This is a genomic window from bacterium (assembly GCA_026708055.1).
GTDB lineage: Bacteria > Actinomycetota > Acidimicrobiia > Acidimicrobiales > CATQHL01 > VXNF01.
In genome coordinates this window covers 1-49,361 of record JAPOVS010000042.1, presented here as the reverse complement: position 1 = coordinate 49,361, position 49,361 = coordinate 1, and the positions used below count along the sequence as shown (strand labels likewise).

The window sequence follows — 49,361 nt, the reverse complement described above, 5'->3', positions numbered from 1 at the left end:
GACAGGGACAGGAAGCGTGTGAGCGGAGAAGTTCCCCGATCCGAAGCGTTCCTTCCCCGCCTGAACAGCGGACGCGTGGTTGTCGAAGGCCTGAATGACCACGCGGTCAACCATGAGCACGGCGCATGCGCCGTGCTCGGCAATCAGATCGTCCTCCTGCTCGCGTAGCGCTTCGGCGTTCGTGAGCAATTGCCCGAACAGCGGATGAGGCCCACGAGTGGGCTCTGCATCGGTGTGCATGGAGTGCTCCCATCGTTGGTTTGTTGCTGGCATGGCGCTACGCGCGAAGGGCCGGGTCAGCGGGCTGGGGCCGGCGACGTGCCTTCAGCATAAGAGCGCGTCCGGGTCGAGGAAGGTGATATCGCTGGACGGCCGGTGGGGAGGCGCAGAAGGGTTGCGAATCTGCTGGTCAGACCGGTTTGCGGGACGCGTGAAGGTGCTGGTCGATCTCGTGCGGCCCGACGGGACGGTCTGCGGCTTGGGCGTGACAATCGATCGGATCCGGGGCGGGGTGGCGGTGGGCACGGGCGCCGCTACGTTGACCGCCGGACTTGGGGCGCCGTCGAGGGTTCCCCGTGATGTGCGCCGGTCTGCACGCAGGCTGACGTGGGCGGCGATTCGGCCGAGCGGCTTGGGCTTGTACGGTGTCTTGCGCGTGATCGCGCTGCGTGTTGGGTGTGGGCGGCAAGTATGTCGGCCGGCTCCGGGGACAGGACTAGCCGGATCGAGCCTGCAGGAGGCGCCACCACGATGAGGATCATCACGCGAGAGGAAATCGTCGAGATCTGCACGGAGACGGCTCGGCGGGCGGGCCTGACGTTCGAGGAGTTCATGGCCGAAGGCGAGGCGGACCTGCTGACCGACGCAGAGTGTCGAGGTGAGTGGCTTCTCTACAAGAACGCGTTGCTCGGGCGGTGACGGCACGGAATCTTCGGCCACGCGTTGAGGAGTTCGTGGGCAGCCTGAACGCGGTGCTCGTCGGGGCAATCGACACGCCGGCCAGGTTCGAGGCCACGAGTTACCGTGACGACGATCTGGCGTTCGTCCGGGTCGTTGAACGCCACAGCGACCTGACCGGGGGTCTCGCCCTCCTCCGTGCCGCTGATGCGCCGAGCGCGCCTGCACTGTTCCTGAATGCGCACTACAACGTCGAGATGAGCCCGACCGGTGGTCACCTGCGAGTCGCCACCTCCCTGGTCGGGCTCTGGGCTGACGTGACCGGGGGGCGCAAACGGCCGCGCCCGCTCGTACGGGTCGAGTACGACCGGAGTTGGCTGGGCCGTGATCGGGCCGCGGCGCACGTTCATCTGCATGCGAACTCGCCGGAACTGGCGTGGATGTACGGATCCAGCGGTCGGCCCGCTCCCGATCTGCACGCGCTGCACTTCCCCGTCGGCGGGCGCCGGTTCCGGCCGACCCTCGAGGAGTTCCTGCTGTTCCTGGACAGGGAGAATCTCTTCAACGACTGGAAGGCGGGTTGGAAGCCGAAGGTGCTCGAATCGGTGGATGCGTGGGAGCGGCAACAGGCCCGGGCGACGGCCCGGCAGTTCCCCGAGGAGGCGGTCGGCGCGCTCGAGACGCTGGGCTACCGCGTCACGGCCCCGAGCGCCGGGCCCGGAGTCTAGTTATGACATAATCGTACAGACGGCTACTGTACTAGATACGAGTATGTCATATCCGATGTTCCACCCTGCCTCTGGGCGCGCGCCTGCGGTCACTCTCACCGCCGCGGAGTTTGCTGCGGAGTTCCCGTGCGAGGGTCTTCATGTCGAGTTCAAGGAGGGTGTGTCGCACTCCCGCATCGCCGAGACGGCGATGGCGTTCTCGAACGCCGATGGCGGGGTGGTGCTCCTCGGCGTGACCGACGACGGGGTGGTCCGCGGCGTGGACCTCGCAGCCGGCGGCGAGACCCGGCTCCGGAACACCCTGGGCCAGGTGCGCGACCTGGGACCGCACCACATACATCGGCTCATTGTGGATGGGCGCACGGTCGTGGCCATCGGGGTCGGGCGTCGCCGGGACGGATTCGCGCAACTCGCAAGCGGCACGGTGAAAGAGCGGCGCGGCGTCTCCAACCACACGCTGCTCGGGGCCGAACTCTCCGACTTCATCGCCCGGCGGTTCGTGCGCACGGTGGAGGCGGCTCCCACAGCGCTGCGGCCCGACGCCATCGATCCCGGCCTGGCGGGGGAACTGTCCGGGGCGTGGCAGTGGCCGGTGTCGCCGGGAGCGCCGGAGTCGGAGTTGCTGGATCGCCTGCGCGACAGCGGTTTCCTGGTGCACAACGGCGACGGGGACCGCCTGAGCGTCGCTGGGGCGCTGTACCTGCTGGCCGATCCCGCCGGGGTCTTGGGGAAGCCGTTCGTCGAGGTGTTCCGCTACCGGTCCGAGGCGCTGGACTACGACCGGCGCGCCGAGTTCCGCGGTCCGCTGCAGCGGCAGATCGAAGCGGCCGTCGACTTCGTGCTCGACGAGTTGGGTTTCGACCTGGTGGTGCTGGGCGTGCTGCGCCACGAACTGCACCGCCTTCCCCGGGCCGTGCTGCGGGAGGCGATCGCCAACGCCGTCGCCCACCGGTCCTACGCGCCGACGGCGGCTGCCGAGGCGGTGCGCATCGAGATTCGACCCGACCGGGTGGTGGTGCGCTCGCCGGGCGGGTTGCCTGACGGCGTGTCCCTCGACCTGCTGGCCCTCCGGTCGGTCCCCCGCAACGTGCTGTTGATCCGCACGCTGCGCTTCTTCGGCATCGCCGAGGACGCGGGACGCGGCGTCCGCCTCATGCGCGACCACATGGCCCTGAACCTCATGGCACCGCCGCGATTCGAGGCGGACGACTCGTCGGTCACCGTCACGCTGCTGCTGGGGTCCGAGGCGGCGCCGCCGGAGCGGGCCTGGCTGGCTCGAACGCTGAGCGGCGAGGCGTCCGGCGCCCTGCGGCCCCACTCGGTCGGCGACCCCGGGGGAATGCCGGACGGCACCGAGGGGAGGGACGCCCGCGTGTTGCTGGAGGTCGCCCGGGGCGAGACGCTCACCAACGGCCACGTCCGCCGGTTGCTCGACGTCGGCGCCGCCGAGGCCCGGGCGGCACTCCGCCGCCTGCGCGACCGCGGCTTCGTGCAACAGCGGGGCACGGGCTCGGGTGCCACCTACGTGCTGGCGCCGCATCTCGAGGGCGTCGAGGGCCCCGGCGGTGTGCGTGTCCGGCCGGTGGACCCCGGTGAGGTGGTGATGGCGCTGGCGAGGGAAGGGCACGTGACCAACGAGGCTGTCCGGGACCGAACCGGCCTCGACCGGGTGGCCGCGCTGCGGGTGCTCAACGCCCTCGTCGCCGCCGGCCGCCTGGAGCGCCGCGGCAGCAGGCGGGGCAGCCACTACGTCATCCCTGGACCGCCCGCCGCAAGGCAATGATCGCAGTTATGGCATATTCGTGAGATACAGCCGGATTGTCCTTGTGAATATGTCATTACCGCTCCACCTCGGCGAGGCGGGCCCGGTGCTCCCGGTAGCGGCACTCGAGGTTGCTCCAGAGCCGCTCGGCCACGCCTGTTGCACCGACGAACTCGTACCCCGGGCCCGGCAATGCAGCGGTAGCCGAAGTTCGTAGCTAGGCGGGCGCCTTGGCGGGCTCCAGGACGACGACGGCGGTCCCGTTCGGACGGCGCTCAGCGAATGCGTCGAGCTTCTTGTTCACCTCGGCCCATCGTTGCCAGAGGCGTTGTCGCTCCTCGTCCGTCGCCACCCGTGCGACCACGTCACGTTCGCCGTCGACCAGCGCGACGTGGGCCTCGGGGGTGGCCTGGAGGTTCAGCCACCACGCCGGCTCAGCGGGGTCCCAGCCGTTCATGGCGAGGGTGACCAGGTTCGGGCCATCCTCGACATAGGCGAGCATCACCGGTCGTTCGCGCCCCGAGCGGCGCCCAATCGCTGTCAAATGCATCAAGCCATACTGATCAGGCCTTGGTGGACGGAGGCCCTTCCTCCTTCTCGTGAGGCGGTACAGATCACTATGAATCCGCCAAGCAAGGCGAACGAACCAACGCGGTGGCATGAAGGGCTGCTTCTCGTTCGTCGGTGTCGCCACGTTCCGTTCCTCTCTCAACGGGCCGCGGGGGCGTCCGGTGGGCTTTGGGGATGAGCCTCGGTGACTGGTTGCCCCGGCTGTGACCTCGGCTGTGGCGACGCTATCGCGCTGGGGGTAGAGCTGGCTCATGGAGTCCTCGCCGAGCACGCCGAGGACGTCGAGGTCCGCCGGGCTCGACCCTCAGCCGCCTCCGGCGGAGCGGAGAGCCTCGGTTAGGTGGGTGACCGGACGGGTTGGCTCTTCGAGCGTGCTGTGGAGGGTGCCTGTCAGGCCGGGCGGGACCAGGCCGCCCGCTCCGGCGCCGGTCCCTGCGCCGTGTGGTGGATGAGGAACTCCCGCGGAGCGATGCGGTAGCTGCCGGGGTCGATCACCCCCGTCGTGAACGACTTGTGCGCGTTGGGGCAGTGGTAGCACTCGTTGTAGTTCTCCACCGCCAGCTTCCAGTTGGCGGCGATCCGCCGGGTGCGCCGGGACGTCAGCAGCCTCTCGCCGGCGTCGGGGGCCAGCGCCAGCAGGCCGGCCTCCAGGCCGGGCGCCGTCTCCGCCAGCGACGCCGCGCCGGGGTCGAGGTTCACGTACAGGAACCCGGCGAGGGCTTCCACCCGCACCGGCGGCACGCACAACTCGCCCACGTCCTCGCCCCGGGCGTGCAACAGCCGCCCGCCGAGGCTGTAGGACCAGGCGTGATACGGACAGGTGATGCTGTCGACGGTGTCCGCCTCGACGGCGACGAGTTCGTGGCCGCGGTGCTGGCAGACGTTGTAGAAGGCGCGCACCGCCCCGGCGTCGTTCGCCACGATCACGCTCTCGTCGCCGACGGTGGCGGTGATCAGCTGCCCCGGCGCCGCCACCTGTGACCGGTGCCCCACGAGATGCCAGGAGGGGGCGAAGACGCTCTGAAGCTCCCGGTCGAAGATCTCCGGGTCGGTGTAGTAGCGGGCCGCCAGGCCCGCCGGCCGGGTGTCGTCCATGTTGCTCACCCCCTCGCCCGTGCCCCCCCGACGCCCTCAGCCCAGGTCGGCCAGGGCGTCGACGAGGTGGTCCATCCGCTCGATGAGGTTCACGTCGCAGCGCAGGAAGCGGTCGCCGAGCCCCCGCCACGACACCGCCCCGTCCTTCACGATGACCCCTCGCTCCAGCAACACCTCGAACACCCGAGTGGAGTCGGTGTCGGGATCGAGTACCTCCACCAGGAAGAAGTTGGCGCAGCTCCCGGGCACCATCCGGAACCGCTCCAGGGACTCGAAGCGGCGCCGGGCGGCGCCCCTCGGCCTCCGCGAAGAGGTGGTAGATGGGGAAGCACGGGCCGGGCATCTGGATGCGACCGCCGGGCTCCCAGAACGAGCGGATGATCAGCGAGATGATCTCGGTCTCCCCGGCACCGCAGATCACCTGTTCGGGGGCGTAGCCGTGGACCTCGGCGATCCTGCTGCGCAGCGGCTCGGCGGTCCACGACGGGTAGAGGTGCAGCCGGTCGAGGCTCTCGGCCACCGCGGCGATGCAGGACGAGAACGGCAGCGGCGAGTCGTCGGGCACGATGAATGCGTGCGCCGCCGGGGCGGCAATCGGCGCCGCCCAGGTGTCGCTGATGGCGATGACCGGCACGCCGCGGCGGTCGGCCAGGCGGACCGTCTCCACGATCTCGCTGCGGAAGGGGCTGAATGTCATGGACACCAGCACGTCGTCGCGGCGCATCCGGGCGACGTCGTCGATGGCGAGCCCGATGGTGGGGATGGCGGTGACGTTGTCCACCGCCATGCCGGCCAGGTACGCGAAGTTCTCCGCCAGGGGTTTGGCCACGCCGACGCCCAGCACGTAGGCGCGCCGGGCGGCGTTGATGAGGTCGGCGGCGGCCTTCAGGTCGCCGGCCTGCACGTCGGCGAACAGCGACTCGACGTTGCCGAGGGCCGCCGCTGCCATTCCCGCCAGCAAGGCGCCGTGGCGGCCGCCCTCGTTGATGGACTGCAGGAACCGGGCCCTATCGGGGAACGACGGCGTACCGTCGGCCGCCTGCTGCCGGAACGGTTCCCGGAAATCCTCATAGCCGCCGAAGCCCACGGCCCGGGCCATGCGCACCAGCGTGTTCGGGTTCACCTCGGCCGCCTCGGCGATCCCCCGCATGGAGGTGACCGCCACCTCGCCCGGATGGTTCAGCACGTAGGTGGCGGCCCGGCGAACCTGCGGCGACATCGCCTCCAAGGCGTTGGTGAGCGCCTGCAGGATGGGCGAGGGGTCGCGCGGGGGTGCCGGCGCGGTGACGCTCACCGGGACGGCACCTCGCCGCCCTCAGCCGCCGCAACCGGGTGCTCAAGATCAACCGCCGGGCCGACGGCTGCTTCGACGTCGTCACCGAGGCCGGCACCGTGGTGGCCGAACATGTCGTCAACGCCGCCGGCTGCTACGCACCACAGGTGGCGGGGATGGTGGGTCTGACGGCGCTGCTGGCCAACGTGCTGCACAGCTACCTCATCACCGGCACCGCCGAGGAGTTCTCCTGGCTGGAGCACGAGTTGCCCGTGGTCCGCGACGACTACATCTCGGGCTACGTGCGCCAGGAGCAGCAGTCGGGCCTCATCGGCATCTACGAGCAGCACGGCGCCGAGGCGGCCTGGATCGACGGGCCCGACTGGTCGCTGGAGAGCCCCCTGTTCGCCGCCGACTTCGACCGAATCGGCTTCTGGCTGGCGCGGGCCTACGAGCGGGTGCCGCTGTTCGAGGAGCTCGGCATCCGCTAGGTCATCCGGGGCGCCATCCCCCACACGCCCGACGGCGAGGCGCTGCTGGGACCCTCGGGCATCCCGAACTTCTGGATGATGGCCGGCGTGCAGGTGGGCATCGCCGACGGCCCCGGCCTGGACCGCGAGCTGGCTCGCTGGATGGTCCACGGCGAGACCGAGCTGAGCGTGCGCGCCTACGACGCGCCCGGCGCTTCGGCTTCGTGCCAGCAGGCGACGCGGCCCGCTACGGGCGCCTCAAGGGCAGCGAGGACTACGAGTACCGCCACCGCACGCCGATCCCGGGTCTGGAGCGCCCCCGGCTGCGGCCCTACCGGGAGACCCCGCTGCAGGCGCGCCTCGAAGCCAAGGGCGCCGTCTTCACCCAGGTCTACGGGTGGGAGCGGCCCAAGTGGTTCCCGGGTACGGCCGGGCTGGCCCCCGAGGACATCGTGGCCTTCCGCCGCACCCGGTGGTTCCCGGTCGTGGCCGCCGAGTGCCGGGCGGTGCGGGAACGGGTCGGGATCCTGGACCTCACCGCCTTCGCCAAGTTCGACCTCGTCGGTCCCGACGCCGCCGCGGTGCTGGACCGGTTGACCACGAACACGCTGCCGGCCGTCGGGCGGATCGGACTCAGCTACCTGCTCACCCCGACGGGGCGTCGCGAGGGCGAGGCCACCATCACCCGCCTGGCCGAGGACCACTTCTACCTGGTGTCCGCTGCGGTGGGGGAGCAGAAGGACCGGGAGTACTTCGAGACGCACTGGCCTGCTGGCGCCCGGGCCGAGCTGCGCCCCGCCCGGGTCCTGGGCGAGGCCATCTACGGTCCCGGCAACCTCCGGCTGCGCCAGTGACCACCACCGGGGTCCCGGGCGAACCGTTCGTGCTGCCGGCTACGGGAGTTCGAGCCGGATGCCTCTGACCTCTGCGTCGGTCGAGTCGAGCAGCGCATTGGTGGCGAGGAGTTGGCCCTCCGTTGCAGCCGTGTCGTTCCATGGCATCGCAGCCGACCACCGCCATGCGTGGGTCATGACTCGGACGTATGCAGTGAGATCGCCGTCCGTAGTGGAGATGCGCCGCAGACTGGCGAGGTACTCGTTCCGGTAGACGCTCGGTATGACGATCCGGGCGGCGGCTGCGGCCGATAGCTCCGCATTCATCATGACGCGTGCCACACGGCCGTTGCCGTCCTCGAAGGGGTGGACCTCCGTGACGACGATCATCAGGTAGAGAGCTCTCGCGAACCCTTCGGGCAGATCGCCCAGATGTTCGAGGCCTTTGCGAAGCGTGCCTTCGACGAGACTCTTGTCGACGAAGTCGTAGGAGCCGACGCGGTTGTTCTCGGTCTTCCAGATCCCCGGACATTTGTCGGGTCGACCCCGCATGATCTCCTGATGGCGCGTGACCAGATTGCCGATGAGTTCGTCGGGGTCGGTCGACGTTGCCGCTCGTCCGACGGGGTCGACGACGCAGCGGTACGTACCGAGGATGTCGTGGCCGTCCGCCGGTCGCTCTGCCGGCGGGATTCCGGTCTCGACTATGCGGCGCGCCGCCTCAACGGTGAAGGTGGTTCCCTCGATGTGGTTGGAGAAGTAGCTCTCGTAGAACGGCAGCTCGCCTGGCGGATCGCATTCGGCGAGCCAATCCGGCACGGCAGGGGATGAGAGTCGGGAGAGAGTGTCGGCTACTTGTGCGAACAAGCGGATGCGCCGCCCGTCCCATCCTTGACCGGCCGTGACGGCCGTGAACAGTTCGCCGGCCCTGGATCGCACCGGTTCGATCCCGGTGAGTTGATCGAACAGAGCATCGATGGTGTCGATGTGGTGAGCGCGTTCCGTCGTGGCCGCCAGGTCGCGGGCTTGTGCACGGAGGCGGTCGGTGCGTTCGGGGCCCCATGTGATGTACTTGCGGGCCACCCAGTCCTCCAGTTCGGTCATCGTCAGCGTGCGCGAGGGTCGCCCGCCGCGGCTCCGACTGGGCTCCAGGTTGTCGACGAGAGTGCGAGCGGGGCTCGACATGACGAGGCCGTGGGTCCACGGCGAATCCGACGGGTGCGGTGTTCCTGACCGGATCCGGATCTCGAGGCCGGGCAGCTCGATGATCTTCCGGCTGGTTTCGGCGGCAACGGTCAGGCTCCCGTCGAAGACCACCCCGGAGGTCGCCGCCGAGCGATCCACGATGACCGCCCCTGGCATCAGATGGCTGCAGAGCAACGGCCAGTTGGCCCGGATGATCTCGGACTCTGCGGAGACGAGGTCTGCGCTGTAGATCCGGGGGGCGAGGCGACGGATCCGACCGTCGCCGACCGCCTTGGACAGAGTGGTCCGCGAAGCGACGTCGTCGAAGAACAGGGTACGAGGGCCTGTCGGCCATCGCGGACGAGCGGTCGCCATGAGTGAACGATATCAGCCCATAGGCACATAAGTTTACGTTTTCTTGATTTAGTGGCTCAGGATACTGGTCATTTTTCGGCTGATAGCGGACTGATTGGTCGTTTTCGGGGACTTTGTCGTCGTGAATGGTCGCTACCGATGTGGTTGGCCGCAACGGGACAATCGCCTTCGCGTACGGGCGCCGGCGACTCGGAGCGCTACGCCCTGCGGAAGCGCCAGCCGTGTAAGACGCGGCCGTAGTAGTTGAACGTGCGGCGGGCGGCGGGGTCGTCGAAGGGGTAGTCGGCGCCGATCCGGCGGGCGGCGGCCAGGCCGCTCACCAGGCAGGTCTCCTGGCTGTTGATCAGCGTGTGGGCGCCGCAGTGCCAGGTGCGCCGGGGCCCTGGATGAAGCGGAACAGGCTCACCAGCAGCGTCACGTGCTTCACGTCGTGCACCACGTGCTGGAACCACCAGCGCCTGATGACCTTCTCCCAGCCGGAAGTCGAACCTGTCGGCGCTGTGATGCAGCGCCCAGGCCGCCCCCAGTCCCGAGACGCCCCCGGCGATGATGGCGATGTTCTGCGGCATTGCCCTGCTCCCGCCGGTTGCTCACCCCGCCATCGCGGCGTCGTGCGGGCTGGAAGGATATGTCGCCGTCAGCGACTCACGGGAGGAGCCCTGCGCGTGCCATCGGAGACCATGGCAACGAGTCTCGTGGCGGGCGTCGACGGGGGGCGGGGCGGCTGGGTGATGGCGGTGACGGCGGTCGCCGACGGATCGACTGTGGAGTTCTCCGCGTGGCCCGTGCTCGGGGAGTTGTGGGCCGAGGCCAGGGCCCGCGATCTGCTGGTCGTGGGGTTCGACATGCCGGTCGGGCTGCCGGGCGCCGAGCGGCGCACGGCCGACATCGCGGCCCGCGAGCTGCTGGAGGCACGGCGCTCGTCGCTGTTCTGGACGCCGCCGCTGTGCACACGCGACGCTACCGACCACGCCGAGGCCAACCTGCGCTCACGCCGGCAGACCGGCCGGGGCCTCTCCGCCCAGACCTTCGCCCTGATGCCCAAGATCCGCGAACTGCGGACGACGTTGGCGCCGGAGGACTTCACTCCTGAGGCGCGGCCCCGGGCCGCGGAGGTGCACCCCGAGAGCAGCTTCGTGCGTCTGGCCGGGGCACCGATGGCTTCCTCCAAGCACAAGCTCGCCGGCCTCCAGGCGAGGGCAGCGGTGCTGGCGGGCGCGTTCGGAAACATCGCCGAGGCGTCCCTGGGTACACCTCTGCCCGGGCCTTCCGAGCCAGGCCTCGACGACCTCCTCGACGCCGCCGCAGCAGCCTGGACCGCCCGCCGCATCGTCGCGGGCGAGGCCGAATGTCTGGGCGCCGGCGAGCACGACGAGACCGGCTACCCGATGCACATCTGGGTCTAGCCGACTCGCCCAGCCGGCTGAACCGCCGACTTGGCGCTCGACAGCAGAAGCAAAGAAATAATATGTCATTGTTCTAAAAGCTGTATAGAGTCTCGGCGGCTTCCCCCGACGCCGTGCCGGATCCGGACAGTGGATCGCGGCCTGAGAAAGGGAGAAGCCGTGCCGGCTCAGATCAATGCCAACGTGCCGGGAAGACGCGGCCCCGCCGGTGCAGAGCGGCAGTTGCGCGTGCCGCTCGGGCACCTGGTCGCCACGCGGGCCGTCGACAGGCAACTGATGGGCCACGCGGCCGGTCGGGCATTCGTGATGTCCTGCCTGCGGCGCCATCAGAGTGGCGACTGGGGCGACCTCGGCAGCCATGATGCCGAGGCCAACGACCTGGCGCTGGTGACCGGCGCCAGAGTCCTGTCGAGCTACCTGATTCCCCAGAAGGTCCGTCAGGGTGCCGGCGCCGAGCCCGACTCCGGCCCGCAACTGACTCGGTTGCGGGAGGTCATCGCCGACGAGCGACTCTGGATCATTACCGAGGCCGAGGACTCCGAGGGCGTCCGTTCGCAGACCACGGTGCTGTTCCCCTCGGACTACTGACAACGCCGGCCGGGCCGGGCCGGACCTATCCGGCCGGCTCCACTGGGATCGGCATCGCCAGGTCCTCCACGACGGTCACGTCGGGATGGCCGGCGATCGTGGCGGGTGGCACCAGCAGCTTGCGGTCCCGGCCGCCGCCGCCGATGATGACCTCCGGGCGCTCCATGACCCGGGCGTCCACCCACAGGGGCAGGTCGGTGGTGGACCCGAACACGGTGACCCCGCCGATCTCCATCCCGGTGAGTTCCTTGGTCTGTTCCGCCGAGGCGAACGAGGCCCGCCGCACACCCATGCGCTTTCGCACCACGCGGTTCACGTCCAGCCGGGTCGAGGACAGCACCAGGCACATCACGTAGCTGGGCGGGTTCGACTTGCCGATCACCACGATGGCGTTGGCGGAGTCCTCCGGGGCGTAGCCGTACGCCGCGCAGAAGTTGGCCGTGTCGGCCAGGTCGGGATCGCAGGGCACCACCTCGTATGCGAGCCCCAGGGCGTCGAGCTGCTGCAGAACCGCATCGGCCACGCCCCAACGCTAGGAGAGTCCCGAGCAGTCCGCGGGGAGTGCCGGCGCGACCCCCGGACATGGATTCCTATCCGCCTGGAAAGCGCTTCGGTCGGGCCTGTGTGGCGCCTAGAGCGGTCCGCGACGCACCTGCTCGTTCAGTTTTCCTCAATTGGATCGATGGCAATTAAGAATTCGGGCCGAAATCTTAATTGCAGCGGCATATCCCCTGCTCTCGTGGCCCTGCTCTAGTGGCGCTTGACGCCGCCGTACTTCATGCGGGTGTCGCTCATGGCGGCCGCCCGGGGCTCGTCGTCGTTGATGCCGCCGTCGACCAGTTCACCGATGAACAGCGTGTGGGTGCCCAGGTCCAGCGAGTGGCGCACCTCGCAGTCCAGCCAGGCGATCGCCTCGGCGAACACCGGGGCCCCGGTGGCGGCCTCGGTCACCGGCCGCCCGTTGAGCGTGCCGTCGGCGTAGGCGGCGGGCTTGGAGAACTTCACGAACACCCGGGTCTGCTCGGCGTCCCAGAGGTTCACGGTGAACGACCCGCCGTCTGTGATGAGGCGGTGCGTCACGGCGGTGTTCTCGACCGCCACGCCGATCAGCACCGGCTCCATGGACAGCTGGCTGATCCAGCTCGCCGTCATGCCGTTGCGTTCCTCGCCGGCCCGGGACCCGATCAGCGCCAGCGCATTCGGGATCTTCCAGGTCAGCCTGTTCACGAGTTCGTCACTGAGAGCCATGCCCTGACGCTACGCCGACTACCGGGACAAACCATGCGGGTGTACCGAAGACGAGAGCTCTGCGCCCCCCGAGCGATCGATGACCGCAGCCGGGACTGGCTGAAGCCTCAGGAACCGTCGTGGTGGCTGACGACGTCCAGGACCGCGTCGCCGTAAGCGGCCAGCTTGGATGGGCCGACCCCGGACACGCCAGCCAGGTCGGCCGTCGTTGCGGGGGCGGCGCGGGTGATGTTCCGGAGCACGCGGTTGCTGAAGACGTGGAACGCTCGCACGTCCTGCCGGCGGGCTTCCTCCAGGCGCCACTGGCGAAGCGACTCGAACAGCGCCTCGTCGTAAGGCGCTTCGTCGGTGGGCGCTGCTGGCCTGGCGGCTGCCGGGCGTTTCGACGTCCGGGCGTTCGGGACGGATCCCTTGCGCTCGGGCCGCCGCTGCGGCGGGCGGCCCTCCAACTCGTCCAGGAAGCGGGACGGCCGGCTCTCGTCGGCCAGCACCACGACCTGGTTGCTGGCGCGGGTGACCGCCACGTGCAGCACCCGGCGCTCCTCCTCGATGTCGACGGCCAACTGGTGCGGCATCAGCGTCTCGTCGGCGGCGAACAAGAGCACCCGGTCCCATTCCAGGCCCTTGACCCGATGGATGCTGGTGAGGAGGACGCCGTCGCCCACCTCTGAGGTGCCCCGCAACAGTCCCGTGAGTTGCCCGTGGAACCCCGCGGGGCTGCTGTAGACGGCGGCGACCCGGCGCAGCGCCAGCAGATCGTCGGCGTGCGTCGCCCGGTCGGGCCGGGTGCGTCCCGAGTCCAGCGAGCCGGCGGCCCGCCCCAGCCCGACTTGCTGCATGAGGAATTCCACGAGCCGGCGCGAGTCGCAGCCGCCGGCGACGAGGCGGGCCCCGGCCTCGACGTCGGCCACGAAACCGTTCCAGGACTCCCGCTGCCGCTCGTTCAGGCGGGCGCCGAGCGTGGCGAGCCGCTCCAGGGACAGGTCCCAGGCTCCTTCCAGGAGTTCCCGCGACACCTGGTTGATCTTCCGGCCGGGCCGCCGAGCCGCCTCGGTGAGGTCGCGGGAATCCATCGAGTCGGGCCGCAGCGCCAGGCGCATCCACGCCAGCGCGGCCCGTACCAGGCTGCGGTGCAGCAAGGAGGTCTCGAGCAGGCAACGTGTGCCCACGCCGGCCTCGTCGAGCGCCGCCAGCGCCGGCAGCAGCATCGAGTTGACCCGCCCCAGCACGACGATGCCCCCATCCGGCACACCCTCGTCCCGCCAGCCGGTCACGATCCCGGCGGCCGCCGCCGCCAGCGCCTCGTCGGGGATCCGCATGACCCTGAAGGCACTGGCGGCATCGGTGGCGACCGGGTCGGCGTGCTCTGTCGGGACGGCGCGCACCGTCTTGGGCAAGCGATGCCGGTTGTTCAGCAGCAGGTGCCCGACGGCGGTCACGACCTCGGGTGGGCAGCGGTAGGAGACCTCCAGGGCCGCGCTGCCCGCGCCCGGGAACAGCCGCTCGTACTCCAGTAGGAACCGCGGGTCAGCGCCGGCGTAGCCGTAGATGGTCTGGTCGTCGTCGCCCACGCCGAACACGTTCAACCCGGGCGAGGCCAGCAGTCGCAGCAGCAGCAGGTAGGCGGGCGTCAGGTCCTGGAACTCGTCCACTAGGAGGTGCCGGCAGCGCTTCTGCCAGCGGGCCCGCAACTCGGGGTCGGCCAGCAGCAGCCGGATGGCCTCGTAGACCTGCTCGTCGAAGTCGCACTCGTCCCGCTCGGCCAGCCCGGCCCGGTAGTTCTCGAAGATGCCGGCGAAGCCCGGCACGTCGTTTCGTTCGGCCTCCACCCGCTCGGGGTGTCGCAGTGCGATGCGCACGTCGGCCAGCGCCTCGACGTACGGGCCGAGGACGTCCTTACCGGCTCGCCGGGTGTGCGGCAGGATTCGCTGCAGGCGCCCCCGCACCTCCCGCTCGCCCAGCAGCGTCACGTCGGGCCGCGAATCCCGAACTATCCGCCAGCCCAGCGAGTGGATCGTGCGGATCTGCAGGTCCGGGCGCTGCAGCCGCTCCCGCATCTCCGCCGCTGCCCGGTTGTTGTAGGCCACGGCGGTGACCAGCGACGGCTCGACCCCCCGGTCGTCCACGAGGTGCAGCAGCCGGGCGTTCAGCGTGCGGGTCTTGCCCGAGCCCGCCGGCGCCACCACGCGCACCGGTCCCCGCGGGTGCTCCACCGCGGCCCGCTGGTCGGGAGCCAGCAACGTGCCGTCGCCGGTGGTGCCGCGCGGCGGGGGCTGGCGCGCCAGACGGCCCAACTCCACCGACTCGGCGTGCACCGCCACCCGGTCTGGTCGGCCGGGCTCGCCCAGAAGGTCCAGCGGTTGGCGAGGCCCGCCGTCAACCCACGCCTCGCTGCCGTCGCCCAGCACCACGTCGGCCCGCCCGCTCGGCCGAGCACCCAGGCCGGCGGCCTTGCGGGCCCACCACCACACCGGCTCGCCGTTACGGGCGTCGTAGTTGTTGCGCCACAGCAGGAATTGCAGCCGCTCGCGCAGCAGCGTGAACTCGGCGCCGAGCAGGTACACGGCGCGCTCGACGACCTCCGGTTGCCGCAGCTGCGCGAGCTGCTCCGTCGGGAGATACAGCTCCACCAGCACCCGCTGCCGCCCGGCCCAGGCCCTGTGCAGTCGCTCGGTGGTGTCGGCCAGCCGCCCGCCGCCGCCCGGCCCGTCGGCCAGGAGCGACCCGTCGACCCGCACCCGCTCCCAGCCCCGGGCGACAGCCAGTTCGGCCCCGAGATCCGTGCCGGCGGCCACCACCAGCCCCCGCCCCAGTGCCTCGGGTCCCGGAAAGGTCATCGGGCCTGCAGGGTATTGCCGGCGGCGGCCGGGCCGTCGGGCCGCGGGCCGCTCAGATGTCCAGCGTGGCGGGGTCCACCAGGCTGCTGTGGCGGCCGATGTAGTCGCGGCGCTGCGCCACGTCGGAGCCCATCAGCACCTCCAGCAGCTTGCGGGCCTCGGCGGCGTCGGCCACGGTGATGCGCCGCAGCGTGCGGGTGGCCGGGTCCAGGGCGCAGTGCGCTAGCTCGTCGGTGTTCATCTCGCCGAGCCCCTTGAAGCGCTGCCAGCGGATCGACTCGAGCCCGCCGCGGCGTCCCTTGGCCAGCCGGGCGCCGATGGCGTCTCGCTCGGCGTCGCTGAAGGCCCGGTGGGTCTCCTTGCCGACCCGGGTGGTGTACAGCGGCGGTTGCGCGGCGTACACCCGGCCCTCGGTCAGCAGCGGCCGCATGTAGGCGTGGATCAGCGTCAGCAGCAGGCAGCGGATGTGGCTGCCGTCCACGTCGGCGTCGCACAGGATCACGATGCGGCCGTAGCGGGCCGCCGCCGAGTCGAAGTCGGTGCCCACCCCCGCGCCGACCGAGCGGAACAGGGCCTGCGCCTCGGCGTTCTCCAGCACCTGGCGCAGCGAGGCCTTGGCGGCGTTCACGAGCTTGCCCCGCAGCGGCAGGATGGCGACGTTGTGGGCGTTGCGCCCCGCCTTGGCCGGCCCGGCCGCCGACTCGCCCTCCACGATGACCAACTCGCTGCCGGGCCCGTGCACCCGGCAGTCGGCCAGCTTGTCGGGCAGACCCGTCGAGCCCAGCGCCGAGGCCTTGCGGCGGTCGGCCTGCATCTGCCGGGAGGCTGCCTTGGCCTCCACGGCGTCGCTGATCTTGGCCCGCAGGGCGGTGACGTTGCTGCGCGGCCCCTCGCTGGTGAACCACTCCGTCAGCGCCGACTTGACGGCCTCGTAGACGATGGACTGCACCGGCGGCGTGCCCAGTTCCTGCTTGGTCTGGCCCCGGAACTGCGGCTCGGGCACCACCACCTGCAGGGCGGCCACCAGCCCCTCCTGCGCCTCCTCGCGACCGGCGCGTTCCCCGGAGCGAGCCAGCTTCTTGGAGCCGTCCAGCAGCACGTCGTTCACCGCCCGGGTGAGCGCCCGCTCGAAGCCGGCCAGGTGCGTGCCGCCGGCGGGCGTGGGGATGGTGTTCACGAAGCTGGCCACGTTGCTGCGGTAGCCGTCGGTCCACTGCAGCGCGGCCGACACCGAGCACTCCCGCTCGACGGTCGTGAGGCTGCCGTCCACCGGCACCTTCTCCTCGAAGCTGCCCGAGCCGGAGACTTCGATGATGCGGGTGACCGCGTCACCGGCCTCGCCGGCCAGTTCGGCCACCAGCCCTCCCAGACCCTTCTCGGAGCGGAAATCGAAGGGCTCGCCGGCGGCGCCCCGGCGGCGGTCGTCGACCGTCACCCGCAGGCCCGGCACCAGATGGCACATGAGCCGCACCCGCTCGCAGGTGGCGGCGTAGTCGAAGGAGGCCTCGGTGTCGAAGAGTTCCCAGTCGGGCCAGAAGCGCACCTGGGTGAACGTGCGGCGCGTGGGCTTCAGCCGCTGCAGGTCGTGGCGGGGCGTGAAGCCGTCGCCGTCGCGCCGGCCGGCGAGCCGCTCGCTGAAGTCCAACCGCCAGATGTGGCCGTCCCGCCCCACCTCGACGCGCATGCGCTCCGACAGGGCGTTGACCACCGAGGCCCCCACCCCGTGCAGCCCGCCGCTGGCGCCGTAGGCGGATCCGTTGGTGCCGCTGCCGAACTTGCCGCCCGCGTGCAGCTCCGAGAACACCACCTCCACGGCCGAGACGTCCCGGCCGGGGGGATTGCCCACCGGGATGCCGCGGCCGTCGTCCCGCACGGTGACCGAGCCGTCACCGCCGAAGGTCACGTCGATGCGGCGGGCGTGGCCGGCGGCCGCCTCGTCGACGCCGTTGTCGATCAGCTCCCACACCAGGTGCATGAGCCCGTCGCTGCCGGTGCCCCCGATGTACATGCCGGGCCGCTTGCGGACCGCCTCCAGGCCCTCCAGGGTCTGGATGGAGTCGGCCTCGTAGTGCCCGGCGTCGGCCCCCGAGTCGGTCTCCCGGCCGGCGCTCGAATCAGGCCGCTCGGGGCGCGGCGAGTCGCCGGCGGTGGCCGGCGAGCTGTTGCCGCGGGTCGTCGCGCTGCCGGCCTCGGGCGGGGCGGCCTCCGGCACGTCGGGGGTCTCGGCGCCCACGGCGCTCACAGGATCGAACAGCCGCGGGGCGTCGGGTCGCGCCGGCATCCTCACCACCGCCTCTGGCCGGCGGCCAGGATCGGCTCGGGGCCCGAGCGGGCGACCAGCCCGCGCCGCGTCGGCGGCAGCGGGAACGGCACCGGCTCGCCGTCGGGGGCGCCGGGCCGCTCGCCGGTGAGCACGAAGACGTCCACGAGCGGCCCCACGTAGACGTCCCGCAGCGTCTCGCCGTCGCGCAGCGAACAGATGCGCACGCCCATACCGCCCCGTCCTGCAGCGGGGAAGTCGCCGGCCGGCGTGGCCTTGGCGGCGCCGGTGGTCGTCACCACGATCACGTAGGACTCGCCGAACAGTGCCCCCGCGCCCAGCACCGAGGCGCCCGGCCGCAGCTTCATCCCGCTGGTGCCGCCGGCAGCGGCGCGCCGGCGCGGCAGCCCTGTCGAGGCGGTGCGCAGCAGCGAGCCGTCCGAGGAGACCAGCACGATGTCGGCGCCCGCCGGGCAGCCGAACGCCGCCACGACCGCGTCGCCGTCGCCGAGAGGCAGGACGGCCCGGGCGGTGGGCGCCGATGCGCCGACGGCCAGCTCCTCGAAGGCCAGCCGCTTGGCGCCACCGCCCCGGGTCACCAGCACGATGTCCCCCGCGCGGTCGTCGCCGGCCGCCGCGGTGCCTTCGCCGCCGCGCGCCGGCACCAGGCCGCGGATCCGCTCTTCGCCGCTCAGGTCGAACACCTCGCCGCCGGGGCCGCCGCGGCTGCGCCCGGCCACCTCGGGCACGCCGCCGGCGGCGAGGGGCACCGCGCGCCCCTCGCTGGTCAGGGCCCACACGATGTCCCCGGCGTCCACCAGCGCCGAGGCGCGCACCAGGTCGTGGCGGCCCAGGGTGCGCCGGCGCGAGGCGCTCACCGGCGACCGGCCCACCAGCCCGGTGCTCGACAGCGTCACCAGCCACGTCTCGGCGGCGGTGCCGGACCCCGAGCCCGCCGGCCCCGCCGTGCCCGCGGCACCCGCGGTGCCGGCGTCCGCCTCGGCGGCCGGGGTGATCCGGCTGCGGCGCGGGCGGCCGTAGCGATCGGCCAGCTCGCCCAGCTCCGTCACGACCAGCTCCCGCCGCTTCGCCTCCGAGCCCAGCAGTTCCCGGTACCGGGCCAGGGCGGCCACCAGGCGGTCGCCCTCGGCGATGATGCGATCCCGCTCCAGGGCGGCGAGGCGCCGCAGCCGCATGGCCAGGACCGCCTCGGCCTGCGGTTCGCTGAGGGGCAGTTCCCGGCACAGCGCCTCCCGCGCCGCCTCGGCGGTGGCGCTGCCGCGGATGATGGCCACCACCCGCTCGATGTTGTCGAGGGCGATCATCAGACCCTCGAGGATCACCAGGCGCTCCTCGGCGGCCGCCGCCCGGAAGCGCGTGCGGCGCACCACCACCTCCAGGCGGTGGTCGATGTAGTGCCCCAGCAGGTCCTTCAGCGAGCAGGTCACCGGCACCCCGCCGGCCAGCACCACGTTGTTCAGCGCGAACGTCTCCTCCAGGGGGGCCAGGCGCCACAGCTTCGCCAGCACGGCGGCGGCGTCGGTGCCGGGCCGGCAGTCCACCTGGATGCACAGCCCGGTGTGGCGGTCCGACAGGTTCTTGACGTCCTCCACGCCTTCGAGCCGGCCGGCGCCCACGACCTCCTTGATCCGCCCCACCACCTTCTCCGGACCCACCAGCCACGGCAGCTCCAGGATGCGGATGGCCTCCCGGCGGGGGCCCACCTCGATGATCTCCGCCCGCGCCCGGACCCGGATCGTGCCGCGCCCCCGCTCGTAGGTCTCGGCCAGCCTGTCGTCCAGCACCACCCCGCCGGAGGGGAAGTCCGGCCCGCCCAGCACCGCCATCAGGTCCCCGGTGGAGATCTCGGGGTCGGCCATCTGCAGGCGCACCGCCTCGGACACCTCGCGCAGGTTGTGCGGGGCCATGTTCGTGGCCATGCCCACGGCGATCCCGCTGGTGCCGTTCACCAGCAGGTTCGGCAGCCGCCCCGGCAGGCAGAGCGGCTCGGAGGCCTCGCCGTCGTAGCTGGACCGGAAGTCCACCGTGTCCTCGTCCAGTTCGTCGAGCATCTCCATGGCCGCCGCCGCCAGCCGGCACTCGGTGTAGCGGGCCGCCGCGGGGGGGTCGTCGAGGGTGCCGAAGTTGCCCTGGGGGTCCACCAGCGGCACGCCCCGGCTGAAGTCCTGGCCCATGCGCACCAGGGCGTCGTAGATGGCGGCGTCGCCGTGGGGGTGGTAGTTGCCCATGGTGTCGCCGACCACCCGGGCGCACTTGCGGTGCGGCGAGTCGGGCCGCAGCCCCATGCGCAGCATCGAGTACAGGATCCGGCGCTGCACCGGCTTGAGGCCGTCGCGCACGTCGGGAATCGCCCGTGAGGTGATCACCGACAGCGAGTAGGCCAGGAACGACTCCGACACCTCCTCGACGATGGGTGTGTCGATGATCTCGCCGGCGAACGGCGCGCCGGCCGCCGGCCGCAGGGTCTGTCGCGGGCTCATGGGTGGGTTCTCACTTCAGCGGTCTCGTGCCGGCGCGGGACCGGCGGTCCTTGGAGCCGGCTCGGCCCGATCCGCGGCCCGGTTCCGCATCCATGCCCATTTCAGCACCCGTGCAAGCGCCGGCAGGTGATACTCGGGGTCGCTGTAGGTCAAAATGTCGATTCATTCGGCCCCGCAGAATCTGTTACATTGTCGAGGCCCATAGAACTGCAAGAATATAATATGCAGAATACAACAGTTCTGTCGTGTGCGGTAAGCTGAAGAGACGTCGATGAACAATGGCCAAGCGGCCAACGGTTTCCTGGGGGATCCGGCGGCGATCGAGTGGGATGCTCCGAGCGGCGAGTGCGCCGCGATTGCTGAAGCGTGGGCGGACGTCCGCGACCTGTGCCTCGACGAGAACCCCGACGGGCTGACGGCGGTCGAGGCGCGGCTGGCCCGCGAGTGGGCGCTGGACGTTGCCCTCGCCGAGCGGCTCGTGGACGTGGACCGGGGCCTCGCCCTCCGCCTGGCGATCAACGGCTTCGACGCCGCCGGGCGGGACGCGGCGGGCGCCGACATGGAGCAGTGGGAGGTGGAGATCCTGTCGCTGCTGCGGGACGTGGTGCTGTGGCTGCTGGATCGGCTGGATGACGAGGAGGACGCCCGGACGCCGCTGGATCTGGAGCTGCTCGTCGAGCTGCACGGGCGCCTGCGCGAGCTGGAGCGATACGACGCCGTCGACGAGCGGCCCGCCGCCGCTGACGACGACTCCTCCGCCGAGAAGCTGCAACAGATCATCGACGCCATCCCGCCGCCGGGTCACGAGCCGGCGCCGGAACTCGTGGCGGCCTGGTTGGTGCACGCCCTCGGGCGCCTGCGGCCATTCGGCAACCTGAGCGACCGGGTGGCGCGGGCGGCCGCCTCCTACAGCCTCATGGCGGCCGATCTCTTCCCGCTCACGGTGCGGCGGGAGGACCGCAACGCCTACTCCGACGCCTGCGCGGTGGCCCACTCCGACGGGCTGGCGGCGCTGCGCCGGATCGTGGCCACCTCCCAGCGCCGCAGTTTCCTGCAGGGGGTCAGCGCGCTCGGCCGGGTGTCCAGCGAGCCCGACGACCTCACGGGCGTGATCTCGGTCATCTCGGATCAGTTCCGGGCGGGCGCGTCGAGGCTCCGGCGCAACTTCGCGGAAGCCATGAACGTCGCCACCGAGGTCTTCTGGCACGCCAAGGCGCGGATCGCGGGCATCGAGTCCGACCTCATCGAGGCCCTCGACGACGGCAGCGGCGAGCGCCGGGCCTTCGCCGACTACTCGCCCCCCGACCATCCCGAGCGCCGCAACTGGCACCGCAAGCAGGTCATCGACGGCGTGCGCCGCGAGGGCTACTTCGCCAACCTGCGCAACTTCAGCGCCTGGAACCGCATCGGGCTGGAAACCCCCAACGGCCGCTCGGAGATCCTGCTGTCGTTCCACGCCGTGGGGCAGTCGTTCCGCGGCGTCGTGGCCGGGGTGTTGATTTTCTACCGCAAGCGGGGCGGGCAGATCTACGACCATCGGGTGGTGTCCAGCGAGCCGTTCCAGGTGAACTTCCGCGACAGCGTGGCGGGGGCGCGCCGGCGCTTCGACGCCTGGCTGGAGCCCTCCATGCGGGCCGCCCTGGACGTCTGGCGCCGCGGCGAGTAGCCGGGTCCACCAGGCGCCGCGCCGCACGGGACCCGCGGCACCGGCCGGCCGCAGGCCGAAGCCCGGGTTGCCGCACGGCACACGGCGCCGGTTCCTCAGCCGAAGCCCAGCGGGGACTCGGCGTGCAGCAGCGCCACGGCGGCCGCCCCGCCGGCGAGGAAGGGACCGAAGGGCAGGGTCGCCCCGGGGCCCCGTCGCTGCGCCAGCAGGACCAGCGCCGCGGCGGCCGCCCCGAGGGCACCCAACAGCGCGGCTGTCAGCATCGCGGCGGGGCCGAGCCATCCCAGGTAGAGCCCCAGCAGACCGCTGAGCCGCACGTCGCCGTAGCCCAGCCCGTCGGGGTTGAGGGCGTGCAGCACCGCGAACGCCGCGTAGGCGCCGGCGGCGGTCGCCGCCGCGGTTCCGAGCCGCAGTGGCGCGCCGCTGCGCCACGCCGTGCCGGCCAGGGCCGCGGCCCCCACGGCGGTGGCGGGATTGACGATGGCGGTGGGGATGCGCCGGGTGCGCAGGTCGTGCCACGACAGGACGGCCAGTGCCGCCAGCCAGGCGATGAAGAGCAGCCGCTCGATGTCGGCGAACCTGGCGGCGGTGCCGCCGGCCAGTGCGACCGCCATCGCGACGAACCGATGCCTGGGCATGCGTCGGTATACGCCCGACGACATTTGATTCCAACATCTTGAAATAATTTCTTGTGATTCTGATTTTCTCCGGTTAGTCTGCAATCCGCTCGAACGGCAGCCGATCCGGAGAGGCGGCTGGCGGGCGAGCAATCGGAGGCCTCGCCTTCCCGTTCTCTCCCGCCGGCGGTCGGGCCGATCTTCCAGCGGCACAGCGCAGTGCGGTGCCGTGCGGACTTCTTGCAGCCCTCGGGGCAGCCCGAGCGGCCGTGCGCGCAGAGGAGGTCCCGACCGTGTCGTTCAGCAACCCGCCACGAGCAGGCTCGTCACCCGGCGGTCCCGGTCTCTCTACCTCGGGAGGCCCGGTTGGCCCAGCGGCCCCCGACGCGCCGGCAGCGCCAGGGACACCGCGGACGGCGGGGACGTCGGGCGACGGGCGGATCACCGGGCCCGGCGACCCTCTGCGGAGCCCGGCGGAGGGCTCTCCGGGCACGCCGGGGGGCGCCGTGCGGCGGCGTGTCCCCGAGTTGGCGGTCGGGGTGGTTCTCATCGGCCTCGGGGCGATCGGCGCGCTGATGCTGGCCGGCCGGCAGCCGCCCCGCGCCGCGGTGCTGGTGTGGGCGAACGACATGAGCAGGGGGCAGGTCGTGGCGCCGGACGACCTCACGGTGGCGAGCATCGAGAGCGACACCCCCGTCGACGTGGTGGACGTGGCCGCCGCCGCCGACGTGGTGGGACGGACGGTGGCGTTCGGCACCAGCGCAGGCGGCTTCGTGAGCGGCTCCCTGCTGGAGGCCTCCTCGACCATCCCCCCGGAGTACGCGGTGGTGGGTCTGCGACTCGGAGCCGGGCGGTACCCGGTGAGCACGCTCTCCGTCGGCGACGTGGTGGATCTGCTCACCAGCGAGCCGCTGGTCGGCTGGGACGACCCGGTTGTGGTCTCCGGCGTGGAGGTGTTCGACATGCTGTGGCTCGGCAGCGGGGAAGGCAGCGATGCGCTCGTGTCCCTGCTGGTGCCGAGAGCCGCGGCGCCGCGGGTGGTTGCGGCCGCGGCGGCCGGCCCTCGCCTCGCCGAGGTGGACTCGTGAGCCTCGTGCTGTTCGGTTCGCTCAAGGACGCGCCCGGGGTGACGACACTGGCCAGTTGCGTCGCCTACCAGTGGCCGCGTCACCGCCGGGTCGCCCTCATCGAGGCCGACACCGACGGCGGCACGATCGCTGCGCGCTTCGGGCTGCATCCGGAGCGCCCCAGCCTGGTGAGCTTCGCCGCGGTGTCGCGTCACCGGGTGAGCGAGGCCGAGTTCTGGTCTGCCTGCCAGCGCCTGCCGGGCGGTCCGCCCGTGCTGGTGGCGCCCGGCGGCGCCGCCACCCGAGGCGCTCTCGAGCAGGTCGACTTCGGGGAACTGGACCGGAGCCTGCGCGACACCGACCTCCTGGTCGACGCCGGCCGCCTGCGGGATTCCGAGACGCCGCCCCAGCTGTACGAGCCGGCGGATCTCGTCGTCGTGGTGGTGCGGCCGCGGTTCGAGAGCCTCGCCGTGCTGCTCGACCGGGCCGAAGGTCTGTCGGCTGAGCGGCCGCTGCTGGCGGTGGTCGTCGGGGACGGCTCTTATCCGGTCGGCGAGATCGACGTGGCCTTGCGCCAGACGACCGGCGACCGCGCCTGGGTTCTGGCCGCGGTGGCCGGCGATTCCCGTGGCGCCGCGGCGCTGGCCGGCGACGGGGGGCGCGAGCGGGCACTTCGGCGGTCGCTGCTGGCGCGCACGGTCCGGCCGGTCACCGATCTGCTGGCCCATCTCTGCTCGGCGGGCACGCCGGTGGCGTCGCGCCCCGCAGGCACGTGAGCGTCCCCCTGCGACCGCCGGGCCAGCATCCCGGGCCACCCTCGGCGGACCCGGCGCGCCGGGCGCCCGAGGGGGTTCCCGCAGATCCGCCCGAGAGCCGGGAGGGCGACGGCGACGAGAAGCCGCCGGAGGACCTGCTGGCGGGGCTCCTGGAGCATCTGCGCGGTGAACTGGCGGTCTGGATCGAGCAGGAGAACCGAGCCGGACGGCGTCCGGGCGACGCCGAGCGCCGCGAGCGGGCCCGGGCGGTCATCGCCGACTGGATGTTGAGCCTGGCCCAGCACCGCCTGGTGATCGGGGCGCCCATGCTCGACGCCGCGGCCGAGGAGCGTCTGGCGGGTACGGCTCTGGCCTACGCCTTCGGCACGGGTCCCTGGGAGAGATTCCTGAACGATCCCGACCTCACCGACATCCACATCAACGGCTGCAACGACGTCTGGCTGGTCGACCGCCGCGGCAACAAGCGCCGGGGCGATCCGGTGGCGGCCAGCAACGACGAGCTCATCGAGCAGATCCGCTGGGTCGGCGCCACGCTGGATCGCAGCGGCCGCCGCTTCGACGTGTCCTCGCCGGTGCTGAACATGCGCCTGCCCAACGGCGGCCGGCTGCACGCGGTCATGGCGGTGTCGCTGGTGCCGATGGTGACCATCCGCCTGCACGACCCGGACCTGGCGCGGCTGTCGGAGTTGCGGGCGGCGGGCATGTTCGACCGCGCCATCGAGTCGTTCTTCGCTGCCGCCGTGCGCGCCGGGTTCAACGTCGTGGTGTGCGGGGGCATGGGGGCCGGCAAGACCACCCTCGTGCGGAGCCTGCTGAACGAGGTGCCACCGCAGGAGCGGATCATCACCGTCGAGGACGAGCTGGAACTGGGCCTGCACCACTACGCCGACCTGCATCCCGACATCGGCGTCCTCGAGGCCCGCGCCCCCAACGTGGAGGGGGCGGGGTCGTTCCCGCTGGAGGCGTTGCTGCGCGAGTGCCTGCGCATGCACGCCGATCGCATCGTCGTGGGCGAGGTTCGCGGCCCGGAGGTGCTGGGGATGTTGCTGGCGATGACCTCGGGCCAGGACGGCTCGCTGTGCACCATCCACGCCAACAGCACCGCCGAGGCATTCGAGCGGCTCACCATGTACGCCTCGCTCACGCCCCAGCAGTTCTCCCGGGCCTTCACCTACCGGCTCGTGGGTTCGGCGGTGGACTTCGTCGTCCACGTCGAGGCGATCGGCGGGACGAGGCGGATCACGAGCATCCGCGAGGTGGTCGGCTCGACGGACACCCACGTGCTCTCCAACGAGGTCTGGCGCCCGTCTCCGGGCGGCTGGGCGGTGCCGTCGGGTGAGCCCTTGCGGGCCGAGCCGACGCTCCGCAGGCTCACCGAAGCGGGCTTCGACTCGGCGCTCATGAACCGCCCCGAGGGCTGGTGGGACCGGTGAGCCAGCTTGCGACGGTGGTCTGCGGGGCACTCGCCGGCCTGGGCGCCTGGGTGCTGGCCGCCGGACTGCGCGGGCGGGTGATGGTGCCACGGGGCCGGCACACCTCCAGGGACATCGCCGCGGGCGCCGCGGCCTCCCTGGCGAGGCTTCGTCGCGGCTCGATCGCCGTGGTGGCGGGCGTGGCGATCTTCGCGCTCACGGGGTGGCTCAGTGCCGGGGTGCTCGTGGCCGCCGGGATCGTGCTGTTCGCCGGGCGGTTCTCCAAGGGTGAGGGTCTGCGCTCCGTCAGCGAGCGCGGCGACGCCATCGCCGGCTGGATCGAGATGCTCTACGCCATCCTGGCCGCCGGCGGGGGCATCGAGCGGGCGATCGCCGGCTCGGCCGCGGCGGCGCCGGCCGCCATCCGCCGGGAGGTGCAGGAACTGGCCGCCCGCCTGGAGGTCCGTCCCCTGCCCGAGGCTCTGCTGGCGTTCGCAGCCGACGTGGCCCACCCCGCTGTCGACAAGGTCGCCGCCTCTTTGATCCTGGCGTCGGTCCAGGGAGCGCAGGACCTGGTCTCGCTGCTCCGGTCCCAGGCACAGGTCGTCCGCGCCGAGAGCCGCCTGGTGGTCGAGGCCGACGCCGCCCGGGCGCGCTACCGCACCTCGGCCCGGCTCATCGTGGGCACGACCGCGGTGATGGCCGGGGGGCTGTACCTGGTGGACCGCGGCTACCTGGCGCCCTATGACGGCTTCAGGGGACAGGTCGTGCTGACGGGCATCGGCTGCGTGTTTCTGGGCGGGTTCTGGTTGCTGGCGCGGCTCGGCCGCGTGCGGTCCCCCGAGCGCTACTTCGACCCCACCGCCGCCGGGATGGCGCAGTTGGTGCGATGACGGCGTTGGTCGGGGCGCTCGTGGGTGCCGGCGTCTGGCTCGTGGGCCGGGGTCTGCTGCGGCGGCGGGTGCCGTTGCTGCGTGCGCTCAGCGACTACCACCGGCGGGGCCCGCGCGACGGCGATGCCGGCAGCGAGCAGTTCCCCGGCCGGCGCAACCGGGTCGAACAGCACGCCCTCCGGATCGTCGAGTCGTTCGGATTCGATCTCGGGACCCTTGGGGCGGACCTGCGGATCGTCGGTCGCAGTCCCGCCCAGCACGCCTTCGCCAAGCTGGCGGGCGCCTTGCTGGCCGCGGCCGCGCTCGCTGCCGCCGGCTACGGGGCGCGGCTGTTGGGCCTGGCGCCGCCGGCGTGGAGCGTCGCGATGCTGGCCGCTCTGGGATTCCTGGGCGGCTACGTGGGTGCCGACGGGGCACTCCGCAAGCAGGCGACCGAGCGACGGGAGCAGTTCCTGCGGGCACTCAGTGCCTACATGGACCTGGTCAAGATCCTCGTGGCGGGCGGGAGCCACAGCGACGGGGCGCTCTACCAGGCCGCCGCGGTCGGGAGTGGCTGGGCCTTCGACGAGCTGAAGGCGGCCATGGACTGGAGCCGGGTGAACGGCAAGTCCCCGTCGGCGGGGTTCCATCGTCTGGCGGCCGAGATCGGCGTGCCGGATGTCGAGGAGCTGGCCGCCACGATCCGTCTCACATCCGAGCAGGGGGCCAGCCCCGCCGAGGCTCTGGCCTGCAAGGCGGAGATGCTCAGCACGCTCGAGTTGGCCAACGCCCGCATGAAGGCCGATTCCACGACCGAGCGCATGTCGATCCCCACCGTCGTCGTGGCGATCGCATTCGTGATGTTCGTCGGCTACCCGGCACTGAACTCGCTCCTGGAGATGTTGTGAGCGGTGCCGGTGACCCCTGCCCTCTGCGGAACGGCTGTGGGCACCCCGCGAACCCGCAGGGTGATCGACGACCTGCAGGCACCGATCCGGCGGCCGCAGCAGCCGCAGGCGCCGCAATGAGGCAACAGCCGGCAACGACGACCAACAGCAAGGAGTGAGCCATGCAGGAACTATCGATCCGCGGCTGGATCTGGTTGACGGAGACGGCCGCCGGCATCCGCCGGAAGCTGCGCAGCGACGAGCGGGGGCTCACCACGACGGAGTGGGCGCTGCTCGTGGCCGGCGTGGCCGCCCTGGCGATCGTCGTGGTGAGTGTGGTGCGGAACCTCACCGCGGAGACGGCGAACAAGATCCCGACGGACGTGAACGTGGGAACCGACCGCAGAGGTTTCCTCGGCGGTGGCTGAGAGCGGTGTCCGGTGAGAACGCCGCGCTGTGCGGTGCGATCGCAACCCGGGCGGCCGGTGGTCCCCGCGCCGGGGCCGGGCGGGGAGTCCGGTGCCGTGACCACCGAGTTCACGCTGCTCTACGGCGCGCTGCTGGCACTCGTGATGAGCGTGATCCACTTCGGCCTGGTGTTCAACGCCGCGCTGGCGGTGACCGACGCCGCCGACGTCGTGCTCGAGACGGCGCAGCTGGCGGGCGGGCCGGAGTTCTCGCCGATGGATCTGGCCATGACGGTCGTGGGCGACGATCGGCTCGTGCGGGACCTGTCCGTGGAGGTGGTCGGCGCGGCGGGCGACATGGTGGTCACTGTCTCGGCGGTGGCTCCCCGGATCCTGCCGGGACTGCCGACATCGGTGAGTCATCGAGTGCGGGGACCGGTGGAGCGGTTCATTCCCGAGGGTCGCCGGTGAGAGTGCTGGGAAGGTCGGCGGACGGCGCCGAGGATCGGCGGGGGGTGCTGTCGCTGGAGTTCGTGCTGGTCGTCGTCGGGGTGCTCGGTGCGCTGATGCTCCTGGCGGCGGCGTGGCGCCTGGGTCAGACGCGCGGCGAGATGCGCGACGTCGCCGCCGAGGCCGCTCGAGCGGCCTCGCTGCGGCAGCATCCCCGTGCAGCGGCAGACGCCGCCGAACGGATCGCCCGGGCGAGCCTCGAGCAACGCTCGGTCCGGTGCTCGGAGTTCGGCGTTGTCGCCGACGTGTCGGCTCTGCGTCCCGGAGGTTCGGTGGCCGTCGACATCCGCTGTGTCACCAGGCTCGAAGACCTCACGCTCCTGCGCGTGCCGGGGTCGGTGACTCTCGAGGCCACGGCCGTCGAAGTGGTGGATCGGCGCCGCGGGGGCACCTGATGAGTCGCCGCATGAGCGACCTGACGCGGTGCCGGAGGAGGCGTCCGGCGAGAGCCCTCCGGGCCGAGACGGGGGTTGTCAGCCTGTTCGTGGCGGTCCTGTTCGTGGCGTTCCTGCTCATCGCCGGTGTCGTGATCGACTCGGCGGAGTTGCGGGGCCAGCGCCGCGCTCTCTCGGACCTGGCTCGTCAGGCCGCCCGCGCCGCCGTGCAGGAAGTGGACATGGATTTCTACCGGTTGACGGGGACGGTCCGGCTGGACGGCGACGCGGCGGTTGCCGCCGCAATGGCCGTGGTGGGCCGATCGGGTCTCGTGGCCGACGTCGCGGTGCAGGGCGACCGCGCTTCGGTGTCAGTCGGCCGCCACGTCGCGGTACGCGTCCTGGGACTGGGCAGCGGGAGCGTGCGGCTCAACGCCTCCGCGGAGGCCCGAGCCACCTGGGGTGTCAGCGCCGGGCCTAGTGCCCGGTGACGGCGCCCGTGATTCCGCCGCGGCGGAGCTTGCCGGTGGGACGGAGCGCCGGCTGGGACAGCAGCAGAACAAAAAGAGCGAGGTGAACGCGATGCAGAACAAGATTCGAACGGTGGTGTCGGGACTCGGAGCCTGTGCGGCTCTGGGACTGTTCCTGGTCGGCGTGCCGGTCTGCCTGGTGACGGTGGTCGGCAACCCGCTGCCTGTCGGGATGCCGGAGTGGTCCTCGGTGGTGGCGGCGATCGAGAGCGGTGCGCTTCCGGCCGGGGCTGTCAGCGGCGTGCTGGCGGTCGCCGTCTGGATCTGGTGGTCGCAGGCAGCCCTGTCGTTCGTGGCCGAGGTGCGGGCCGCCTGCCGGGGGCGGCGCGCCCGGTCACTGCCGCTGCACGGCCTTGGCATGCAGCCGGTCATGGTGCGTCTCGTGGCGGTCGTCGTGGCCGCCGCGGGCACCGTCGGGGCGCTGGCGCAGCCGGTGCTGGCGGGAACCCCGTCGTTCGCGGAGATCGCCGTGCCGATGGAAGCCGGCGGGATCACCGGCGCGCCGGCGGGCGAGGGGGCTCCGGGGATCCCGGCCGCCGCCGGGACGTCGTCGCTCGGGTCGGTCGCGGGATCGCGGCTGGCGCCGATCCTGGGACCGCCGGAGGTCGCGGAGGCGGATCCGGAACCGGCCGCTCCCGCTCCGATCCTGGGCACGCCCGTCGGGTCGCGAGCGGCGCTGTCCTCGGCGCGGCCCGCTCCGACGCGCATGGACCGCCTCGACGAGCACCTCGACCAGTCGCGAGCGGCGCTGTCCCCGGCGCGGCCTGCTCCGAGCGTCGAGAGGGCCACGTCGGCGCGCTGGGATCCGGTGGTGGCTTCCGAGGCCGCCCCGCCGGCCGACCAGGTCACCACGGCGGCGCCCGGTGAGGTGGGCTGGGTCGTTGTGAAGCCGGGTGACTCGCTGTGGCTCCTGGCCGAACGGCACCTGGGTGATGCGCTGCGTTGGCCGGACATCTTCGAATTGAACGCCGGTCAACTCGAAGGCGGGGGCACGCTGCGCGACCCCAACCTCATCCATCCCGGTTGGCGCCTGCGTCTCCCGCCGCCGGATCCGCCGGAGGGGCCGGACCATCCCGATCAGCCGGGGCCCGCGAGTCCTGCAGCGGCGGTCGCGGCGCTGGCTTCGGTCGCTCCGGTCGAGGTGGCATCCGGGTAACGGCCGCCGGTCCGCACAGGTGCCCCGCGCAACCAGGCAGGCCGCAGGAGAGCCGCGGGTGTCACGACCGGCAGCGCTGTTCGATCCGCTGCGCGACCCCGTCGTCGCGGAGGTCGCCGGGCCCCCGGGACGGCCCGGCCGGTGCCGCGATCCGCTGCTGTCGCTCATGGCCGCGGTACCGGAGCGGCTGGATGGGCGGCCGCTGCCGAGGGTTGTCGCCGTCACCACGGCGCGGGAGTCGATCGGGCTGCTGCTGAGCGAGCCGCGCGGCGATCCGGCCTCGGGATTCGAAGCCGTCGACGGCGGTCTCACCTGGACCGCCGAGCCGTTGACGATCGGTCGTGCCAGTGCCGCCGACGGCGGCTGCCGCGCGCCGTGGCCGCTGCTCGTGCCGTTCGGGCAGGTTCTGCCGCACGGCCCGGCGGTGACGGCCAACCTGGAGGAACTGGGGGCGCTCGAGCTCTCGGGCGAGCCGGCTGACGTCCTGGCATTCGCCGAGTCGCTGGCTGCGGACCTCGCCGCGGACCGTTTCGGAGGACACCCGAGAGTCGTCTGCGTGAACTGCGCCTGGGAACTCGACGCGCTCGACGCGGTACGCGTCGTCACGTCGCTCGCTCGGGCGCTGGCCGACGCCGAGACGCAGCGCAGGAGAGTCGACGCCGCCGAGGCCCGGTGGGCCCCGCTGCCCGAGTTGCGCCGGCACGGTATGCGCGGCACGCCACGGCCGCTGGTGATCATCGATCCGCACGGCCGCGACGCCCGGAGCCGGGCGCGCCTGGTGGACCTGGCCGGTCCCGGACTGGCGGTTGTGACGGCGACCCGCTCGCAGTATCCGACCGCGGGTGCCGAGCCGCACCGGGCAGCCGGTGACCGCTGGACGCTGCACGTGATCGGACGGTCGCTTCGCTGGGAACCCGTGGGTGTGGATCTCCGGTTCGAGGACGCGCCCGCCCCGACGTCCGTGCCGGACCCGCGCATCGCGGCGGCTGCCCCGAGCCCCGGAACCGGTGGCTTCGGCTGGGCGGGTGAGCCTCCGGATGCCGGCTTGCGCGCCGACGCCTCCCCTGGCGCGGTGGAACTGCAGGTGCTCGGTGTCGTGCAGGCCGTCGGGGCGGCGGCGCCGTTCACCTCCCAGCGCGCCCTCGATCTCGTCTGCTACCTGGCCTTCCATCGTGATGGGGCGGCCGCCGACAAGCTCCGCTGCTGGCTCTGGCGACGCAGCGAGCCGCCTCCGAGTCCCAAGACGTTCGCCAACGTGGTGTCACGGGCTCGCGTCTGCCTGGGCCGGGACGCCGACGGCAAGCCGTATCTCTCCCATCTCGGCGCGGACGGCGTGTACCGGCTGTCGGCGCAAGTCACCACCGATCTGGAACGTTTTGCCGCCTGGCGGAGGCTCGCCGATCGGGTCCCGTCCCAGCAGGCCCTGGAGTATCTGCGCGCCGCGCTCTGGCTGGTCCGGGGCGCCCCGTTCGGCGGTGGCAGCGGTGGAACGTTCTCCTGGGCCGACGCCTCCTGGCGCAGCCACGTGGAGTACCTGGTGGACAGCACGGCGCACCGGCTGGCCGATGCGGCGCTGGAGTTGGATCGGGTGGAGGTGGCGCGCTGGGCGACGCTCCGGGGACTCGCCGTCACCCCGGACTGCGAGCAGTGCTACCAGCGACGCATCGCCGCGGCTCGTCGCTCGGGGCATCGCCGGGAGGTCGAGCGGGTGATGCGCCATATGGATCGTCTCCAGCGCGAGCCGCTGCCGGAGTTGGACGGCCTGGCGGCCGGCGCTCCGGAAGGTGTGCCGCCGGTCCCCCAGGTCGGGTCCGGCCGGCTCAGCGGCCCCCGAGGCGCACCCAGCGGCCGTCGATGAAGCGCAGGCCCACCCCCGCCAGCCGGGCCACCATGAAGACCACCAGCGCCCCCCACAGCCAGCCGATGCCCGCGTCGGCCAGGCGCACGCCGACCGCCAGGGGCACGAACACCACGGCGGCGCCCACCATGGCGGCGGCCAGGTAGCGCAGGTCGCCGGCGCCGATCAGCACCCCGTCGAGGGCGAAGACCACGCCGTTGATCGGCAGCATCAGCGCCAGGTGCAGCATGAGGAAGCCCGTCAGGGACACCACGGCGGCGTCGTTGCTGAACAGCTGCGGCAGCACCGGGCGCAGCCCCACCGCCAGCGCCGCGGCCACCAGCCCGAAGACCAGCCCCCACCAGGTGACGCGCCGGCCCACGCCGCGGGCGCCGGTGGCGTCGCCGGCGCCCAGCATGGTGCCGATCATGCCCTGGGCGGCGATGGCGAGGGCGTCCAGCGCCAGGGCCGAGAAGCCGAACAGCTGGGCGTTGATCTGGTGCGCCCCCAGGTCGGCGAGCCCGGTGCGGGCCGCCGCCGCGGCCGCCACCACGAAGGCCCCCTGCAGGGCCGCCGTGCGGGTGACCAGGGCGCCGCCGTCGCCCAGCAGCCTGCGAAGCACGGCCAGGTCGGGACGCAGGCTGCGCACGTGCGGGCGCGCCGCCCGCAGCACCCAGTAGGTATACAGCACCGCCCCGGCCCACTGGGCCGCCACCGTGGAGGCGGCCGAAGCGCCGATGCCGAAACCCAGCCCGTAGATCAGGACCAGCTCCAGCACCAGGTTCCCGACCGCCGTGAACACCGCCACCTTCAGGGGCCGGGCCATGTCCAGGCCGCCCCGCAGGTAGCCCACGCCCGCCAGGGTGATCATCAGGGCGGGCAGGCCGGCGAGGCTGATGTGCAGGTAGATGCGGGCCTGGGCGAGTACCTCGCCCTCGCCGCCCAGCAGCTTCAGCAGCGGGTCGGCCAGCCCGTACAGCAGGCCCCCGGCGGCAACGCCGACGACAAGCGCCATCAGCAGCGCCTGCACCCCCCAGCGGGCCGCGTCGGCCTGCCGGCCCGCGCCCAGCAGGCGCGCCACCGCCGCGGTCGTGCCGTAGGCCAGGAAGATGAACAGGGCGTACACGCTCAGCAGCAGCTGCCCGGCCAGTGCCAGGCCGCCGAGCTGCGGTGTGCCCAGGTGCCCCACCACCGCGGTGTCCACCAGCACGTAGATCGGCTCGGCCACCAGCGCCCCGAAGGCGGGGACCGCCAGGCGGAGGATCTGCCGGTCCCAGCGTCGGCGGGCGCCGGCGGCGGTGGGGGTGCTCACCCGGTCGTCTCCCGGGCGGGACGGCTCACGGTGCGGGCGGTCCCGCCGGCCGGCCTGTCCTCGCCGTGCGCCCGCCGTGCCGCCTGTCCCCCGCGCGGGGAAGTGAACTATCGTCCGGTGGAGTATTCGGAGCAGGGGAAAGATGAACGTTCAGCGCACCGACAGATTCTCGATGGCTGAACTCACCGACCGCACCGGCGTGCCGGCCTCGACGGTGCACCACTACTTCCGGCGGGGACTGCTCCCGCCGCCGGTGCGCGTCGCCGCCAAGCACTTCCTCTACGGATCCGAACACGTCGACGCGCTGCGTGTGATCCGCCATCTCCGCCGGCGCCAGAGGCTGCCCCTGGCGCGGATCGCCGAGGTGCTGCCCGAGATCCTCGCCGACGGCGCCGAAGGGTTCGAGGCGCCGGTGCCCGACGGGGACGCCCCCCGGACCTCGGCCGTCGCCGATCGGATCCTCGACGTCGCCATCGAGGCGTTCGGCCTGCACAGCTACGGCGAGGTGAGCGTCGCCGACCTCTGCGTCGGCGCCAACATCGCCAAGGGTACGTTCTACCGCCACTTCGACTCCAAGGGCCAGGTGTTCGTTCGAGCCGCCGAGAGGGTCGTGCTGCAAAGTCTGGCGCGCTTTCGCGAGGCAATGGAGCAAGGCCCCCAACCGCCCGACCTGAAGGCCGCGGGGACGGCCTGCGCGACGGCGCTGCGCCCGGGATTGCCGGTCCTGCTGGAGCTGGCGAAGCGGGCCACGCTGCACGAGCCCACCCACGTGAACGAAGCGCGGGACGCCTTCCGGCTGCTGGTCGCCGAGATGGGCGACATCCTGCGACCCGGAGACGCCGACAACCGGGCGCTCGCCGGCATGGTGGTCCTCGACGCCATCACGCAGGTGTTCCGCGGGCTGGTGGCCGGGACCGGCGCCCCCGCGTTCGCCGGCCCGTAACGACCCGCGCCGTCCACCGATCCCGCCGAGCATGCGGTTCGCCGTGGAGTGCATCGCCGGCCGAGGATCCCGGCGGCGCCGCGGTGCGATCGGAGCAGCCTCCGCCCCGCAGCCGGCACCCAACACAACACTTGGACCATTGGGTCAGTAGTTGTGTAAAATGCGCGCCATCGTGGAGAAGCACCGAGCGGCGCGGTCCGTCCCACTGGAGGGTGCTGTGGCCATCGAACCCACCGCGGATCGGACCGGCTCGATGAGGCCGCCGGCACCCGTCCCGGCTGCGCCCTCCGGACAGGTCGAGCAGGTCGAGCCTGTCGAGCAATTCGCGGGCATCGACGCCGTCATGGCTCGGGCGTCCGGTGAGAACTTCCCGGTGGCCCTGGGAGTGCTGCCGCGGCGCCTGCGCAGCCATCTGGAGGCGATCTACGGCTACGCCCGGCTGGTGGACGACCTGGGTGACCGCTACGGCGGTGACCGCTCGGCGGCGCTGGACTGGCTCGAGCAGCAGATCGACGACCTTTACGCCGGCGCGCCGCGCCATGAGGTGTTCCGCCGGCTGGCGGTGACGGTGCAGGAATTCGCCATCCCGCGCACGCCGTTCGACGACTTGCTGGCGGCCAACCGCCTGGATCAGACCAAGACCGCCTACAGCGACTGGGAGGACCTGCTGGGCTACTGCGCGCTGTCGGCGAACCCGGTGGGCCACCTCGTCCTTGCCGTTCTCGAGGCCGCCACACCCCAGCGGCTGCCAGCCTCCGACGCGGTCTGCAGCGGCCTGCAGGTGCTGGAGCACCTCCAGGACGTCGGCGAGGACGCCGCCGCGGGGCGCGTCTACCTGCCCGCTGAGGACATGGCGCGCTTCGGCTGCACGCCCGCCGATCTGCTCGCCCCCGAGGCCGGCGAGCCGCTGCGCCGGCTCGTGGCGTTCGAATGCGCACGGGCGCGGGAGTTGCTGGAGGGCGGCAGGACGCTCGTGGCCTCGCTCCGCGGGTTCGGGCGACTCGCCGTCACCGGCTTCGTGGCAGGCGGCCTCGCCGGTCTGGACGCCATCGAGGCGGCGGGTTGGGAGGTGTTGGGCGCCACCCGGAAAGCCGGCGCCTGGCGCCTGCTGCGCCGCGCCGTGCCCCTGTACCTGGAGGCGATCCTGAGACGGGGTCCGGCATGACGGCGCTGAGTGTCGAGGCGGCGTACCGGCGCTGCGAGGAGATCACCTGGGCCGAGGCGCGCAACTTCGCCTACGGCATCCGGCTGCTGCCGGCGCCGAAGCGCCGGGCGATGGCGGCGCTGTACTCCATGGCCCGGCGCATCGACGACGTCGGCGACGGGGACTGGCCCACCGACCGCAAGCTGGAGGCGCTCGGGGAGTTCCACGCCTCCATCGACGCGCTGGCGTCCGGCGAGGTCCCCGACCCCGCCGACCCGGTGCTGGTGGGCCTCGCCGATGCCGCTGATCGCTACCCGATCCCCACCGGCGTGCTGCACGAGATCGTCGAGGGCTGCCAGCAGGACGTCATCGGCACCCGCTACGAGACCATGGAGGACACGGTGCGCTACTGCCGCCTCGTGGCGGGATCGGTGGGCCGGCTGTCCCTGGGGGTCTTCGGCACCAAGGGTGACGGCAACGGCGCCTCCCGGGCACGGTCCGGGGAGGTGGCGCAGCTCGCCGACGAGCTCGGTGTGGCGCTGCAGCTCACCAACATGCTGCGCGACATCGTCGAGGATCACGAGATGGGGCGCATCTACCTGCCGGAGTCCGACCGTGCCCGCTTCGGCGTCCGGCCGGGGGAGTGGGCGCCGACCGAGGGGACCGCGGCACTGGTGCGCCACGTGGGCGAGCAGGCGGCGGCGTGGTTCGAGCGGGGGCTCGTGCTGCTGGACCACCTGGACCATCGCAGCCGGGCCTGCACCGCCGCCATGGCGGGCATCTACCGGCGGTTGCTGGAGCGCATCCTGGCGCACCCCGAACGGCCGCTCAGCATGCGTGTCCGCCTCCCGGGCCGGGAGAAGGCCCTGGTGGCGCTGCGCAGCATGGCGGGGCTGCGGCCGTGAGCGAGCGCCGCCCGAGCGTCGTGGTCGTCGGCGGGGGCCTCGCCGGCCTGGCCGCCGGCGTGGAGGCCGCCGACCGGGGCGCCGCGGTGACCCTCCTGGAGCGGCGACCGCGCCTGGGAGGGGCCACCTGGTCCTTCGAGCACCGCGGCATCTCCTTCGACAACGGCCAGCACGTGTTCATGCGCTGCTGCGAGGCGTACCGGTGGCTCCTGGAGCGGATCGGCTCGGCTCCCGACGTGCACCTGCAGAGCCGCCTGGACGTGCCGGTGCTGCGCCCGGGCGGCCCGGTCGGGGCGATCCGGCGCACCAGAGGTCCCGCCCCGCTGCACCTGCTGGCGGCGCTGGCGACCTACCCGCATCTCAGCCGTCGCCGGCGCCTGGCGGTTGTCCGCGCCGCGCTGGCGCTGCGCCGCCTGGATCCCGACGACGCCGCTCTGGACCGGCTGACCTTCGGCGAGTGGCTGGCCGCCCGGGGCCAGGACAGCGCCATGGTGGCATCCTTCTGGGACCTCATCGTGCTGCCGACGGTGAACGTCCCCGCAGCCGAGGCCTCCCTCAAGCTGGCGGCGATGGTGTTCCGCACGGGGCTGCTGAGCCGCTCCGACGCCGCCGACATCGGCTGGGCCACGGTGCCGCTGTCGGTCCTGCACGGCGAGGCGGCCCGCCGCACGCTGGAAGCCGCCGGCGGCGAGGTGCGCACGGGCGCGGCGGTGCGGGGCGTGCGCCGCGGGACCGCGGGGCGCCCGGTCGTGGACACCGAGGGCGGGCACCTGGAGGCGGACGCCGTGGTTGTGGCGGTGCCGCACGACGCCGCCGCCGGGCTGCTGCCGCCGGGCAGCGTCGCCGGCCAGGACCGGCTCGGCGAGCTCGGCACCTCGCCGATCGTGAACGTGCACCTGGTCTATGACCGAGCGGTGACCGAGCTGCCGATGGCCGCGGCGGTGGGCAGCGACGTGGAGTACGTCTTCGATCACACCGCCGCGGGCGGGCTCGACGACGGGCGCCAATGCCTCACGATCTCGCTGTCGGCGGCGCAGCGCCACATCGGGCGCCGTTCGGCGGATCTCGTCGAGCACTTCAGCGCCGAGATGGCGCGCCTGCTGCCGGCGGCGGCAGGCGCCCGGGTCACCGAGTCGATGGTCACGCGCGAGCGGGCCGCCACCTTCGTCGGGGCACCGGGGTCGCACGCCCTGCGCGCCACCGGCCGCACCGCCCTGCCGGGTGTCTTCCTGGCCGGCGCCTGGTGCGACACGGGCTGGCCGGCGACGATGGAGGGAGCGGTGCGCAGCGGACTGGACGCGGCGCAACTGGCCGCCGACTTCGCCGCGGCGACCCCGCGCGCGCCCGAGCCGGCGGTGGCCGCATGAGCCGGCAGGCACCGGCGGTGCTCGCACGGGCCGGCGAGCTGGTTCGCCCGGCGCTCATCGAGGCGGTGGACCGCCTGCCGGGCGAGCTCGCCGTCCCGGTGCGCTACCACTTCGGCTGGACCGATGCGCAGGGCGCCGCATTGCCCGAGGGCTCCGGTGGCAAGGGTGTGCGCGGCGCGCTGGCCGTGCTCTCCGCCGAGGCCGCCGGCGCGGCCCCCGAGGTGGCCGTCCCCGGCGCGGTGGGGGTGGAGTTGATCCACAACTACTCGCTGATCCACGACGACATCGTCGACGGCGACGTCGAGCGCCGGCACCGGCCCACCGTCTGGAAGGTCTACGGCACCGACAACGCCGTCATCATCGGCGACGCGGTCATGGCCTTGGCCTTCGAGGTGCTGCTGGCCGAGACGACGCCGCCCCGGGCCGCGGCCGCCGCCGACCTGGCGCGGGCCAATGCCGCCATGATCGCCGGCCAATCGCAGGACATGACCCTGCACAGCCGGCCCAGCGTCAGCGTCGCCGACTGCTGGGAGATGATCTCGCTCAAGACGGGCGCTCTGCTGGCCCACGCCGGCGCCGTGGGGGCCATCCTGGCCGGTGCGCCCGCGGCGACGGTGCGGGCGCTGCGTCGCTACGGCGAGGAGGTGGGCCGGGGATTCCAGGCGGCCGATGACCTGCTCGGCATCTGGGGCCGTCCCGAGGTCACGGGCAAGCCCGCCGGCAACGACCTGCGCGAGCGCAAGCGTTCGCTGCCGGTGACCGTCGCCCTGAACTCCGGGCAGGCGGGAGCAAGCGAACTTGCCGACCTCTACAGTCGGGACCACCTCGACGAGGAGGATCTGGCGAGGGCGGCGCTGCTCATCGAAGAGCTGGGTGGCCGCTCCGCCACGGCCGCAGCGGCGCGGCGTTGCATGGAGAATGCCCTCGAGGCGGTGGCGTCGGCCGACGTGGACCCCGCGGCGGCCGCCGAGCTGGCGGACTTGGCCGCGTTCATCGTCGACCGGGACCATTAGGACCGATGGCGCCGAGAGGACCGGACAGGAGCGTGAAGGCCCCCACGGAGGTTCGTGCATGACGACGGCCAAGGACTCGCTGGCCGCGCCGCCGTGGCTCGTGCCGCCGGCGGACACCGGTGAGCTCGAACGGGAAGCGGCCGACGCCCTGCAGCGTTCGGCTGAGGCGCTGCTGGGCTTGCAGGACCCGGCGGGCTGGTGGAAGGGCGACCTGGAGACCAACGTGGCGATCGAGGCCGAGGATCTCCTGCTGCGCACGTTCCTGGGTATCTGCGACGACGAGACCCTGGCTCTCACGGCCAACTGGATCCGCTCCAAGCAGTGTCCCGACGGCGGTTGGTCGTCCCACTACGGGGGCCCCTCGGACCTCTCGCTGGCCGTCGAGGCCTACGTGGCGCTGCGCCTCGCCGGCGACAGCCCCGACGCCGAGCACATGCTCCTGGCCGCCGAGTTCGTGCGCGACCTGGGCGGTCCGGAGTGCGCCCGCGTCTTCACGCGCGTCTGGCTGGCCCTGTTCGGGCAGTGGTCGTGGCGGGACCTGCCCGCCATCCCCCCCGAGTTGATCCTGCTGCCGCGCTGGATCCCGCTGAACATCTACGACTTCGCCTGCTGGGCCCGCCAGACGATCGTCCCGCTGACCATCGTGAGCACCTACCGTCCGCAGGTCGAGCTGGGTTTCGACCTGGCCGAGTTGCGCACCGGGGCGGTGCCGCCCGAACGGGTGCCCCGGTCGATCCGCACCCCCGCCGGCTGTTTCCAGCGTCTCGACAAGGCCCTCCACAGGTTCCACGACCGGGCCCCGTGGCGGTTGCGGGAGACCTCCATGAAGCTCGCCGAGCAGTGGATCATCCGCCGCCAGGAGTCCGACGGCTGCTGGGGCGGCATCCAGCCCCCCTGGGTGTACTCGATCATCGCCCTGCACCTGCGGGGCTACGCCCTGGATCACCCCATCCTGGCCAAGGCGCTGTCCTGCTTCGACAGCTACGAGGTGCGCGACGGGGACATGCGCTGGCTGGAGTGCTGCCAGTCGCCGGTGTGGGACACGGCGCTGGCGGTCGTTGCCCTCGGCGACGCCGGGCTGCGCCGCGACCACCCGGCGATGGTGAGCGCCGCCGATTGGCTGCTGGACGAGGAGGTGCGGGTGCGCGGCGACTGGGCGGCCCGGCGCCCGCAGCTGGCCCCCGGCGGCTGGGCCTTCGAGTTCCAGAACGACAACTACCCCGACCTCGACGACACCGCCGAGGTGGTGCTGGCGCTGGGCCATGCCCAGGCCTCCGATCCCGAGCGCGCCAACGAGGCGATCGCTCGCGCCGTCGCCTGGGCCGAAGGTATGCAGAGCAGCGACGGCGGCTACGCCGCCTTCGATGCCGACAACGTCCGGCGCCTCTGCGAGCAACTGCCATTCTGCGACTTCGGCGAGGTCATCGACCCGCCGAGTTCCGACGTCACCGCGCACGTGGTGGAGATGCTCTGCTGGGTGCGCGCCCACACCGACATTCCCGTCGACGCCCGCCGCCTGCGGCGCGCCGTGGACTGGCTGTGGCTCGACCAGGAGCGCGACGGATCCTGGTTCGGGCGCTGGGGTGTGAACCACCTGTACGGCCTCGGCGCGGTGCTGCCGGCGCTGCGAGCGGTGGGCGTGCCGCCCAGCGACCGCCGCATCCGCCGCGCCGTGCGCTGGCTGCACGCCACGCAGGGCCCCGAAGGGGGTTGGGGCGAGGATCTGCGGTCCTATGAGTCCGACAGCTGGCGGGGTCGCGGCGACCCCACCGCCTCCCAGACCGCCTGGGCGCTGCTGGCGCTCATGGCTGCGGATGAGTTCGGCGAGCCGACCCGCCGCGGCGTGGCGTGGCTGGCCGGCGCCTGCCGTCCTAATGGCACCTGGGAGGAGCCCCAGTACACCGGCACCGGCTTCCAGGGCTACTTCTACATCAACTACCACCTCTACCGGCAGGTGTTCCCGACCATGGCGCTGGGCCGCTTCCTGCGAGCCACCGCCGGGGAGGAGCCGCGGCGGTGAGCCTCGAATTCTGGTGCCCGCTTCACCTGGAGGCGGCGGCCGCGCGGCGAGGGGCCCGCAGCGCAGGAGTGGTGCGCACCGGCATGGGGCCGCGCCGCGCCGCGGCCTTCGCGGCCCGGCGGCAGGTCCCCGGGGACCTGCCCGGAGCCATCGTGCTGGGGCTGGCGGGCGCCGTCACCGATTCGCTCGAGCCCGGTGACGTGCTCGTGGCCGATGTGGTGCACGGCCCCGGACCCGATCGCTCCGCCTGGGGACGGGTGGCCGAGACGATCCGGGTCGGGCTGCGCGAGGCGGGCGTCCCGGCGGTGCGCGGTCCGGTGCGATCGGTGACCCGGACCGTGCGCGGGGTGGAGCGCCGCCGCCTCGCCGGCGACGGAACCCTGGCCGTCGACATGGAGTCGTGGTGGCTGCTGGCTGCCGATCCGGCGCCGTTGGCGGTGGTCAGGGTCGTTTGCGACACGCCGGCCGCGGAGCTGGTGTCGTTGTCGCTACCGTGGCGGGCGCGTCGGGCCCTGGCGGTCATCTCCCGGATCGCCGCGACGCTGAATTCCCGGGAGACACCGATCGCACCCGACAGATGGCGAGGGCTGGAGAGAGCAGCCCCTGGAGGTGGTTCCTGATGGGCATCCCGCTTCGACAGGCGGCCCGGGTCGGCGCCTACATGGCCGCCAACAGGCTCCGGGGCCGCCACAAGTACCCACTCATCGTGGAGATGGAGCCGCTGTTCGCCTGCAACCTGGCATGTCCCGGCTGCGGCAAGATCCAGCACCCCACCGAGATCCTGCGCAAGCGTCTCAGCGTCGAGGAGTGCGTGGGCGCCATGGAGGAGTGCGGCGCGCCGATGGTCTCCATCGCCGGGGGCGAGCCGTTGCTGCATCCGCAGATCGCCGACATCGTGGAGGCGCTGCTGGAGCGGAAGAAGTTCGTGTACCTCTGCACCAACGGCGTGCTGCTGCGTCGCCGGATGGACCAGTTCAAGCCCTCGCCCTACTTCTCCTGGGCGGTGCACGTGGACGGGCTGCGCGAGCGCCACGACATCGCGGTGGCTCGGGAGGGCGTCTTCGACGAAGTGGTCGAAGCCATCCGGGACGCCAAGAAGCGCGGCTTCCGGGTCACCACCAACAGCACCTTCTTCAACACCGACACGCCCGAGTCGGTGCGCGGCGTTCTGGACTTCCTGAACGACGACCTGGGGGTGGACTCGCTCATGATCTCCCCGGGCTACGCCTACGAGAAGGCCCCCGACCAGGAGCACTTCCTGCAGGTGGCCGAGACCAGGCGGCTGTTCCGGGAGGCCTTCGCCGACGGGCGCCGCAAGCGCTGGCGCCTCAACCACTCGCCGCTGTTCCTGGACTTCCTCGAGGGCAAGGTGGACTACCAGTGCACCCCGTGGGGGATCCCCAGTTACTCCGTGTTCGGCTGGCAGCGGCCCTGCTACCTCATGGCGGACGGGTATGCCGAGACCTACCAGGAGTTGCTCGAGACGACCGACTGGGACAGCTACGGGCGCGGTCGCGACGAGCGCTGCGCCAGCTGCATGGCGCACTGCGGCTACGAGCCGTCGGCGGTGATCGCCACCGCAGGCTCGCTGCGCCAGTCGCTGCGGGCGCTCGTGGCGGGCTGACGGTCGCCCCGGCCGGCAACGCCCCGGGCGGCTTCCCGCCCCGCCACCCTCCTCCGCTCCCCGCCGCGTCGCCCTCAGGGCCGCCCTCGCCTCCTTCGCTCCGGGGTCTTCGGGGCGTAGCCTCCGTGATGTGCGCAGCCGCCATGGAGTCGCCGCAGTCCTGACGGTGGCGGCTCTGCTGGCCGCCGCCTGTTCCGGCGATCCGACCGAGCAGTCCGAGCCGGCGTCGGCGGACACCGGCTCGACCCCGGCGGTCGCCGCGACGGGGGTGACGTCGGCGGCGGCCACCGCCCCGGCAGCCGGGGTCGACGCCCGGGACGCCGGCACGGCCGGGAGTCCCGAGCCGGTGAGGATCGGTGTGATCATGGCGGTCGGCGGCCGACTCGCACCGCACGACGGCCCGGTGCTCGACGCCCTCGCCTACGCGGTGCGGCAGGTCAACTCCTCCGGCGGGCTGCTGGGGAGGCCTCTGGAGTTGCTGTTCGAGGACTCGGATTCCGAGCTCAACACCGCTTTCGACGCGGCGCGGCGGCTGATCGACAGGGACGTGGCGGTGATCTTCACGTCCTGCGACCCGTACTTCAGCCGGCCGGTACGCGAGGCGGCCCACGGCGCCGGCGCGCTCGTGATCGTGCCGTGCGGGCCCGAGCCCCTGCCGACGGTGGCGACGGGGCGAGCTCGGGTGTTCTCCGCCGGGACCTCCGCGCAGGCCTACGGGCGGGCGCTCGCCGAGTACGCCGTCGACGCGGGGATCTCCTCGGCGGCGACCCTGGTGGAGGCCGACAAGGCCGAGGCCGTTCAGATGTGCGACAGCTTCGACCGCCGCTTCACCGAGCTGGGAGGCACGCGGGGCTTCACACTGGGATTCGACCGCTTCTGGATCGCCGCGCAGCCCGTCGTCGGGGCGCGGGCAACGGCCCGGGCGCTGGAACGGGTGGCCGATCACCCCGCTGTGGTGCTCTGCGCCGCGGTCGGCGGGCGCGGCATCCGGATGTTCGAATTGCTGCGGTCGGCGGGCATCGGCACGGAGGTGCTGGCGCCGGCGGCGCTGGACGGCGTGGCCTGGCAGCGCGGCGTCTTCGGGTTGGAACCGCTGACGGTGATCACCGAGGCGTCCACGTTCGGCGACGACCCGAGCGCGCAGGTGAACGCCTACTTCGCCTCGATCATCACCGGCGATCTGCGCCGGGAGCCGGAGGACGCAGCGCAGGACGTCGATCCCCGTGGTCTGGCGGAGGTCGAGGACCGTGTCGGCTGGGCGGTCACCGGTGCCGAGGCGCTGTGGATCTTCATCCGGGCGGTCCAGCGCACCGCCGGCCTGGACCCGGCCGTGCTGGCGGCCGACATCGAGCAGTTCGAGGCCGTCGAACTCTGGATGGATTCGGCCTCCTTCAGCCCCGCCCGGCACGCCGTCGGCGGGAGAGCCTTGCGGGTCATCCGACACGACGGCGGCGCCAGCCGGCTGATCGAGTTGCGCATCCCCAGCGGGTCCTAGCCCCCCGTCCGGCACCAGCGGCCGTCCGCGCCGCCGGTGCCGCGCGTTCAGTAGCCGAGGGCGGTGTTCACCGGCCCCAGCAACGGCTCGCCCGCTGCGTAACGGCGCACGTTCTCGGTCACCCGGCGGTTCAGCAGCGTCATCCCCATCTCGGGCGTGTTGCCCACGTGCGGGGTGATGATGCAGTTCGGCAGATCCCACAGCGGGTGGCCGTCGGGCAGCGGTTCAGGATCGGTCACGTCCAGCGCCGCGCCGGCGATGGTCCCCGCACCCAGGGCGTCCACGAGGTCATCGGTCACGACGTGCTCGCCGCGCGCCACGTTGACGAGCCAGCAGTGCTCCGGCATCCTCGCCAGTGCCCCGGCGTCGATGATGCCCCTGGTCTCGGCGGTGAGGGCCATCGCCACGACGACGGCGTCGGTGCCGGCAAGCGCCTCGTCGAGGCTCGCAGGCCCGACGATCCGGACTCCGTCGGCGTCCGGGAGCGGTTCGGGATGTCGGCGCAGCACCGTTGTGTCGCACTCGAACGGCGCCAGCAGCTTCAGCAGCTCGACGGTGATGCCGCCACCGCCCAGGATCGTGATGGCGGCGTCGCGCAGGTTGCGGCCCTCGGGCTCCAGCCAACTCCGGGCCGGCAGGTAGCTGGTGAAGCCGCGCATCCCCGCCAGCAGCATGCCCAGCGCCATCTCCGCCACCGGCTCGGCGTACACGCCCTTGCCGCACGTCCAGAGCCGCTCGTCGTCCAGGAACGCCAGGTAGGGCTCGATGCCGGCGTAGGGCAGCTGGATCCAGCGCAACTGCGGCGCGGCGTGCAGCACCGGACCCAGCAGGTCGGGGTTCTGGGGGTCGGCCCAGATCAGGCCCTCCGCCTCGGCGGGGGGCACCACGATCCCCCCGCCGGCGCTGACCGCCCCCGCCAGGTCATCCCGCCGCCAGCACTGCGGTTCCACCGCCACCAGGGGTTGGCGTGTCATGGTCGTTCCTCCGGCTCCCTGATCGTCATTCCGCGTCTCGTTCGTGATTCCGGGTGGGTCTCGAGTCCGTTGTCCGGCGGTCCCGGCCGCCGCGACCGCGGCGCCGCCACACCGTCTCCGGTGGCTCCGCCCGGCGCCGAGGCCGCCGGGCGTCAAGGCTAGATTGCAGGTCCGGTCGCGAGTCGGGCAGTCACGACTCGGGCGAGCGGGAGGGCGCATGAAAGTACCGCTGACCGTGGGGGACTTCATCGACCGGGCGGCGCACGTCTATCCCGACCGCCCGGCGCTGATCGACGAACCCGACCAGCCGGCGCCGAGCTGGGGGACGCTCAGCTACGGCGAGGTGGCGGCACGGACGCGGGCGCTGGCCGCCTCCCTCGACCGTCTCGGGCTCGGTACCGGAGAACGGGTGGCGATCGTGTCGCACAACGCCGCCCGGCTGGTCACGACCATGCTGGGGGTCAGCGCCGCGGGGCGGATCTCGGTGCCGGTCAACTTCCGTCTCAACACCGCCGAGGTGGACTACATCGTCTCGCACTGCGGGGCCCGGATGCTGCTGATCGACCCCGAACTGGCCGACGATCTGGCCGGCGTGGACTGCGAGCACCGCTTCATCATCGGATCCGAGGCCGACGAGGCGCTCTTCGCCGGCAGCGATGTCGAGCCGCGCCCCTGGGAGCCCGACGAGGATGCCACCGCCGCCATCAACTACACCAGCGGCACCACGGCGCGCCCCAAGGGCGTCCAGATCACCCACCGCACCATCTGGCTCAACGCCGTGACGTTCGGCTGGAGCGCCGGGGTGAGCGACCGCGACGTCTACCTGCACACGCTGCCCATGTTCCACTGCAACGGCTGGGGCATGCCGTACGCGCTGACCGGTGTGGGCGCCACGCAGGTGGTGATCCGCAAGATCGACGGCGCCGAGATCCTGCGGCGCATCCAGCGCCACGGGGTCACCTACCTGTGCGGGGCGCCGGCGGTGGTGGCGGCGGTCCTGGCGGCCGCCGAGGACTGGCAGGGACCCATCCCCGGCTCGGGCACCGTGCGCATGACCGTGGCGGGAGCGCCCCCGCCGCGGCGCACCATCGAACGCATGGAGACCGAGTTGGGCTGGGAGTGCATGCAGCTGTACGGGCTGACCGAGACGGCGCCGTACCTGACCATGAACCGGCTGCGCCCCGAATGGGACGACCTGGCACCCGCCGAGCGGGCCGAGCGGCTGGTGCGCCAGGGCGTGCCGGCGCTGGGCATCAGCGTGCGCGTCTCGGCCGACGGCGAGGTGGAGGCCCGGGGCAACCACGTCATGGAGGGCTACTGGGAGCAACCCGAGACCAGCGACGAGGCGCTGGCCGGCGGCTGGTTCCACACCGGCGACGGAGGCTACCTGGACGGCGACGGGTACCTCGTGCTGACCGACCGGCGCAAGGACGTGATCATCAGTGGCGGCGAGAACGTCTCCTCGATCGAGGTGGAGGACTGCCTGTTCGCCCATCCCGCTGTCGCGGAGGTGGCGGTGATCGGCGTGCCCCACGAGCGCTGGGGCGAGACCCCCAAGGCGCTGGTGGTGCCGGCCCCCGGGGCCGATGTCACCGGGCAGGAGTTGATCGACCACTGTCGCGAGCACCTCGCCCACTACAAGTGCCCCACCTCGGTGGAGTTCCGGGAGGCTCTGTCGCGCACCGCCACCGGCAAACTCCAGAAGTACAAGCTCCGCGCCCCCTACTGGGCCGACCGGGAGCGCGCCATCAACTGAGTCATCCGTCGTCGCCGCGGCCTGCGAGTCATCGGGCCACCGCGCGCGGCACGGCGGCGACGAGTCGTTTGCGGTCGCGCTTGATTCCACGCAGTTCTCTGTATCGTGCCACCGGCGGGGGTGCCGGCCATCGGTCGCCCGGCGACCCCCGGGATCAGCGGCGATCTCTTCTGCTTCCCCCATCCGCCATTGCCGACGGGTCGAGTCGGCGCACGCAAGGAGCAAGACCATGGCCTACAGGGCTGAGTACATATGGGTGGACGGATCGGTGCCCACCGCCGAGGTGCGATCCAAGACGAGGGTCCTCGCCGACGGTGAGGAACCCGGTATCTGGGGCTTCGACGGCTCCAGCACCAACCAGGCGGAGGGCAGCGACTCCGACGTCGTGCTGAAGCCGGTCTTCAGCTGTCCCGACCCGCTGCGAGGCGGCGACAACATCATGGTGATGAGCGAGACATTCCTGCCCGAGACCATGGAGCCGCACCCCACCAACATGCGGGCGAAGACGCGCGCGATCCTGGACAAGTACGGTGACCAGGAGTTCTGGTTCGGGCTCGAGCAGGAATACACCATGCTGGACCCGGTCACCAAGTGGCCGTCGGGCTTCCCCCCCAACGGCTTCCCCGGCCCGCAGGGGCCGTACTACTGCGGGGTGGGTGCGTTGCGCATCCACGGGCGCGAGGTGGTGGAGCAGCACACCGACTGGTGCCTCGGCGCAGGTCTGGCGATCTCCGGAACAAACGCCGAGGTGATGCCCGGCCAGTGGGAGTTCCAGATCGGCCCGTTGGACCCGCTCGCGGTGGGCGATCACGTCTGGGTGGCGCGCTACCTGCTGTACCGCGCCGGTGAGGACCATGAGATCGAGATCAGCCTGGCGGCCAAGCCGATGCAGGGCGACTGGAACGGCGCGGGCATGCACACCAACGTGTCCACCGCCTCCATGCGCCGGAACTACGAGGCCGTGGTGGCCGCCGCCGAGGCGCTGGGCGCCGCCGGCAAGCCCGAGGAGCACATCGCGGGCTACGGCGACGGCATCGAACTCCGCCTCACCGGCGCGCACGAGACCGAGCGCTACGACACCTACAGCTACGGGGTGTCGGATCGGGGCGCCTCGGTGCGCATCCCCTGGCAGGTGCACCAGGACGGGCGCGGCTACATCGAGGATCGCCGGCCCAACGCCAATGCCGACCCCTACGTGGTGACCAGGCTGCTGGTCCAGACGATCGGCGAGGCGCTCGCCTGACCGGGCGGCGGCGTCGGGGCCGTGAGGCCCTGTTCAGCGGCGGATTCTGAGAGGTTTGGAGACCTCGGCGAAGAAGTCGTTGCCCTTGTCGTCGATGACGATGAAGGCCGGGAAGTCCTCCACCTCGATGCGCCAGACGGCCTCCATGCCCAGGTCGGCGTGGTCGAGTACCTCCACGGCGCGGATCGAGTCGGCGGCCAGGCGGGCGCCGGGGCCGCCGATGGAGCCGAGGTAGAAGCCGCCGTGGGTGGCGCAGGCGTCGGTCACGGCCCGTGAACGGTTGCCCTTGGCCAGCATGACCAGGCTCCCGCCGGCGGCCTGGAACTGCTCGACGTAGCTGTCCATGCGTCCCGCCGTGGTGGGGCCGAAGGAGCCCGAGGCGTAGCCCTCGGGGGTCTTGGCCGGCCCGGCGTAGTACACCGGGTAGCGGCGCAGATAGTCCGGCATCTCCCCGCCGGCGTCCAAGGCGGCCTTGATGCGGGCGTGGGCGGCGTCCCGGGCGACGACGAGCGTCCCGGTGAGTGACACCCTCGTGCGTACCGGGTGCGCCGAGAGCGTGGCCCTGATCTCGTCCATCGGGCGGTCCAGGTCGATGGCGACCGTGTCGGTCGACAGGCTCTCGTCGGTGGTCTCGGGGAGGAAGCGGGCCGGGTCGGTCTCCAGCGCCTCGAGGAACACGCCGTCGGCACCGATCCGCCCGAGCACCTGGCGGTCGGCGGAGCAGGACACGGCGATGGCCACGGGGCAGGAGGCGGCGTGGCGGGCCAGGCGCACGACGCGCACGTCGTGGCAGAAGTACTTGCCGCCGAACTGCGCGCCGATGCCGAATTGCCGGGTGAGCTCCAGGATGCGCTCCTCCCAGCCGGTGTCCCGGAAGGCCCGGCCGCCGGGGGAGCCGTCGGGGGGGAGGTGGTCCAGGTAGCGCGCCGAGGCCAGCTTGGCCACCTGGAGGGCGTACTCCGCGGAGGTGCCGCCGATCACCACCGCCAGGTGGTAGGGCGGGCAGGCGGCGGTGCCGATCTTGCGCAGCTCCGCATCCAGGAAGTCCAGCAGACTGTCGGGGTTCAGCACGGCCCGCGTCTGCTGGTAGAGGAAGCTCTTGTTCGCCGACCCGCCGCCCTTGGCGATGAACAGGAACTTGTACTCCTCGCCGCCGACGGCCTCGATGGTGATCTCGGCGGGCAGGTTGTTGCCCGTGTTCCGCTCGCTGAACATGTCCTGCGGGGCGAGCTGCGAGTAGCGCAGGTTGGACGTGCGGTAGGTGTCGAAGACCCCCCGCGAGATGGCGACCCGGTCGTCGCCGGCGGTGAGCACCTGCTGGCCCTTGCGGGCCTTGATGATGGCGGTGCCGGTGTCCTGGCAGCCCGGCAGCACCCCGCCGGCGGCGATGTTGGCGTTGCGCAGCAGCTCGGTGGCCACGAAGCGG

Annotated in this window: 46 protein-coding genes; 31 read left to right on the top strand and 15 right to left on the bottom strand. The window is 72.2% G+C overall.

The window, feature by feature from the left end:
• The coding region (locus tag OXG55_08965; GenBank protein MCY4103374.1) for a hypothetical protein at positions 1-240 on the bottom strand (240 nt) is incomplete at its 3' end.
• 510 nt (positions 241-750) lie between these two features.
• Here OXG55_08965 and OXG55_08960 point away from each other — a divergent pair.
• From OXG55_08960 to OXG55_08950, 3 genes are read left to right on the top strand one after another with little or no spacing between them, the layout of a single operon-like run.
• Positions 751-918 (top strand): hypothetical protein, encoded by a 168-nt coding sequence (locus OXG55_08960; GenBank protein ID MCY4103373.1) that lies wholly within the window; start codon positions 751-753, stop codon positions 916-918.
• 35 nt (positions 919-953) lie between these two features.
• Complete coding sequence (locus tag OXG55_08955; protein MCY4103372.1) at positions 954-1,625, top strand: hypothetical protein; 672 nt, start codon at positions 954-956, stop codon at positions 1,623-1,625.
• A gap of 43 nt (positions 1,626-1,668) precedes the next feature.
• Positions 1,669-3,408: a putative DNA binding domain-containing protein gene (locus OXG55_08950; protein ID MCY4103371.1), complete on the top strand. Its 1,740-nt coding sequence runs from the start codon at positions 1,669-1,671 to the stop codon at positions 3,406-3,408.
• Positions 3,409-3,604: 196 nt separating this feature from the next.
• Here the strand turns inward: OXG55_08950 and OXG55_08945 are convergent, their stop codons facing one another.
• From OXG55_08945 to OXG55_08935, 3 genes are all read right to left on the bottom strand, one after another.
• Positions 3,605-4,048, bottom strand: a complete 444-nt coding sequence (locus OXG55_08945) for a nitroreductase/quinone reductase family protein (protein MCY4103370.1) — start codon at positions 4,046-4,048, stop codon at positions 3,605-3,607.
• Positions 4,049-4,347: 299 nt separating this feature from the next.
• Positions 4,348-5,052 carry a Rieske 2Fe-2S domain-containing protein gene (locus tag OXG55_08940; protein MCY4103369.1) on the bottom strand — a complete coding sequence of 235 codons (705 nt, stop codon included), beginning with the start codon at positions 5,050-5,052 and terminating at the stop codon, positions 4,348-4,350.
• A gap of 36 nt (positions 5,053-5,088) precedes the next feature.
• Positions 5,089-5,304, bottom strand: coding sequence for a hypothetical protein (locus tag OXG55_08935; protein MCY4103368.1), 216 nt, complete (start codon positions 5,302-5,304; stop codon positions 5,089-5,091).
• A 275-nt stretch (positions 5,305-5,579) separates the two neighbouring features.
• Between OXG55_08935 and OXG55_08930 the strand changes: the two genes are divergently transcribed.
• The 3 genes from OXG55_08930 to OXG55_08920 all read left to right on the top strand — a co-directional run bounded on the left by OXG55_08930 (position 5,580) and on the right by OXG55_08920 (position 7,649).
• Entirely contained in the window at positions 5,580-5,900 is a 321-nt protein-coding gene (locus tag OXG55_08930; GenBank protein MCY4103367.1) for a hypothetical protein, read from the top strand.
• Positions 5,901-6,384: 484 nt separating this feature from the next.
• A complete protein-coding gene (locus OXG55_08925; GenBank protein ID MCY4103366.1) occupies positions 6,385-6,816 on the top strand; it encodes a hypothetical protein in 432 nt (143 codons plus the stop codon).
• A gap of 203 nt (positions 6,817-7,019) precedes the next feature.
• Complete coding sequence (locus OXG55_08920; protein MCY4103365.1) at positions 7,020-7,649, top strand: hypothetical protein; 630 nt, start codon at positions 7,020-7,022, stop codon at positions 7,647-7,649.
• Positions 7,650-7,688: 39 nt separating this feature from the next.
• On the opposite strand, the gene OXG55_08915 is transcribed toward OXG55_08920, so the two are convergent.
• Both OXG55_08915 and OXG55_08910 read right to left on the bottom strand, forming a co-directional pair.
• Positions 7,689-9,188, bottom strand: coding sequence for a Fic family protein (locus tag OXG55_08915; protein MCY4103364.1), 1,500 nt, complete (start codon positions 9,186-9,188; stop codon positions 7,689-7,691).
• 197 nt (positions 9,189-9,385) lie between these two features.
• On the bottom strand, positions 9,386-9,757 hold the full coding sequence (locus OXG55_08910; GenBank protein ID MCY4103363.1) for a hypothetical protein: 372 nt from the start codon (positions 9,755-9,757) through the stop codon (positions 9,386-9,388).
• A 96-nt stretch (positions 9,758-9,853) separates the two neighbouring features.
• On the opposite strand from OXG55_08910, the gene OXG55_08905 reads away from it, so the two are divergent.
• Positions 9,854-10,594, top strand: a complete 741-nt coding sequence (locus OXG55_08905) for a DUF429 domain-containing protein (protein ID MCY4103362.1) — start codon at positions 9,854-9,856, stop codon at positions 10,592-10,594.
• A gap of 159 nt (positions 10,595-10,753) precedes the next feature.
• On the top strand, positions 10,754-11,182 hold the full coding sequence (locus OXG55_08900; protein MCY4103361.1) for a hypothetical protein: 429 nt from the start codon (positions 10,754-10,756) through the stop codon (positions 11,180-11,182).
• A 25-nt stretch (positions 11,183-11,207) separates the two neighbouring features.
• On the opposite strand, the gene OXG55_08895 is transcribed toward OXG55_08900, so the two are convergent.
• The 5 genes from OXG55_08895 to OXG55_08875 form a co-directional block, all read right to left on the bottom strand.
• On the bottom strand, positions 11,208-11,705 hold the full coding sequence (locus OXG55_08895; protein MCY4103360.1) for a hypothetical protein: 498 nt from the start codon (positions 11,703-11,705) through the stop codon (positions 11,208-11,210).
• Between the two features lie 227 nt (positions 11,706-11,932).
• Entirely contained in the window at positions 11,933-12,430 is a 498-nt protein-coding gene (locus tag OXG55_08890; protein MCY4103359.1) for a flavin reductase family protein, read from the bottom strand.
• Between the two features lie 107 nt (positions 12,431-12,537).
• Positions 12,538-15,267 (bottom strand): ATP-dependent DNA helicase UvrD2, encoded by a 2,730-nt coding sequence (locus tag OXG55_08885; protein ID MCY4103358.1) that lies wholly within the window; start codon positions 15,265-15,267, stop codon positions 12,538-12,540.
• 52 nt (positions 15,268-15,319) lie between these two features.
• Positions 15,320-17,548 carry an ATP-binding protein gene (locus OXG55_08880; protein ID MCY4103357.1) on the bottom strand — a complete coding sequence of 743 codons (2,229 nt, stop codon included), beginning with the start codon at positions 17,546-17,548 and terminating at the stop codon, positions 15,320-15,322.
• A 2-nt stretch (positions 17,549-17,550) separates the two neighbouring features.
• Positions 17,551-20,028, bottom strand: a complete 2,478-nt coding sequence (locus tag OXG55_08875; protein ID MCY4103356.1) for a DNA topoisomerase 4 subunit A — start codon at positions 20,026-20,028, stop codon at positions 17,551-17,553.
• A gap of 271 nt (positions 20,029-20,299) precedes the next feature.
• Between OXG55_08875 and OXG55_08870 the strand changes: the two genes are divergently transcribed.
• On the top strand, positions 20,300-21,694 hold the full coding sequence (locus OXG55_08870; GenBank protein MCY4103355.1) for a hypothetical protein: 1,395 nt from the start codon (positions 20,300-20,302) through the stop codon (positions 21,692-21,694).
• Positions 21,695-21,789: 95 nt separating this feature from the next.
• Here the strand turns inward: OXG55_08870 and OXG55_08865 are convergent, their stop codons facing one another.
• Entirely contained in the window at positions 21,790-22,308 is a 519-nt protein-coding gene (locus OXG55_08865; GenBank protein ID MCY4103354.1) for a prepilin peptidase, read from the bottom strand.
• Positions 22,309-22,817: 509 nt separating this feature from the next.
• On the opposite strand from OXG55_08865, the gene OXG55_08860 reads away from it, so the two are divergent.
• From OXG55_08860 to OXG55_08810, 11 genes are all read left to right on the top strand, one after another.
• Positions 22,818-23,399, top strand: a complete 582-nt coding sequence (locus OXG55_08860) for a hypothetical protein (protein ID MCY4103353.1) — start codon at positions 22,818-22,820, stop codon at positions 23,397-23,399.
• Positions 23,396-24,154 carry a hypothetical protein gene (locus tag OXG55_08855; GenBank protein ID MCY4103352.1) on the top strand — a complete coding sequence of 253 codons (759 nt, stop codon included), beginning with the start codon at positions 23,396-23,398 and terminating at the stop codon, positions 24,152-24,154. Before OXG55_08860 ends, OXG55_08855 begins: the two co-directional genes overlap by 4 nt.
• Complete coding sequence (locus OXG55_08850; protein MCY4103351.1) at positions 24,151-25,587, top strand: ATPase, T2SS/T4P/T4SS family; 1,437 nt, start codon at positions 24,151-24,153, stop codon at positions 25,585-25,587. The genes OXG55_08855 and OXG55_08850 overlap by 4 nt, the downstream gene beginning before the upstream one ends.
• Entirely contained in the window at positions 25,584-26,459 is an 876-nt protein-coding gene (locus OXG55_08845) for a hypothetical protein (GenBank protein ID MCY4103350.1), read from the top strand. Before OXG55_08850 ends, OXG55_08845 begins: the two co-directional genes overlap by 4 nt.
• Positions 26,456-27,346 carry a hypothetical protein gene (locus OXG55_08840; GenBank protein MCY4103349.1) on the top strand — a complete coding sequence of 297 codons (891 nt, stop codon included), beginning with the start codon at positions 26,456-26,458 and terminating at the stop codon, positions 27,344-27,346. The genes OXG55_08845 and OXG55_08840 overlap by 4 nt, the downstream gene beginning before the upstream one ends.
• Before the next feature lie 161 nt (positions 27,347-27,507).
• The gene (locus OXG55_08835) at positions 27,508-27,753 is read left to right on the top strand and encodes a hypothetical protein (protein MCY4103348.1); all 246 of its coding nucleotides are present in this window, start codon (positions 27,508-27,510) and stop codon (positions 27,751-27,753) included.
• A gap of 96 nt (positions 27,754-27,849) precedes the next feature.
• Complete coding sequence (locus OXG55_08830; GenBank protein MCY4103347.1) at positions 27,850-28,203, top strand: hypothetical protein; 354 nt, start codon at positions 27,850-27,852, stop codon at positions 28,201-28,203.
• Positions 28,200-28,637: a hypothetical protein gene (locus tag OXG55_08825; protein ID MCY4103346.1), complete on the top strand. Its 438-nt coding sequence runs from the start codon at positions 28,200-28,202 to the stop codon at positions 28,635-28,637. Before OXG55_08830 ends, OXG55_08825 begins: the two co-directional genes overlap by 4 nt.
• Before the next feature lie 11 nt (positions 28,638-28,648).
• Positions 28,649-29,107: a hypothetical protein gene (locus tag OXG55_08820; GenBank protein MCY4103345.1), complete on the top strand. Its 459-nt coding sequence runs from the start codon at positions 28,649-28,651 to the stop codon at positions 29,105-29,107.
• 91 nt (positions 29,108-29,198) lie between these two features.
• Positions 29,199-30,302, top strand: a complete 1,104-nt coding sequence (locus tag OXG55_08815) for a LysM peptidoglycan-binding domain-containing protein (GenBank protein ID MCY4103344.1) — start codon at positions 29,199-29,201, stop codon at positions 30,300-30,302.
• Positions 30,303-30,360: 58 nt separating this feature from the next.
• The gene (locus OXG55_08810; protein ID MCY4103343.1) at positions 30,361-32,160 is read left to right on the top strand and encodes a hypothetical protein; all 1,800 of its coding nucleotides are present in this window, start codon (positions 30,361-30,363) and stop codon (positions 32,158-32,160) included.
• Here the strand turns inward: OXG55_08810 and OXG55_08805 are convergent.
• On the bottom strand, positions 32,123-33,451 hold the full coding sequence (locus OXG55_08805) for an MATE family efflux transporter (protein ID MCY4103342.1): 1,329 nt from the start codon (positions 33,449-33,451) through the stop codon (positions 32,123-32,125). The genes OXG55_08810 and OXG55_08805 overlap by 38 nt on opposite strands.
• Before the next feature lie 142 nt (positions 33,452-33,593).
• Here OXG55_08805 and OXG55_08800 point away from each other — a divergent pair, with 142 nt between their 5' ends.
• The 9 genes from OXG55_08800 to OXG55_08760 all read left to right on the top strand — a co-directional run bounded on the left by OXG55_08800 (position 33,594) and on the right by OXG55_08760 (position 43,962).
• A complete protein-coding gene (locus tag OXG55_08800) occupies positions 33,594-34,394 on the top strand; it encodes a TetR family transcriptional regulator (protein ID MCY4103341.1) in 801 nt (266 codons plus the stop codon).
• 160 nt (positions 34,395-34,554) lie between these two features.
• A complete protein-coding gene (gene hpnC, locus OXG55_08795) occupies positions 34,555-35,559 on the top strand; it encodes a squalene synthase HpnC (protein MCY4103340.1) in 1,005 nt (334 codons plus the stop codon).
• On the top strand, positions 35,556-36,443 hold the full coding sequence (locus OXG55_08790) for a squalene/phytoene synthase family protein (GenBank protein ID MCY4103339.1): 888 nt from the start codon (positions 35,556-35,558) through the stop codon (positions 36,441-36,443). Before hpnC ends, OXG55_08790 begins: the two co-directional genes overlap by 4 nt.
• On the top strand, positions 36,440-37,810 hold the full coding sequence (gene hpnE, locus OXG55_08785) for a hydroxysqualene dehydroxylase HpnE (protein MCY4103338.1): 1,371 nt from the start codon (positions 36,440-36,442) through the stop codon (positions 37,808-37,810). Before OXG55_08790 ends, hpnE begins: the two co-directional genes overlap by 4 nt.
• Positions 37,807-38,823 (top strand): polyprenyl synthetase family protein, encoded by a 1,017-nt coding sequence (locus OXG55_08780; protein ID MCY4103337.1) that lies wholly within the window; start codon positions 37,807-37,809, stop codon positions 38,821-38,823. Before hpnE ends, OXG55_08780 begins: the two co-directional genes overlap by 4 nt.
• Before the next feature lie 58 nt (positions 38,824-38,881).
• Positions 38,882-40,843, top strand: a complete 1,962-nt coding sequence (gene shc / locus OXG55_08775; protein MCY4103336.1) for a squalene--hopene cyclase — start codon at positions 38,882-38,884, stop codon at positions 40,841-40,843.
• Complete coding sequence (locus tag OXG55_08770; GenBank protein ID MCY4103335.1) at positions 40,840-41,463, top strand: hypothetical protein; 624 nt, start codon at positions 40,840-40,842, stop codon at positions 41,461-41,463. Before shc ends, OXG55_08770 begins: the two co-directional genes overlap by 4 nt.
• A complete protein-coding gene (hpnH, locus tag OXG55_08765; GenBank protein MCY4103334.1) occupies positions 41,463-42,467 on the top strand; it encodes an adenosyl-hopene transferase HpnH in 1,005 nt (334 codons plus the stop codon). The genes OXG55_08770 and hpnH overlap by 1 nt, the downstream gene beginning before the upstream one ends.
• A gap of 130 nt (positions 42,468-42,597) precedes the next feature.
• The gene (locus OXG55_08760; protein ID MCY4103333.1) at positions 42,598-43,962 is read left to right on the top strand and encodes an ABC transporter substrate-binding protein; all 1,365 of its coding nucleotides are present in this window, start codon (positions 42,598-42,600) and stop codon (positions 43,960-43,962) included.
• Positions 43,963-44,009: 47 nt separating this feature from the next.
• On the opposite strand, the gene OXG55_08755 is transcribed toward OXG55_08760, so the two are convergent.
• Positions 44,010-44,936 carry a D-isomer specific 2-hydroxyacid dehydrogenase family protein gene (locus tag OXG55_08755; protein ID MCY4103332.1) on the bottom strand — a complete coding sequence of 309 codons (927 nt, stop codon included), beginning with the start codon at positions 44,934-44,936 and terminating at the stop codon, positions 44,010-44,012.
• A gap of 217 nt (positions 44,937-45,153) precedes the next feature.
• On the opposite strand from OXG55_08755, the gene OXG55_08750 reads away from it, so the two are divergent.
• Positions 45,154-46,692, top strand: a complete 1,539-nt coding sequence (locus OXG55_08750) for an AMP-binding protein (protein MCY4103331.1) — start codon at positions 45,154-45,156, stop codon at positions 46,690-46,692.
• A gap of 229 nt (positions 46,693-46,921) precedes the next feature.
• On the top strand, positions 46,922-47,935 hold the full coding sequence (locus tag OXG55_08745; protein MCY4103330.1) for a glutamine synthetase beta-grasp domain-containing protein: 1,014 nt from the start codon (positions 46,922-46,924) through the stop codon (positions 47,933-47,935).
• 33 nt (positions 47,936-47,968) lie between these two features.
• Here the strand turns inward: OXG55_08745 and OXG55_08740 are convergent.
• Positions 47,969-49,361 (bottom strand): FumA C-terminus/TtdB family hydratase beta subunit (locus OXG55_08740; protein MCY4103329.1); only part of this gene is annotated, 1,393 nt, incomplete at its 5' end.

Excerpts from the sequence above, each read along its gene's own strand:
- OXG55_08960 (MCY4103373.1), top strand. The coding sequence starts at position 751 with ATGAGGATCATCACGCGAGAGGAAATCGTCGAGATCTGCACGGAGACG.
- OXG55_08950 (MCY4103371.1), top strand. The coding sequence starts at position 1,669 with ATGTCATATCCGATGTTCCACCCTGCCTCTGGGCGCGCGCCTGCGGTC.
- OXG55_08945 (MCY4103370.1), bottom strand. The coding sequence starts at position 4,048 with ATGCCACCGCGTTGGTTCGTTCGCCTTGCTTGGCGGATTCATAGTGAT.
- OXG55_08940 (MCY4103369.1), bottom strand. The coding sequence starts at position 5,052 with ATGGACGACACCCGGCCGGCGGGCCTGGCGGCCCGCTACTACACCGAC.
- OXG55_08935 (MCY4103368.1), bottom strand. The coding sequence starts at position 5,304 with ATGGTGCCCGGGAGCTGCGCCAACTTCTTCCTGGTGGAGGTACTCGAT.
- OXG55_08930 (MCY4103367.1), top strand. The coding sequence starts at position 5,580 with ATGCAGGACGAGAACGGCAGCGGCGAGTCGTCGGGCACGATGAATGCG.
- OXG55_08915 (MCY4103364.1), bottom strand. The coding sequence starts at position 9,188 with ATGGCGACCGCTCGTCCGCGATGGCCGACAGGCCCTCGTACCCTGTTC.
- OXG55_08910 (MCY4103363.1), bottom strand. The coding sequence starts at position 9,757 with ATGCCGCAGAACATCGCCATCATCGCCGGGGGCGTCTCGGGACTGGGG.
- OXG55_08890 (MCY4103359.1), bottom strand. The coding sequence starts at position 12,430 with ATGGCTCTCAGTGACGAACTCGTGAACAGGCTGACCTGGAAGATCCCG.
- OXG55_08885 (MCY4103358.1), bottom strand. The coding sequence starts at position 15,267 with ATGACCTTTCCGGGACCCGAGGCACTGGGGCGGGGGCTGGTGGTGGCC.
- OXG55_08880 (MCY4103357.1), bottom strand. The coding sequence starts at position 17,548 with ATGCCGGCGCGACCCGACGCCCCGCGGCTGTTCGATCCTGTGAGCGCC.
- OXG55_08875 (MCY4103356.1), bottom strand. The coding sequence starts at position 20,028 with ATGAGCCCGCGACAGACCCTGCGGCCGGCGGCCGGCGCGCCGTTCGCC.
- OXG55_08870 (MCY4103355.1), top strand. The coding sequence starts at position 20,300 with ATGAACAATGGCCAAGCGGCCAACGGTTTCCTGGGGGATCCGGCGGCG.
- OXG55_08865 (MCY4103354.1), bottom strand. The coding sequence starts at position 22,308 with ATGGCGGTCGCACTGGCCGGCGGCACCGCCGCCAGGTTCGCCGACATC.
- OXG55_08840 (MCY4103349.1), top strand. The coding sequence starts at position 26,456 with ATGACGGCGTTGGTCGGGGCGCTCGTGGGTGCCGGCGTCTGGCTCGTG.
- OXG55_08835 (MCY4103348.1), top strand. The coding sequence starts at position 27,508 with ATGCAGGAACTATCGATCCGCGGCTGGATCTGGTTGACGGAGACGGCC.
- OXG55_08820 (MCY4103345.1), top strand. The coding sequence starts at position 28,649 with ATGAGCGACCTGACGCGGTGCCGGAGGAGGCGTCCGGCGAGAGCCCTC.
- OXG55_08815 (MCY4103344.1), top strand. The coding sequence starts at position 29,199 with ATGCAGAACAAGATTCGAACGGTGGTGTCGGGACTCGGAGCCTGTGCG.
- OXG55_08800 (MCY4103341.1), top strand. The coding sequence starts at position 33,594 with ATGAACGTTCAGCGCACCGACAGATTCTCGATGGCTGAACTCACCGAC.
- hpnC (MCY4103340.1), top strand. The coding sequence starts at position 34,555 with ATGCGCGCCATCGTGGAGAAGCACCGAGCGGCGCGGTCCGTCCCACTG.
- OXG55_08790 (MCY4103339.1), top strand. The coding sequence starts at position 35,556 with ATGACGGCGCTGAGTGTCGAGGCGGCGTACCGGCGCTGCGAGGAGATC.
- OXG55_08780 (MCY4103337.1), top strand. The coding sequence starts at position 37,807 with ATGAGCCGGCAGGCACCGGCGGTGCTCGCACGGGCCGGCGAGCTGGTT.
- shc (MCY4103336.1), top strand. The coding sequence starts at position 38,882 with ATGACGACGGCCAAGGACTCGCTGGCCGCGCCGCCGTGGCTCGTGCCG.
- hpnH (MCY4103334.1), top strand. The coding sequence starts at position 41,463 with ATGGGCATCCCGCTTCGACAGGCGGCCCGGGTCGGCGCCTACATGGCC.
- OXG55_08755 (MCY4103332.1), bottom strand. The coding sequence starts at position 44,936 with ATGACACGCCAACCCCTGGTGGCGGTGGAACCGCAGTGCTGGCGGCGG.
- OXG55_08750 (MCY4103331.1), top strand. The coding sequence starts at position 45,154 with ATGAAAGTACCGCTGACCGTGGGGGACTTCATCGACCGGGCGGCGCAC.
- OXG55_08745 (MCY4103330.1), top strand. The coding sequence starts at position 46,922 with ATGGCCTACAGGGCTGAGTACATATGGGTGGACGGATCGGTGCCCACC.